General features: G+C 43.2%; 55 protein-coding genes, 2 pseudogenes and 1 riboswitch (2 of these 58 running past the window's edge). Of the genes and pseudogenes, 39 read left to right on the top strand and 18 right to left on the bottom strand.

Features of this window, described 5'->3' with window-relative positions; genetic code table 11:
• The 3 genes in view from VYM24_RS09495 to VYM24_RS09485 are tightly spaced (at most 12 nt apart) and all read right to left on the bottom strand, a layout consistent with a single transcriptional unit that may run on beyond the window.
• Positions 1 to 70, bottom strand: the 5' end (the start) of a protein-coding gene (locus VYM24_RS09495) for a hypothetical protein (protein WP_330942018.1). The gene continues 89 nt to the left of window position 1, outside the view; the window shows 70 of its 159 coding nt (coding positions 1–70); it begins with the start codon at positions 68 to 70; the stop codon falls past the left edge of the window.
• 2 nt (positions 71 to 72) lie between these two features.
• Positions 73 to 420, bottom strand: coding sequence for a hypothetical protein (locus VYM24_RS09490; protein ID WP_008777601.1), 348 nt, complete (start codon positions 418 to 420; stop codon positions 73 to 75).
• Between the two features lie 12 nt (positions 421 to 432).
• On the bottom strand, positions 433 to 753 hold the full coding sequence (locus VYM24_RS09485; protein ID WP_250702467.1) for a helix-turn-helix domain-containing protein: 321 nt from the start codon (positions 751 to 753) through the stop codon (positions 433 to 435).
• A gap of 318 nt (positions 754 to 1,071) precedes the next feature.
• Here VYM24_RS09485 and VYM24_RS09480 point away from each other — a divergent pair, with 318 nt between their 5' ends.
• The 4 genes from VYM24_RS09480 to VYM24_RS09465 all read left to right on the top strand — a co-directional run bounded on the left by VYM24_RS09480 (position 1,072) and on the right by VYM24_RS09465 (position 6,537).
• A complete protein-coding gene (locus VYM24_RS09480) occupies positions 1,072 to 1,293 on the top strand; it encodes a hypothetical protein (RefSeq protein WP_330942017.1) in 222 nt (73 codons plus the stop codon).
• Between the two features lie 146 nt (positions 1,294 to 1,439).
• Positions 1,440 to 4,859 carry a hypothetical protein gene (locus VYM24_RS09475; RefSeq protein ID WP_250714450.1) on the top strand — a complete coding sequence of 1,140 codons (3,420 nt, stop codon included), beginning with the start codon at positions 1,440 to 1,442 and terminating at the stop codon, positions 4,857 to 4,859.
• On the top strand, positions 4,856 to 5,302 hold the full coding sequence (locus VYM24_RS09470) for a response regulator (protein ID WP_250702393.1): 447 nt from the start codon (positions 4,856 to 4,858) through the stop codon (positions 5,300 to 5,302). The genes VYM24_RS09475 and VYM24_RS09470 overlap by 4 nt, the downstream gene beginning before the upstream one ends.
• Positions 5,299 to 6,537: a 5'-methylthioadenosine/S-adenosylhomocysteine nucleosidase family protein gene (locus tag VYM24_RS09465; protein ID WP_250702392.1), complete on the top strand. Its 1,239-nt coding sequence runs from the start codon at positions 5,299 to 5,301 to the stop codon at positions 6,535 to 6,537. Before VYM24_RS09470 ends, VYM24_RS09465 begins: the two co-directional genes overlap by 4 nt.
• 324 nt (positions 6,538 to 6,861) lie before the next feature.
• On the opposite strand, the gene VYM24_RS09460 is transcribed toward VYM24_RS09465, so the two are convergent.
• The gene (locus VYM24_RS09460; protein WP_250700989.1) at positions 6,862 to 7,479 is read right to left on the bottom strand and encodes an RloB family protein; all 618 of its coding nucleotides are present in this window, start codon (positions 7,477 to 7,479) and stop codon (positions 6,862 to 6,864) included.
• A 9-nt stretch (positions 7,480 to 7,488) separates the two neighbouring features.
• A complete protein-coding gene (locus VYM24_RS09455) occupies positions 7,489 to 8,676 on the bottom strand; it encodes an AAA family ATPase (protein WP_330942016.1) in 1,188 nt (395 codons plus the stop codon).
• A 367-nt stretch (positions 8,677 to 9,043) separates the two neighbouring features.
• Here VYM24_RS09455 and VYM24_RS09450 point away from each other — a divergent pair, with 367 nt between their 5' ends.
• The 20 genes and pseudogenes from VYM24_RS09450 (at position 9,044) to VYM24_RS09355 (ending at position 29,496) form a co-directional block, all read left to right on the top strand.
• A complete protein-coding gene (locus VYM24_RS09450) occupies positions 9,044 to 9,241 on the top strand; it encodes a helix-turn-helix domain-containing protein (protein WP_211737797.1) in 198 nt (65 codons plus the stop codon).
• Positions 9,242 to 9,244: 3 nt separating this feature from the next.
• Positions 9,245 to 9,541, top strand: a pseudogene (locus tag VYM24_RS09445) (helix-turn-helix domain-containing protein).
• A gap of 469 nt (positions 9,542 to 10,010) precedes the next feature.
• A complete protein-coding gene (locus VYM24_RS09440; RefSeq protein WP_330942015.1) occupies positions 10,011 to 10,781 on the top strand; it encodes a site-specific integrase in 771 nt (256 codons plus the stop codon).
• A gap of 429 nt (positions 10,782 to 11,210) precedes the next feature.
• Positions 11,211 to 12,104 (top strand): phage integrase SAM-like domain-containing protein, encoded by an 894-nt coding sequence (locus VYM24_RS09435; RefSeq protein WP_004289225.1) that lies wholly within the window; start codon positions 11,211 to 11,213, stop codon positions 12,102 to 12,104.
• 46 nt (positions 12,105 to 12,150) lie between these two features.
• Entirely contained in the window at positions 12,151 to 12,480 is a 330-nt protein-coding gene (locus VYM24_RS09430) for a site-specific integrase (protein ID WP_004289226.1), read from the top strand.
• Between the two features lie 386 nt (positions 12,481 to 12,866).
• A riboswitch (cobalamin riboswitch) is annotated at positions 12,867 to 13,058 on the top strand.
• Positions 13,059 to 13,213: 155 nt separating this feature from the next.
• Positions 13,214 to 14,131, top strand: a complete 918-nt coding sequence (locus VYM24_RS09425) for a DUF4465 domain-containing protein (RefSeq protein ID WP_007567599.1) — start codon at positions 13,214 to 13,216, stop codon at positions 14,129 to 14,131.
• Between the two features lie 64 nt (positions 14,132 to 14,195).
• Positions 14,196 to 15,977: a PKD-like domain-containing protein gene (locus tag VYM24_RS09420; RefSeq protein WP_004293827.1), complete on the top strand. Its 1,782-nt coding sequence runs from the start codon at positions 14,196 to 14,198 to the stop codon at positions 15,975 to 15,977.
• A 14-nt stretch (positions 15,978 to 15,991) separates the two neighbouring features.
• Positions 15,992 to 18,082 (top strand): receptor L domain-containing protein, encoded by a 2,091-nt coding sequence (locus tag VYM24_RS09415; protein ID WP_007567602.1) that lies wholly within the window; start codon positions 15,992 to 15,994, stop codon positions 18,080 to 18,082.
• A 28-nt stretch (positions 18,083 to 18,110) separates the two neighbouring features.
• Positions 18,111 to 19,211 (top strand): YncE family protein, encoded by a 1,101-nt coding sequence (locus VYM24_RS09410; RefSeq protein WP_004293828.1) that lies wholly within the window; start codon positions 18,111 to 18,113, stop codon positions 19,209 to 19,211.
• 18 nt (positions 19,212 to 19,229) lie between these two features.
• On the top strand, positions 19,230 to 21,308 hold the full coding sequence (locus tag VYM24_RS09405; RefSeq protein ID WP_330942014.1) for a TonB-dependent receptor plug domain-containing protein: 2,079 nt from the start codon (positions 19,230 to 19,232) through the stop codon (positions 21,306 to 21,308).
• A gap of 11 nt (positions 21,309 to 21,319) precedes the next feature.
• Positions 21,320 to 22,459, top strand: coding sequence for an ABC transporter substrate-binding protein (locus tag VYM24_RS09400; RefSeq protein WP_004289233.1), 1,140 nt, complete (start codon positions 21,320 to 21,322; stop codon positions 22,457 to 22,459).
• Positions 22,460 to 23,440 carry a FecCD family ABC transporter permease gene (locus tag VYM24_RS09395; RefSeq protein WP_004311292.1) on the top strand — a complete coding sequence of 327 codons (981 nt, stop codon included), beginning with the start codon at positions 22,460 to 22,462 and terminating at the stop codon, positions 23,438 to 23,440. It begins immediately after the preceding gene.
• Complete coding sequence (locus VYM24_RS09390; protein WP_004289235.1) at positions 23,437 to 24,195, top strand: ABC transporter ATP-binding protein; 759 nt, start codon at positions 23,437 to 23,439, stop codon at positions 24,193 to 24,195. Before VYM24_RS09395 ends, VYM24_RS09390 begins: the two co-directional genes overlap by 4 nt.
• The gene (locus VYM24_RS09385) at positions 24,192 to 24,758 is read left to right on the top strand and encodes a DUF2284 domain-containing protein (protein WP_004289236.1); all 567 of its coding nucleotides are present in this window, start codon (positions 24,192 to 24,194) and stop codon (positions 24,756 to 24,758) included. The genes VYM24_RS09390 and VYM24_RS09385 overlap by 4 nt, the downstream gene beginning before the upstream one ends.
• Positions 24,759 to 26,131: 1,373 nt before the next feature.
• Positions 26,132 to 26,440 (top strand): hypothetical protein, encoded by a 309-nt coding sequence (locus VYM24_RS09380; RefSeq protein WP_007748010.1) that lies wholly within the window; start codon positions 26,132 to 26,134, stop codon positions 26,438 to 26,440.
• Positions 26,441 to 26,540: 100 nt separating this feature from the next.
• Positions 26,541 to 26,957 carry a DUF3408 domain-containing protein gene (locus VYM24_RS09375; protein ID WP_007567627.1) on the top strand — a complete coding sequence of 139 codons (417 nt, stop codon included), beginning with the start codon at positions 26,541 to 26,543 and terminating at the stop codon, positions 26,955 to 26,957.
• Between the two features lie 29 nt (positions 26,958 to 26,986).
• On the top strand, positions 26,987 to 27,373 hold the full coding sequence (locus tag VYM24_RS09370) for a DUF3408 domain-containing protein (RefSeq protein WP_007567629.1): 387 nt from the start codon (positions 26,987 to 26,989) through the stop codon (positions 27,371 to 27,373).
• 27 nt (positions 27,374 to 27,400) lie between these two features.
• Entirely contained in the window at positions 27,401 to 28,189 is a 789-nt protein-coding gene (locus VYM24_RS09365; protein WP_007748011.1) for a ParA family protein, read from the top strand.
• Between the two features lie 147 nt (positions 28,190 to 28,336).
• Positions 28,337 to 29,266 carry an amidoligase family protein gene (locus tag VYM24_RS09360; RefSeq protein WP_007748012.1) on the top strand — a complete coding sequence of 310 codons (930 nt, stop codon included), beginning with the start codon at positions 28,337 to 28,339 and terminating at the stop codon, positions 29,264 to 29,266.
• On the top strand, positions 29,263 to 29,496 hold the full coding sequence (locus VYM24_RS09355) for a hypothetical protein (protein ID WP_007567639.1): 234 nt from the start codon (positions 29,263 to 29,265) through the stop codon (positions 29,494 to 29,496). The genes VYM24_RS09360 and VYM24_RS09355 overlap by 4 nt, the downstream gene beginning before the upstream one ends.
• A gap of 603 nt (positions 29,497 to 30,099) precedes the next feature.
• Here the strand turns inward: VYM24_RS09355 and VYM24_RS09350 are convergent.
• The 9 genes and pseudogenes from VYM24_RS09350 to VYM24_RS09310 form a co-directional block, all read right to left on the bottom strand.
• Positions 30,100 to 31,230, bottom strand: coding sequence for an ISAs1 family transposase (locus VYM24_RS09350; RefSeq protein ID WP_042986827.1), 1,131 nt, complete (start codon positions 31,228 to 31,230; stop codon positions 30,100 to 30,102).
• Between the two features lie 513 nt (positions 31,231 to 31,743).
• Positions 31,744 to 32,160, bottom strand: a complete 417-nt coding sequence (locus VYM24_RS09345) for a very short patch repair endonuclease (protein ID WP_330942012.1) — start codon at positions 32,158 to 32,160, stop codon at positions 31,744 to 31,746.
• Positions 32,161 to 32,168: 8 nt separating this feature from the next.
• Positions 32,169 to 33,707 (bottom strand): response regulator receiver domain, encoded by a 1,539-nt coding sequence (locus VYM24_RS09340; protein WP_070737918.1) that lies wholly within the window; start codon positions 33,705 to 33,707, stop codon positions 32,169 to 32,171.
• 4 nt (positions 33,708 to 33,711) lie between these two features.
• Positions 33,712 to 36,684, bottom strand: coding sequence for an ATP-binding protein (locus VYM24_RS09335; protein ID WP_007568504.1), 2,973 nt, complete (start codon positions 36,682 to 36,684; stop codon positions 33,712 to 33,714).
• Positions 36,671 to 37,738 (bottom strand): DNA cytosine methyltransferase, encoded by a 1,068-nt coding sequence (locus VYM24_RS09330; protein ID WP_007568506.1) that lies wholly within the window; start codon positions 37,736 to 37,738, stop codon positions 36,671 to 36,673. The genes VYM24_RS09335 and VYM24_RS09330 overlap by 14 nt, the downstream gene beginning before the upstream one ends.
• Positions 37,719 to 38,099 (bottom strand): helix-turn-helix transcriptional regulator, encoded by a 381-nt coding sequence (locus VYM24_RS09325; RefSeq protein ID WP_306439187.1) that lies wholly within the window; start codon positions 38,097 to 38,099, stop codon positions 37,719 to 37,721. Before VYM24_RS09325 ends, VYM24_RS09330 begins: the two co-directional genes overlap by 20 nt.
• Positions 38,100 to 38,227: 128 nt before the next feature.
• Positions 38,228 to 38,551, bottom strand: a complete 324-nt coding sequence (locus tag VYM24_RS09320; protein WP_032839982.1) for a hypothetical protein — start codon at positions 38,549 to 38,551, stop codon at positions 38,228 to 38,230.
• A 181-nt stretch (positions 38,552 to 38,732) separates the two neighbouring features.
• The gene (locus VYM24_RS09315; RefSeq protein WP_007568512.1) at positions 38,733 to 38,972 is read right to left on the bottom strand and encodes a cyclic nucleotide-binding domain-containing protein; all 240 of its coding nucleotides are present in this window, start codon (positions 38,970 to 38,972) and stop codon (positions 38,733 to 38,735) included.
• A gap of 14 nt (positions 38,973 to 38,986) precedes the next feature.
• Positions 38,987 to 39,465: pseudogene (locus VYM24_RS09310) on the bottom strand (YitT family protein); the annotation flags it as partial.
• Between the two features lie 342 nt (positions 39,466 to 39,807).
• Here VYM24_RS09310 and VYM24_RS09305 point away from each other — a divergent pair.
• The 3 genes from VYM24_RS09305 (at position 39,808) to VYM24_RS09295 (ending at position 40,992) form a co-directional block, all read left to right on the top strand.
• Positions 39,808 to 40,014 (top strand): hypothetical protein, encoded by a 207-nt coding sequence (locus tag VYM24_RS09305; protein ID WP_007568520.1) that lies wholly within the window; start codon positions 39,808 to 39,810, stop codon positions 40,012 to 40,014.
• Between the two features lie 471 nt (positions 40,015 to 40,485).
• Positions 40,486 to 40,683 (top strand): helix-turn-helix domain-containing protein, encoded by a 198-nt coding sequence (locus VYM24_RS09300; protein ID WP_007570618.1) that lies wholly within the window; start codon positions 40,486 to 40,488, stop codon positions 40,681 to 40,683.
• Positions 40,684 to 40,698: 15 nt separating this feature from the next.
• Complete coding sequence (locus tag VYM24_RS09295) at positions 40,699 to 40,992, top strand: helix-turn-helix domain-containing protein (protein WP_007570616.1); 294 nt, start codon at positions 40,699 to 40,701, stop codon at positions 40,990 to 40,992.
• 67 nt (positions 40,993 to 41,059) lie between these two features.
• Here VYM24_RS09295 and VYM24_RS09290 read toward each other — a convergent pair whose 3' ends face one another.
• Positions 41,060 to 42,280: a site-specific integrase gene (locus tag VYM24_RS09290; RefSeq protein WP_007758084.1), complete on the bottom strand. Its 1,221-nt coding sequence runs from the start codon at positions 42,278 to 42,280 to the stop codon at positions 41,060 to 41,062.
• A gap of 20 nt (positions 42,281 to 42,300) precedes the next feature.
• Positions 42,301 to 43,530 (bottom strand): site-specific integrase, encoded by a 1,230-nt coding sequence (locus VYM24_RS09285; protein ID WP_195289392.1) that lies wholly within the window; start codon positions 43,528 to 43,530, stop codon positions 42,301 to 42,303.
• 121 nt (positions 43,531 to 43,651) lie between these two features.
• On the opposite strand from VYM24_RS09285, the gene VYM24_RS09280 reads away from it, so the two are divergent.
• Complete coding sequence (locus VYM24_RS09280) at positions 43,652 to 44,065, top strand: site-specific integrase (RefSeq protein ID WP_425286643.1); 414 nt, start codon at positions 43,652 to 43,654, stop codon at positions 44,063 to 44,065.
• A gap of 264 nt (positions 44,066 to 44,329) precedes the next feature.
• Here VYM24_RS09280 and VYM24_RS09275 read toward each other — a convergent pair whose 3' ends face one another.
• Together VYM24_RS09275 and VYM24_RS09270 are read right to left on the bottom strand one after the other, a co-directional pair.
• The gene (locus VYM24_RS09275; RefSeq protein ID WP_330942011.1) at positions 44,330 to 45,214 is read right to left on the bottom strand and encodes an IS3 family transposase; all 885 of its coding nucleotides are present in this window, start codon (positions 45,212 to 45,214) and stop codon (positions 44,330 to 44,332) included.
• Positions 45,215 to 45,222: 8 nt separating this feature from the next.
• Positions 45,223 to 45,606: a transposase gene (locus VYM24_RS09270; protein WP_044272650.1), complete on the bottom strand. Its 384-nt coding sequence runs from the start codon at positions 45,604 to 45,606 to the stop codon at positions 45,223 to 45,225.
• Between the two features lie 575 nt (positions 45,607 to 46,181).
• Here VYM24_RS09270 and VYM24_RS09265 point away from each other — a divergent pair.
• The 11 genes from VYM24_RS09265 to VYM24_RS09215 all read left to right on the top strand — a co-directional run.
• Complete coding sequence (locus VYM24_RS09265; protein ID WP_291551411.1) at positions 46,182 to 46,595, top strand: helix-turn-helix domain-containing protein; 414 nt, start codon at positions 46,182 to 46,184, stop codon at positions 46,593 to 46,595.
• Positions 46,596 to 46,620: 25 nt separating this feature from the next.
• The gene (locus tag VYM24_RS09260) at positions 46,621 to 47,178 is read left to right on the top strand and encodes a DUF3575 domain-containing protein (protein WP_291551410.1); all 558 of its coding nucleotides are present in this window, start codon (positions 46,621 to 46,623) and stop codon (positions 47,176 to 47,178) included.
• A gap of 5 nt (positions 47,179 to 47,183) precedes the next feature.
• Positions 47,184 to 48,116, top strand: coding sequence for a FimB/Mfa2 family fimbrial subunit (locus tag VYM24_RS09255; RefSeq protein ID WP_330942010.1), 933 nt, complete (start codon positions 47,184 to 47,186; stop codon positions 48,114 to 48,116).
• Between the two features lie 34 nt (positions 48,117 to 48,150).
• On the top strand, positions 48,151 to 49,683 hold the full coding sequence (locus tag VYM24_RS09250) for a DUF3868 domain-containing protein (protein WP_330942009.1): 1,533 nt from the start codon (positions 48,151 to 48,153) through the stop codon (positions 49,681 to 49,683).
• Between the two features lie 32 nt (positions 49,684 to 49,715).
• Positions 49,716 to 53,045 (top strand): hypothetical protein, encoded by a 3,330-nt coding sequence (locus VYM24_RS09245; RefSeq protein WP_330942008.1) that lies wholly within the window; start codon positions 49,716 to 49,718, stop codon positions 53,043 to 53,045.
• 221 nt (positions 53,046 to 53,266) lie between these two features.
• Complete coding sequence (locus tag VYM24_RS09240) at positions 53,267 to 53,584, top strand: nucleotidyltransferase domain-containing protein (protein WP_291551404.1); 318 nt, start codon at positions 53,267 to 53,269, stop codon at positions 53,582 to 53,584.
• Complete coding sequence (locus VYM24_RS09235) at positions 53,581 to 53,760, top strand: hypothetical protein (protein WP_291551403.1); 180 nt, start codon at positions 53,581 to 53,583, stop codon at positions 53,758 to 53,760. The genes VYM24_RS09240 and VYM24_RS09235 overlap by 4 nt, the downstream gene beginning before the upstream one ends.
• A complete protein-coding gene (locus tag VYM24_RS09230) occupies positions 53,711 to 53,986 on the top strand; it encodes a HEPN domain-containing protein (RefSeq protein WP_291551402.1) in 276 nt (91 codons plus the stop codon). Before VYM24_RS09235 ends, VYM24_RS09230 begins: the two co-directional genes overlap by 50 nt.
• Positions 53,987 to 54,218: 232 nt before the next feature.
• Positions 54,219 to 55,001, top strand: coding sequence for a DUF4469 domain-containing protein (locus VYM24_RS09225; RefSeq protein ID WP_425286654.1), 783 nt, complete (start codon positions 54,219 to 54,221; stop codon positions 54,999 to 55,001).
• Between the two features lie 181 nt (positions 55,002 to 55,182).
• Positions 55,183 to 57,387 (top strand): hypothetical protein, encoded by a 2,205-nt coding sequence (locus tag VYM24_RS09220; protein ID WP_291551398.1) that lies wholly within the window; start codon positions 55,183 to 55,185, stop codon positions 57,385 to 57,387.
• A gap of 33 nt (positions 57,388 to 57,420) precedes the next feature.
• Positions 57,421 to 57,671, top strand: partial view of a fimbrial protein gene (locus VYM24_RS09215; protein WP_330942006.1) — the beginning only. 1,684 nt of this gene lie beyond the right edge of the window; the window shows 251 of its 1,935 coding nt (coding positions 1–251); the start codon lies at positions 57,421 to 57,423; the stop codon falls past the right edge of the window.

The raw sequence follows: 57,671 nt of genomic DNA, 5'->3' as shown, positions 1-57,671 counted from the left end.
CCGCTGAAAAGGGAAGCGTGTACCAAACGCTTCCCTTTTTTAGTACTTTGCTTTGCTTTTCTTCTTTCATTGTTATTCATTATTTAAAGGTGCAATATTCATGGCTTTCGCATCTATCTTGCGGTAGACATTTCCCATTTCCAACATGTTCTTCAGTCGGAGCAGGTCGGTGATTTCATAGACAGTCATGCCTTTGTGCGTTGTGAAGCGGATATATCCCTTCTGCCGCTGTATCTCCACTTCTTCGGGAGTCATCTGTAAAACTTCACAGATCTCCTGCAAAGTCAAGGTCAGACTTATTTGTTTGACAGTATAGATGTAGGTCAGGATGTCCAGCATCTGGATACATTTACGGTGTGATTTGACAAGTGCCGCAAATTTGTTTCGTTCAATGACGATTACTTTACTTTGATTTTCCATATGAGTTGTTATTTATGAGTTAATAGAATCAGACATAAAATCCTCGTTCCGGCATTCTTCCCTCAGGAACTTGTGTACGTCTGAGGCCCAGAAGTAAATCTTGCCACTGAGCTTGAAATAGGGCAGCTTGCCGGAGTTGCGCCAGCGGATCAGTGTCCGGTCGCATACTTTCAGTATCAGGCGCATATCCCGGCTGTCCAGCATTTGCTTGCCGTTGAAACTGGTTACTGCTTCCAGAGCCGTTTCCAGCTTGGCAATCAGTTTTCGTTGTTCCTCAAAATTTTCCTTTATCATTGCTTTGAGTTTTTCAATATCATTGCTGTTTTCTTCCATACAAATATTTCTTTGTTCCAATGAGTTATTTTTCTTTCTTCGGTTGCAAAGTTTTCAAAAATGGGCATGAAAAAATAGGGCTGACGGTAACCGCCAGCCCCATATTTTCTTCGTTACTTACTTTATATCAATACTATTTATGGAAGTTTTTCTACAGTAATGGAAACAGATAGTTTTTCTACACGATATGGACCTTCAGTATTTGATTGTCAACTGGGAAAAACATGTGGAAGAAAAAAGACCGATAAAAAAATGCCCAGGAAATTGTATGCCCCAGTAAAATGTCGTAAATTTGTATATTATAAAAGGAATGGAAATATGACTATATTTAATGAATATAAGACATACACGGGTAATTCTTTAGTCAATTCCCTCTCTGCTTTGGAAATATGGGCTGTACTGTTTGAGCTAGTGAAAATCAAAAAAGATTGTAGTACAGCATCTCATCCAAAGAGGGTGATTGAAGGGGCTTTATGCCACATTCAATTTATATGGAATTATAAAAAAGAGGCACGAGGAAATTATAAAGGTACTTCTTGATTTCTCACCACAAGTCATAAATTTTATTTTCATCGTTTTCAACTAAAAAAAGAAGAACTGATATTCTCCACGAAAATAGTAATAAAATTAGCTCTTGAAAGAAAAAAATACAACGATATAATCTTAATTTTAATATGATCTATAAAATGAAGCATAAGCCATTATATCATTATAAACAAGAAATACTTAATACACATTTCAATGATAAAGAATTTGCTAGACTTATGTTTAGCTTAAAGAATACAGTAGATTCCGCTACCGTATTTGCTATATATAATGATATGCATTCTTTTAGTACTGTCTACGATAAGTATTTCTTTGGTAATCTGTTTCCAAAGAGTATAGAGGAATTAGGATGTGGAAATGGATATTTTTTTAAGCCTAAATCTATATCTAATGAAATTTCATGGCTTTTTGTGCAAATTTCCATATATAGGGAAAAACTGCAATCCTATACTGAAATAAGAAATTCTGTAGAGAGAAATATTCTTTTAGGATATTATGATGAAGCAATAGAATTACTAGATAAAAGTATTGAATTATTTGGATATTCAATCTGGTATTTTGAATCTAAAATTTTAATCTATAGCTTATCAAATAAAGAAGAAAATATATATAAACTTTTATCAGAAATAAATGAAAGGAAAAAAGATGCAAAAACAGGATTTGTAACTTTTTTATTGCACTACTTGTACAAACGTAGTTCACAAACCAATTCTGCATTTAATTTTGATGTAGAATTGGCCTCCAAATTTAAGATGAATCGAAATGATTTTCAACGAGATCGTTTTATCTATTATCTATTTCGTTTGAATTTTTACAAGCATTATAGTTGGGATGATCTTTCCTCTACATTAGTAATGGAAAGTACGAACTCTTTAATAGATAGATATAATTTATTAATAAATCTACTAAAGGCTTCTTTTGCTACACAAAAAGAACAAAGGACTTTATATGCTAATTGGGGATGTAAAATTTATCGTCGAGTAAAAGATAAACAACTGACACCGTTTGTTGCTTATACACAACCTAAACTTCTTGCAAAAAATTATTACGATGCAAATTTTGTTGATATCCTCAACTCATATTATATTGGTGACTATAATAGAATTGTTAACTTGATTCCTAAATATATAAAAAAAGATCCTTCCAATTTTGATTTGTTAAAAATTTACGCACGTTCACTTCTCTTTTTAGGAAAAGGCTATCAGCAAATTTCAACTTCTGAGAATTGTGTATTAAACAATATAACAAAGCTTATTTATAAAATAATGAAAGAAAAAGATAGTGACAACTATCTTTTTCAATTATATGGAATCAACAAGAATATATATGGGCTAACTCTATCGTGTGGGTTGGATTATTTTTTAAAGGAAGAACGCAATGAGCAATACGATGATGATTTACGCTTAGTATCTATATTTTGTTTCGATCCATACTTTTGTAGAATGCTGGAAGGGGAAAAAAACAAATTATCATATTTAGAAACACCTATTGAATGGATTAATTGTTCAGAAGTGGTGACTTATCAGAAGAAAAAAATATCCAAAGAAATCCCTTATGATAGTCCGATTGTTAAATATATCAAAGAGATAGATAGAGCAAAAATAAAATATGAAAATGGAGACTATTTAGATTCCTTGAATTTGTGGCAGAACATCCTTGCGGAATACAAAGAATCTCTGCCCATAGCTCAAAGTGCTGTTGAATTTATATTTAAATGTTATTTGGCTCTTAATGAAAACCAAAATGCTATTATATTCTATGTAAATCATTTTTTAGATAGTCATGCTTATCTTTCAAGAGTTCAGACCAGTCAATTTTCCAAAGATTTATACAAAAACAAATATAAAAACGGAGTTAAAAATACTATAGACTTATTATTGTTTGTATTTTTAAATGCTACCGAAGAAGAACATAAAAGTTTTGTATTAGAAAGATATTGCGCTTATCAGGAAGTATCAAAGGCTTCAGAATTAATAGATTTACTCAAAAATAGCAGCAATATAGAAAAAGTGGAGTTACTTTTTTATTTACTTGCTACAGAGGATATACTTCGCCACATGAGGTATGTAAAAAGCACGAAGCAGATGTTAGAAGAGCAACAACTTATTTCTCAATTTTTAACTGGTTTAAATAGTAAAAAGCATGATTTATACGAATCTATTAACCAAGAACTGAGAGATACAATGATTGTTTATCAAAATATAAAAAAAATAGATGAAAGTAAAATTTACGCAAATACAGCATCAATCTCACGTTATGAACTGAAGGACTATATTGGTTTATATAACCAATTCAAGCATCTTTATGATATGTCAACACATACAGATATGTTATGTCTAGTCAACGCCTCAAATATTCAGGGAGAAACCAGCCAAGATACAACAGTTATTAATGCTCCTGTAATTTATACAAACAGAGCTTTTATTGATGTTGCATGCCAGATTTTTGATGTTGTTCTTGATAAATTTCTGTTAAGCAAATTTGGGCTAAAGACGTATCTTAGTACACGAATACGTCACGGAGTGCTTGAAGGAGAGATACGTTCAGGTTTTGATCGTTTAAATTTAGTGTTAGCTACGGAAAATAACAGATATATGCCAATAGATTTTTGGAGACACGAATATGGACTCAACAACGTTGATCAACAGGATTTAATGAAAATATTAGAGAATTTCTCTCGTGGCATTAATAAACAAATCGCTCTTTTTAAGGACAGCGTATTGCAAATAAAATTAAAACCGGAGGATAAAGGCTTCTTTAATTACATTCTGGATGATAATACTAAATGTTTTGCAGTTGTTAATGCAGATGCTAACGCTACAAATTATGACGATTTTTGCAATATGATAATGGAATATCTATGCATTTTAACGTCTAAAAATCTTACAGAAATAAGACAAGAAATAGAAAGTAATTGGACAAATTCATTTACGATACTTATCGACAAATTAGAGCAAGATATTCAAAGGTTCGAGAAGAAACATTTTTATTGCGGATTAAAAGCTGCAGTAAATAATGCTCGTGCTGAAATCAATGCAAAATTACAAAAAGTAGAAAGTTGGTTTTATCTGCAAGACGCCAAATTTGAGGATTTTTTACTAAGCCAGCAAATTGAAACTGTTTGGAATATTATGCTTAAAACTTATCCTAATATTGATAGTGAATTAAATGTAGAAATAACAGATGCAAATGTGCTTATTAAGGCTAAATACTTTGTCCATATATCAGATATTTTAACTATATTCTTTAACAATATGTTTAGTTATTGTCGTCCAAAACGGCAAAGGCAATTCTCTATTTCTGCTAAATTGGAAGGAGATCTCATGCATTTACACTTTGAAAATGAAATAAAGGAAGATGAGGAAATGCTAAATAAAAAGTTTGAAGAAATGTTGTCTTCATACAATCGGCTTCAGACGGAGGGTAGAAGTGGACTTGTAAAAGTACGAAAAATTATTAAATACGATTTAGGTTGTGAAGATAACGAACTTCAAATTGTGGCTGAAAATGGTTTTTGTAAAACAGATGTATTTATAAATATCAAAGATTTGAAAGTATGAGTAAAATTTTGATAGTAGAAGATATCCCAGAGAAGGCTGAACGAATAAAAAGTGCCATAAAGCAGGAGTTTCCTAATATTTGTATAGTAGAAAGAAGTTCCTATCATTCTGCTTTAGAAGAAATCTTTAGTAATTACACAGATTACTGTGTGATTCTTTTAGACATGACTATGTCAACTTATGATGTTAATGTAGAAGAAAATGGTGGCGTGCCTGAAGCCCAAGGTGGTAAAAGGATACTTGAGGGCATGTATCTTCGAGATATACCTACCAAAGTAAAAGTTGTAACGATGTTTGATAGCTTTGAGGGAAAAAGGATCAAAGAACTTGATCGTGAGCTCAAAGAAGAAAATCCAGATAATTACGATGGATATATTTTCTTTTCATTTCAAAAGAACGATTGGATTAAACCATTAACAGAATATATAAAAAAAATTGTATGATAAACATTCTTATTATTGACGATTTAGAAGACAAAATCAAAGAAATCAGAAAGATATTACTTGAAGGATGCGGTTTAGATGAAAATCAGATAGATACAGCTAGAAGTATAGCTTCAGGACGATCTTGCCTTGCAAACAAAAGTTATGATATTCTTTTACTTGATTTGTATCTTCCTATGTTTGATAACGAAGATCCTCAAGAAGGGGGTGGTGTAGATTTCTTAAAAGAAATAAATGGAACCACTAGCATCAATATGCCAACTCAAATTATAGGATTAACCGAACGAGAAGATGAATTTTGCAAAGACAAACCGGAGTTTGACAATCTATTATTCAGCATAATACAGCGTAAACCTGGAATGAGCGATTGGATAAAGCAGCTGAAAACAAAAATAGACTTCACAATTAGAAGTAAAGAAACTATTTTAAAATCACTGGCCGATAAAAATCGTTTTGACATAGGTATTATTTGTGCCTTAAATGAAGAATTTTCTCAACTAATGGCTGCTTTTAGTGGTCAAAAGTGGTCCTCGTTTAACGTGGAAGGCTACCCTTATCAGTTTAAAAGAACGACGATCACTACAGCAAATATGGAGGAACATAGAATTGTTGCAGCATGTGTTGGTCGCCCTGGAGTAACAGCCACTTCTATACTTGCTACCACTATGTTTACTATTTTAAAAGTTAATTATTTATTTATGACAGGATTTTCTGCTGGTATCCCTAGTAAAGATATAAAATTGGGTGATTTAATTATAGCAAAATCAGTGCAAGATTATGCCGTCGGAAAACTTTATGATGATATATCCGGTAATACTAAGTTGCTAAAAGAAGTACAACAAATGCCAGGTTCTGCATTTTTAATAGCTAAAGCGCAGGATTTGTTAACGAGTGAAGATTACATGGATAAAATAAATGCAAAAATTCGTAATGTGAATCTTAAAGTTGAAGACCGTGATATGTATGTAGCTCATGTTTCACCAACAGTCTGTGGACCATTTGTTGTCACCTCACCAGAAACAATAGCTAAATTAAAAGCAGATGACCGAAAACTACAAGGTTTAGACATGGAAGGGTTTGGATTATATTCGACTTCATACCTCCTTCATAAAAATGCGTTATGGATTAAAGGAGTTGCTGATTTAGCTGATGGAAACAAAGGTGATGCTTATCATAAGACATGCTCATTTTCGAGTGCCTTATTTTTGTATTGGCTGATTAAGGATTTTATGTGATAATAATCCAATGGGTGATATTATTATTAGTCTTTTCTTGTAAAAAGATGATTATTAGGGAACAAAAAGGGGCTGTCCAAAAAGTCGGCTCCTTACTTTTTTCACTAATAGTCTGTTAATCTTCAATGAAATATTATTCAATAAACTTGAGATTATTACTTTTTCTATTAGGAACAAGGATGATTTTGGAATAACTTTATATATACCAAGGCATCTAACTATAGAGGTATCAACAAGGAGTTTGACTCCGGCAAATTTGTTCCGCTTATGCCATTTTACTCTGTTTTCTTTTTTAATAGATTTAGAAGACATAAAAGAATCCGATTATTTCTTTATTACTTCATGAAAGAAATCTGCCATTTCACTATAAGTATGTTCACGTCCTTCTCTTGATTTAGATAATATAGATTTCTCGGAATTCTCAATTGCTTTATCAAGATCCCCTCCATTTGCAAGCAAAAAATTATGTAATCCTTTACATTTTCTACTTAAAAAATCTTCGGTCTTTTCATAACTACAAATACGCTCTAGTTCCTTAGCTAATTCATTAGAGCTATTAAATTGTTGTGTTGTGTATTTGAAATGATACAAGAACCATATTTCCAGACAGCGCTCGTTCTCAAAAAAACGTATTAGACTTTCTGTTCCCTGCCGCTTCTTGATGATCGTTTTTTGATGATATTTTGTTTTTAGTCTTAAATAATTCTCTCGATTACGCCCTTCTTTCTTATTATCCATATCAATTAGACAGAATATCATGTTATATCCGTCATCAATGCATTGCTCTATTCGACGTTCCAATTCAGTCATGCTAGTAGCATGGTTTGGAACAACTGGTTTCACTTGTGCATGAATAACACCTTCTAATGACTTCAAATAATACTTTTCAGTCGGTCCTTCCCCAATAACAGCTATTGTCGTTTTTGTTTTCCGCGTTTTCATATCACTTCCTTAAAAAATGGAACCTAATTCCGGTTTTGCACCAAGTTTTCCTGTTCTATATGCCTTATAAAGAGATAGATTTTTGTGCAATCCAAATTCAGAAGCACAATAAAGTTCAGTAGAGGCATCTTCCTTTGATTTCTCAGTAAACCAAACCATATCCCGACGTATAAATTCTTCATCCAATAACTGCTGGTCTTGTGTTGTGAACAGTATTTGCGAATTGGCTGTATTCATCATAAAAGTCGTCAGAAAATGGAGCAAAAGATCATAATGCAAATTACTTTCTATTTCATCAAAACTATATATATGATCTTCACGCAACATATTAAACATGCATTCCTGTAGCTGAAAATAGCGTAATGTCCCCAATGATTGGTCAATAGAAGATAAAGTAAAATCAGATCCATCTACGGTGTGATGAGTAAAAAATACATCTTTACCACTTTGCATTCTTGCTTCATTGTCAATACTTATATTAGAAATATTAAAATCAGCCTTTCGCATAGCCGATATAAAATAATCTTTCTTCTCTTTATTATCAATCAACTGCTGAGCAATATCCAAAAGAGTATTTCCCTTCATACCATGCACATACCGAACAATCCAGTTATAGGTATCACGGAATACCTTTGCATCTTCATTTAGAGATACTTTTGCGAAAGTAGACAGTACAGTATGGTTATTCAAAGTATTGTCTACAATTGTTTTCTTACTTTTCAAATGCAAACCGACTGTACGACCAAATTCAATATCCGGTACTACATCTTCATGGACAAACTTCCGACTATAAAATAAAGATAATACTCCATTAGGAGCATATTCCATTTTTTCTGAAATGATATAGCGGTTATTATACTCCACTGAATAGTCGTATCGTACTTGTCCTATATAAAAGGATACGGACAATCGGGTATTTTTATCTTTATCCAAAGCAAACGGGTAAAAAGGTATGGCCTGCAGCTTATTAGTATAGGGAAACATCAACACTCTCCATATTGTTTCATAAGCATAGAGAATATTACTTTTTCCGGAAGCATTAGCTCCATAAAGTATAAGCATACGATTTAACCGCATCCCCGGTTTGATTTCGACAGTCAATAACTCATGAGAGGTCTTGTCTTTGGTAGCCTCGAAAGATAACACTTGCTTTTTTCGTATTGACATGAAATTTTCTATACTGAGTTCTCTAATCATACATTTACCCTTCTATTTCGTAACTTTCCTACAAAAATAGCAAATTATCTGTACAAAAAACACTTTTCTTGCTATTATTTCACTTTTTTATCTTTTGGGGTAATTTCGTATTATCACCAGTTGATTAATTCCATTCCTAATGAAAAGAGCTGACTTTTCATGACAATAAGTGACATTATAACCTAAATCATACAAATACGCCCTATCTTGCATCAAAATCATGGTGTAACTTAAAAATATCGTTATTATGGAAGTCATTTACATTGAAACCAAGCTGTTTGAAAAGATGATGAATCAATTCAACGCTTTTACAAAACAAGTAGATTCGCTTTGTCAAAAAGTTGATGTCAAAAATCTTAGTGCATGAATGGATAGCCAAGATGTATGTTTGAGATTGAATATTTCTCCCCGAACATTACAAACCCTAAGAGATAATGGTAAATTACCTTATTCACAAATTCAGCACAAGATTTTCTATAAGCCGGAAGATGTAGAAGCATTATTGACTTTTGTTGGGCTTCAACGGAAAGAGAAAATTTTAAAATCAAAAAATATAAATCAATAGGCCATGGAAGGAATTATAATGAAAGACAACAAACAGATTGTTGCTTTTTTCAAGGCGTTGGACAGTATGCTTGTGAAAATGAACAAGATCGTAGATAATAGCCGTCCTCCATTGAATGGAGAGCGATATATTACAGATAAGGAGTTAGCTCAATGATTAAAAATTAGCAGAAGAACTTTGCAAGAGTATCGTAACAATGGAACGCTTCCTTATTATCAGTTAGGGGGAAAGATCTTGTATAAAGAATCAGATGTGGAAAAGTTATTGGAAGATAATTATCGTAAGGCTTTTCAAGAGTAGATTCTCTATCCGGTCTGAAATATTGCCAAAGGTGTTCTGTATAATATTCATCTGATTATAAGAGTGCTACGTTCAATTAATGGCTCATAAATTAGCATATCAAATAGAAATTTCGTAACTTTGTAACATGATAGAAGGATGAATACCACTGTAAAATGCAGCAGGTAATACAGGGTGAAATCGGAGGACTTCACAAACCTGATATTTTAGAAAGACTGATAATCAAACGGTTACAGAAGCATAATATAAAGTATTCGAGCCCCAGGCGAAGTATAAGAAATTAAGTAGTTATCTGATGTAGATGGCTACTTTTTTTGTTTATATACATTAGATACAGGCATTTATGCATGTTTCATGACAAGTAGCTATATCTCCTGTTCTTACTTTTGATGTTTTCCTCCTTTTTTACCCTAAAACAAAAGTTGAAAGGTAGAGTTGGGAGGAAATAATCATTAATAAAAAGAACAGTATGATGAAAATGAAGACATTAAAGGAAGGTATTGTAGTCCATGCGGATAGTTTGGGAGAGTTGTTCAAGTTTTCGGCGGAGCATACTTGCAGGAGTATGCTGCATAGCTTGGAAGAATTTGCTAATACGGAATTAGTTACTTTTAAAGGATTGACAGCAGGATTCTTTTTGGGGTTTGAGCACTATTTGTGGGCTTCGGGATGTTCGAGGAATACTTCGGCGTGCTATTTTCGAGCATTGCGGGTTATTTGTCGGAAAGCAGAAAAGGAGAAAGTGCTGAAAGATGCTAAGCAACTCTTTAGTGAGGTGTTTATGGGGTATGAAGAGACGAAGAAGAGAGCGCTGAGTATTGAACAGCTTCGTATGGTGGCAAGTGCAGATTTGGAGGAGCCAAGTTTAGTGATGGCACGAGATCTGTTTATCCTTTCTTATTATCTACGAGGGATTCCTTTTATAGATTTGGCTTATCTACGGAAGACGGATATTCATGATAATGTGCTTTGCTATCGCCGTAGCAAGACGGGGAGGATGTTAACGATTACGCTTGAACCGTGGATGTGGGAAATTATTGAGAGGTATTCATGTGATGATTCGGATTCACCATATTTATTAAGGATTATACGCCAACCGGGAAGTATTCTTGAAGAGAGGCGGCAGTATGAGAGTGCCTTGCGACTTTACAATAAACATTTGTATCAGTTATCTGAGCGATTGGGATTGGGAGTGAGACTGACTTCATACGTGGCGAAACATCATACAATCTCTATCTAATTGAAAATTAAACAGTTATTTCTGTTTAATTAATATCAGGTAACGATTTAGAAACGAGCGAATTACAATATTCTGTTTTCTTTTGCCTCTGTCAAAGAACGATTCTTTCAATGCAAATATACACTTTACTTGTGACAAAAGCAATCTTTTTCTACATTTAATCGACTTACAGTCAGCCTTAAAGAGGGTATCTGGTCTCATTCCATCTTCTTCCTCAAAAATAACATAGCAGTCTAAATTGGTTTATGTATGGGATAGGTCTTGTTCATTCGATCCGGTAGACTACTATACATAAAAGTATAAAGGCGAGATACGACAAGGAGATGCCATGCTTTTGTGTAAGGGGAATCTCTCTTAGCTTATCGCAGACCATGTATAGCTAAGTGTTTTGAGAATAAACAGTCTGTAAAAAACGGAAAGACACCGATTATGGGCCGTATCACCATCAATGGAACCCAAGCCGGTTTCAGTTGTAAGAAAGAAGTGTCCCTCGCTTTGTGGGACGTCAAAACCAACCGGGCCAAAGGCAAGTCCGAGGAGGCCCGTACACTCAATCAGGAGCTTGACAATATCAAGGCGCAAATCACCAGGCACTACCAGTACATCTGCGACCACGACAGTTTTGTTACAGCCAAGAAAGTCTATAACCGCTATGTCGGCTTCTCAGAGGAATGCCACACCCTTATGAACCTTTTCAGGGAACAGCTGGAACCGTATAAAAAGAAAATCGGCATAGAGAAAGCCGAAAGCACCTACTGCGGTCTGGTTGCCGATTACAAGAGTCTCCTGCTTTTCATGAAAAGCAAGAAGAATGCAGAGGATATTGTCATCGAAGAACTTGAGAAATCATTCATCGAGGATTACTACAACTGGATGCTCGGTACATGCGCTTTGGCAAACTCCACTGTCTTCGGGCGTGTCAATACCTTGAAGTGGCTGATGTATATCGCGCAGGAAAAAGGCTGGATACGGGTTCATCCGTTCGCATCATTCGAGTGTATGCCCGAATACAAGAGGCGTTCTTTCCTTTCCGAAGAGGAACTGCAAAGGATAATCCATATAGAACCGAGATACAAACGCCAGCGTGCCATGCGCGACATGTTCCTGTTCATGTGCTTCACCGGTCTTTCCTATGTGGACTTGAAAGCCATAACATACGATAATATCCATACCGACTCCGACGGCGGTACATGGCTGATGGGCAACCGTATAAAAACGGGAGTGGCGTATGTCGTAAAATTATTGCCCATTGCTATCGAACTGATTGAAAAATATAGGGGTACGGATGAAAAGAAAGACTCCCCGAATGTGTCTTTCCGGTAGGTGAATACAATGCCATGCGGCTCAGTCTTGGAATCATAGGCAGGAAATGCAACTCCGGGGCGAGGTCACCCCGCACATCGGACGCCACGCATTTGCCGTTCTGGCCATACTCAAGGGGATGCTGCTGGAAACTCTTCAGAAAGTGTTTGGGCATAAGTCCATCACATACGTCCTGCGCATCCATTCACTTGTCCGGCGCAGGCGGGGCAATCTTTTTCTGGAAGTCGCCCATCTGTACGACCAGCGTGCTGACCAGCTTTCTCAACTCCTAATACGCGCTTGTTTCAATAATTGTCAGTTCCATACTAAAATTCTTTTTAAGATTCTGAATATGCGACAAAGTAACGCACATCCTATATCCTTTCCAAACAGATAATATCAGAGTCTTCCGTTGGCGTGCATTGGCGTATCCAACGTTAAAAGAGAAGGTCCTTCACCTGCATCCATGCGGCAACGGAACTTCCATTCCCTTACTTGTTTTCCATAAATTTATAGGATTAATTTCTGGTGCATGATATTAATAGTCATTATTCTGTCTGCTTTTTTTGCTTGCATAATTGCAGCTAACAGTTATCTATTCCAGAACGCATTGTTATGGAAAATGGCAAGCTGTTTTGTTGGTTTATGGATATTGTGTATGATAATTACCGTCTTCGTTTGTCGTAAACTTGAATGCTCTAATTAAAACAGTACGGTTGTCATGCTTTGTGTGTTTTATTATAAATATTATGAATTATTTGGAATTGATATGTAATATAGATAATTTTGCAGTCGGGAAATGGTTTCGGGAGGTTTACGCCTTCCGAATGAAAAGGGAACCCGGTGAAAATCCGGGACAGTACCCGCTGCTGTGAGTCCACAAAAACGGACATCGAACTTTTGCCACTGGTGTAATACCGGGAAGGCACGATGACCGGGACGAGTCAGAAGACCTGCCATGACCGGAATGAGATTTACACCTGCGGGATATACGGGTCGTAATCAAATAAGGAATAGCTCATCGGCCATTCAATATTTGAAGACAGACATATTCCCGTTCGTGTAAGTCCGCACGAACGGGAATTTTTTGTGTTTGTTAATAATATGTTTTACATTAAAATGAGTGACCTATGAAAAGAAAATTACGCTTTCTGGCAGGTGCCTGTCTATTTACCGCAACCGCCTTGTTCTCTGGCTGTAGTTCGGACGATGACTTTTTGATGGACCCGGTTGATTCCGGAACTTCGCAAACCCGTGCTGTGACAAATCCGGACGGTACTTTAACTATCACTTTCGATGATTTCGATCCCGGCATGTTAGCAGGACCTACCTCGGCCGGAGAAAATCTTTATTCGTACCAAGGGTATCCTCAAGTAACCACCATTTACGACAATACTCCGGAAGAATATCTCTTCCTTTCAATGTTTAATACTGTAGGTGGAAGCACAGAGTATTCCAGCGGCGGCATCGCACTTTCCAACTGGAACATCCGCTCCAATCAGTCGGGAAATACCGGAGACTGGTGGTATTCTTATCTAAACCAATGTTCTGTCTATAACACTGCGGTGGAAGCGGAAGGACAGAATAAGGAAGCCGGGCACAGCGGTTCCAATTTCGGTGTCGTTTACGGATATGTGGATGCTTACAATCAGGCATGGATGGCTAAACCAGAATTTTATTTCAATGTTCCCCGGAAATTGGTCGGCCTGTGGATCTGCAACACCTCATACACTTATGGTGTCATTACTTATGGTAATCAGTTCGGTTCTACGGGGGTAGCGACTCCTCTGAAAGAGATGAAAGGGTATTTCCAAGTGAATCTGGAATGTTATGATGCGAATGGCGGTCTGATCCGCACTTACAAACGTCTTTTAGCCGATTATCGTAACGGCCAACAACAGGTTGATCCTATCACGACATGGGATTATTGGGAAATCAATGCCGAAGGGGTGCAAAGTGTGAAATTCAACTTCGAGGGTTCGGATTCGGGAGCATACGGTTTGAATACTCCAGCTTATATCTGTATTGATGATATCACCATACAATAAAAAGAATACAAGGATATCCCTTCTGTCGGGGGTATCCCTGTTATTTTTCTAAAATCCACACATCATGCATCGTTTTCACTATTTTATTATTTCTGCCTGTATGCTGTTCACCTCCTGCAACAAGGATGAAGTCATTACCGAAGAAGTAGGAGGACAACCTATAATAGAACTTGACAGCGAGACCGGTATTTACACGGTCAAGGTCGATCACGAATTGACTATCGCCCCGACATACCAGAATGTTGAAGATGCTCTTTTTGCTTGGACGATAGACGGTACGCTGGTTTCTTCGGGTCCGTCTCTTCAACGTACATGGAATGAATGCGGGGATTTTTATGTCAAACTAAGAGTAGACAATGCGGAAGGCTATGCCGAAGAGGAACTGAAAGTAGAAGTGAAAGAACTCACCCCTCCGGTCATCTCACTGGCACTACCTTCGCAGGGGCTAAAAGTCGTCCGGAATACCGATTACACATTTACTCCCGATATTCAGCATTCGGATGTCGAAGGGTTCAAAATCGAATGGGTACGGGAAGGAAAAATCGTTTCCACCGAGAATACTTATACTTTCAATGAAAAAGAACTCGGTGTTTATACGGTGACAATCAACGCTTCCAATATAGATGGGACAACAACGAAAGACGTAAGCGTAGAGGTCGTGGAAACGATGCCCTACGTTGTCAAATTCCCGACCCCGTCTTACCTGCAAACATCCACGGACAGGTACACTTTTGCCGACCGTCCTGTTTTCCTGCGTCCGTTGTTGGAGTATTTCGACAATCCCCGTTTTGAGTGGAGTGTGGACGGTCAGGTCATGGAAGGAGAAGTGGAACGCATGTTCAAGTTCACGCCGTCCGCACCCGGAGAATACACCGTCTCCTGTACTGTGTCGGAAGACACACCGACGGAAAAAATAAGCAGGAATATCGACAAAGGGAAAACGGCTGTCACTGCCACCGTAAAAGTCGTTTGTGTGGACAAAAAGGAACAAGACGGCTTCCGGGCTTCGGGAAGTTCCAAGCTCTGGAATAAAGTCTATGAATATACCCCAGCTCCCGGCCAATTTATCAACGAGACGAGCACGATAGGCGGTATGACCGGCAACGAAACATCCCCTGAAGCGGCTGTCGCATGGGCAACACAGCGTTTGAAAGACAAACTGCACGTCTCTTTAGGTTCTTTCGGGGGTTATATCATCGTCGGCTTCGACCACAGTATTCCCAATTCGGGTAACCAATATGATTTCTGTGTTCAGGGGAACGCCTTTGACGGCAGTTCCGAACCGGGTATCGTATGGGTCATGCAAGATATAAACGGAAACGGATTGCCGGATGACGAGTGGTACGAACTGAAAGGATCTGAAGCAGGCAAGGAAGAAACAATACAGAATTTTGAAGTGACCTATTACCGTCCGGAAGGCAAAAAAATGGATGTCCAATGGATCAGTTCCGACGGTAGAAACGGCTGGGTAGACTATCTGTCCGCTTATCATACACAAGACTATTATTATCCGGCTTGGATTTCGGAAAACAGTTATACCCTGACAGGCACTTGTCTGGCCGCCCGCAACACCCAAGATTCTCAAACCGGTTATTGGGATAATCAGAGTTATGACTGGGGGTACGTGGATAATTTCGGAAACGACCAGATAGAAGGCGGCAGTACGGTGGATGGAAGCGGACAAAGGAACGGTTTCAAAATTTCCAATGCCATCCATGCCGATGGAACGGAAGCCAATCTGCAATATATTGACTTTATCAAAATACAATGCGGTGTTCTGGCCAAAAGCGGCTGGCTGGGCGAAGTTTCTACGGAGGTATTTTCTTTTGAGGATCTAACCAAATAATAAAAATTACAAGTATGAAAATTTATTTTCTTCCCATGCTCCTATCCTTGTTCTTTTTGGGAGCGTGTGACAAAAACGATGAAATTATACCTGAAGATGCAGATGAAAATTTCATCACATCGGTCGTGATGACCGTGGACGGGAAATCGTACACGGCCGACATTACGGACAATACAGTAACAATAACCGTTCCCTATACGGTATCGCTGAACAACGCCGAAGTGGAATTCAAGTACACAACTTCTGCAACAATCATACCTGATCCTGAAACGGTAACGGACTGGGATAACGAACGAACCTTCCGGGTGACATCCTATAACGGAGATGCCCGCGAATATACCTATAAGGTCGTGAAAAGCGAGATAGAATCTGACGGAGATGTGGAGTTGAAGACCACCGAGGAGGTAGCTTCTTTTGCCGCAACCAAAACAACCGTTGTCAAAGGGAACCTGATTATCGGCTCTGATGCGGAAGAGGCAGAAAAAATCACTGACATATCTGCATTGGCATCTTTGAAAGAGGTTACTGGCAACATTGTCATTCGTAACAGTTACAACGGTGCAGACTTGACAGGGTTGGATAATATCGTTTCTGCCGGAGGTTTACAGGTAGGTTCGACCGATGTCGCCTCGAAAGCTACGGAACTTCACATGATTTCCATGAAAGCATTGGAAACGCTCTCCGGAGACATATCGGTATATAACGACCAAGTGACGTATGTCCTATTCGAGAAACTGGCAACTATTGAAGGAAGCGTGATGTTCAATGCGTCGTCGTTACAGAGTTTTGAGTTTCCGGTTCTGACTACTGTAGGTCAGGATCTGAATCTTCAAGGACTCAATGAAGAGAACACAGCAGCCGGTTCGATTGCGTCTTTGGAAATACCGGAACTGACAAGTGTCGGAGGGGTCTTGTCCGTAAACAATCTTGCCAAGCTGACTTCCATGAGCTTCCTTAAGCTGAAAGAGACCGGTGGCCTTGATTTCCATACCGTCCCCGTGATGTTGGAAACCATCAACCTTCCGGAAATCGAAACAGTAAACGGAAGTATTATTATGGAAGCCAATATGGAAGCTCCTCCTACCGGTAGTTTTGTTCCCCAACGAAATGACGTGCTTCAGGCTTTCGGTGGAATGGACAAACTGACAACGATAAAGGGACAGATAAAGATAAAGAATTTCACGGCACTCAAACAACTTCCCGACTGGAGCAAGATCACCACACTTGGAAGCATCACGCTGGATTATCTTGAAGATGTGAGCGGAACACTGCTGTTGCCGAACGCCCGATTTGAAACCTTCGGAGAAACAGCGCCCCAGATTGAAATTATAAACAAGGTGCAGCTCTCCAAAATTGAAACAGCCGAAGATTTGTCAAATGTAAATTTTGTCATCACCAGTCTCACGAATAATAAGTTCCCTGAAATCACGTTCAAGAATATCAAAGACTTCACTTGTAAGCCAACCACCAACAATATCGATTATACCATATCGACAATTCAACATGTATATGGAAATCTAAATGTGACAGGCCAAATGCGAAGCAATGCCAAATTTCCCGACTTGGAAATCATAGATGGATATGGATATATCCAAATACCCATGTTTGCTTCAATCACAATGCCAGTCTTGAAAGAAGTGGGAGGACAGTTCTATTTATCTGGAAATTTTACCAGTTGTAACTTGCCCTTACTATCCAAAGTTTGTTGTTCAGCTTCTCCTGTATATTATAAAGAGGGAGAGGGTTCGTTAGCAATATCTTTACAAAGTAAATCGCTGGATATTCCGGAATTGCTTCACGTAGGAGGTGAAGGGTTGTTCGTTAATAAAGCAACAGGCATTACTTGTGATAAATTACAGACTATAGATGGTACGCTACAGATAAAAAGTGCGACTTCTCTTTCTCAGGAAACACTTTCCATGGAGAAGTTGGAGACCTTGCATGGGGTTGTTTTTGACGGTTTGACGAAATTTACCGACTACACTTTCTTCGGCAAGTTTATAGAAAACGGAATGATTACGGGGGAAAGTTGGAGCGTGACGAAATGTGGGTATAACCCAACCTTCCAAAATATGAAGGACAAACAATATACGCAGCAGGATTAAACCTTATACCTTAACCAGAGTACCCGTAATGATTCGGGTACTCTTTTTTATCCGAATGACAATGAGCAGAACAATACAACGGATTTGCCTTTTTCTTTTCTGCCTGCCAGTTTTCGGCAGTTGCATGAAATGGGATTACGGAGAGATGGAAGATTTCTCTGTATCGGCCTCTGGTCTTTTCATTACCAACGAGGGGAATTTCCAGTACAGCAATGCCACGCTTTCCTACTACGATCCCGCCACGTGCGAAGTGGAGAATGAAGTGTTTTACCGTGCCAACGGGTTCAAGTTGGGCGATGTGGCCCAGTCTATGGTTATCCGGGACGGTATAGGCTGGATCGTGGTGAACAACTCGCATGTGATTTTCGCCATCGACATCAATACTTTCAAGGAAGTGGGCCGTATCACAGGTTTCACCTCACCCCGGTATATCCATTTTCTGTCGGATGAGAAAGCCTATGTGACGCAGATATGGGACTACCGTATCTTCATCATCAACCCCAAGACATACGAGATTACCGGCTATATCGAATGTCCAGACATGGACATGGAATCGGGTTCCACCGAACAAATGGTACAATACGGCAAGTACGTCTATGTGAACTGCTGGTCGTACCAGAACCGCATCCTGAAAATCGACACGGAGACGGACAAGGTCGTGGACGAACTGACCATCGGCATACAACCTACTTCGCTGGTCATGGACAAATACAACAAGATGTGGACCATCACGGATGGCGGTTACGAGGGCAGCCCATACGGTTACGAGGCACCGTCTCTCTATCGTATAGACGCCGAGACTTTCACCGTAGAGAAACAGTTCAAGTTTAAGCTGGGCGACTGGCCTTCGGAAGTCCAGCTCAACGGTACACGGGATACACTTTACTGGATCAACAACGATATTTGGCGAATGCCGGTGGAAGCCGACCGTGTTCCCGTCCGGCCTTTTCTGGAGTTTCGGGACACCAAATACTACGGCCTTACGGTCAATCCCAACAACGGGGAGGTATATGTGGCCGACGCTATTGATTACCAGCAACAAGGTATCGTGTATCGCTATTCGCCGCAAGGCAAGCTGATCGATGAATTTTACGTGGGAATCATTCCGGGAGCTTTCTGCTGGAAATAACGAGGAAGGAGGACAAAAATGAAAAGACATCTTATTCTATTGTTCGTGGGGGTAAGCCTGCCCTTTCTGCTTGCCGCCCAGCAGAAAAATTCCGTCAGCATTACCAAAAGGGTACTACGTATTCCGGAGGTTACGGTGGTGGGCAAACGACCTATGAAGGATATAGGCGTGCAACGAACCCGTTTCGATTCCATCGCCATGAAAGAGAACATCGCCTTGTCTATGGCCGATGTGCTGACATTCAACTCATCCGTTTTTGTCAAGAACTACGGACGCGCCACGTTATCCACCGTGGCTTTCCGGGGTACCTCTCCCTCGCATACCCAAGTGACGTGGAATGGTATGCGCATTAACAACCCGATGCTGGGCATGACGGATTTTTCCACCATCCCTTCTTACTTTATCGATGATGCCTCGCTGCTGCACGGAACGTCATCGGTAAACGAAACGGGCGGCGGCTTGGGTGGTCTGGTCAGGCTCTCCACTTCTCCGGCCAACCATGAAGGGTTCGGGTTGCAGTACGTGCAGGGAGTGGGGTCGTTCAGCACGTTCGACGAGTTTCTCCGCCTGACCTACGGTGACAAACACTGGCAGTCCTCCACCCGTGTGGTGTATTCCTCTTCCCCCAACGACTACAAATACCGAAACCGGGACAAGAAGGAAAACATCTATGACGAGGACAAGAACATCATCGGTTCCTATTACCCGACGGAACGCAACCGCAGCGGGGCTTATAAGGATCTGCACGTCTTGCAGGAAATTTATTATAACACGGGCGAAGGCGACAAGTTCGGGCTAAACGCCTGGTATATCAATTCTAACCGGGAACTGGCGATGCTCAGCACGGATTACGGGAACGACATGGACTTCGAGAACCGCCAAAGGGAGCAGACGTTTCGCGGCGTCCTCTCGTGGGATCGCGTGCGGGAGAAATGGAAGGTCGGTGTAAAAGGCGGCTATATACACACATGGATGGCCTATGATTACAAGCGGGACAAGGGAAACGGCGAAATGGCTTCGATGACCCGCTCACGCAGTAAGATTAACACGTTCTACGGAAGTGCGGACGGGGATTATGCTCCTTCAGAGAAATGGCTGTTCACGGCCGGTGTTTCCGTACACCAGCATTTGGTGGAAAGCGCGGACAAAAATATCATCTCGCAGGAAGGTAACAAGGCTGTTGTCGGGTATGACAAGGGACGTGTCGAGTTTTCCGGTTCCGTTTCTGCGAAATGGCGGCCTGTCGATCGTTTTGCCGCCTCGCTTGTCCTTCGCGAGGATATGTTCGGTACGGAATGGGCCCCGGTTATCCCGGCTTTCTTCATCGACGGGGTACTGTCGAAAAAAGGCAATATCGTGGCGAAAGCATCCATCTCCCGGAACTACCGTTTTCCCACGCTGAACGACCTCTATTTTCTGCCGGGCGGTAATCCCGACCTGAAAAGCGAGCACGGCTTCACATACGACGTGGGGTTGTCGTTCTCGGTGGGGAAAGAAAATGTATATGCTTTGAGCGGTGGTATCAACTGGTTCGATTCGCACATCGACGACTGGATCATCTGGCTACCCACAACCAAGGGATTCTTCTCCCCCAGAAACCTCAAAAAGGTACATGCTTACGGGGCAGAGACCAACGCCCACCTTGATATAATGCTCGGAAAGGACTGGAAACTGGATATGAACGGAACTTTCTCGTGGACTCCCTCGATCAACGAGGGCGAACCGATGAGTCCGGCAGACCAATCCGTCGGCAAACAGTTGCCATACGTGCCGGAGTTTTCCGCAACGGTGACCGGACGTCTGTCATGGCGGACATGGAGCCTGCTTTACAAATGGTGTTATTACAGCCAGCGTTATACCATGTCGAGTAATGACTATACCCTGACGGGCTATCTGCCCCCTTACTTCATGAATAACGTGACACTGGAAAAACAGCTCTCTTTCCGATGGGCCGATCTGTCGCTAAAGGGCAGCATCAACAACCTGTTCGATGAAGAATACCTTTCCGTATTGTCCCGTCCCATGCCGGGCATCAATTTCGAGATATTCATCGGCATAACACCCAAGTTCGGAAAAAACAAAAATAGTAAACGATAATCTGCATCAATATGAACGCATTAAAGAATTTAAGCCTGATTTTGTTGCTTTCTCTGGCATTTACAGGCTGCCACAACAAAAGCTCAAAAATCAATGATTTCAACCTGCTGCTTTATGCTCCCGAATATGCCTCCGGCTTCGACATCAAAGGGGCGGGCGGGAAGGAAAGTGTACTGATAACCGTCAGGAATCCCTGGCAGGGAGCGGACAGTGTAACCACATGGCTGTTTATCGTCCGCAACGGTGAAGAGGTTCCCGAAGGGTTTGCAGGACAGGTACTCAAAGGAGACGCCAAACGCATCGTGGCGATGTCTTCCACTCATATCGCCATGCTTGACGCAATCGGTGAAGTCCGGTGTATAACCGGCGTTTCGGGAATCGACTACATTTCCAACCCAGACATCCAAGCCCGCCGCGACAGTATTGGCGATGTCGGCTATGAAGGGAACATCAACTACGAGTTGCTGCTCTCGCTCGATCCCGACCTCGTTCTGCTCTATGGGGTGAACGGCGCAAGCGCAATGGAAAGCAAACTCGAAGAACTCGACATACCGTTCATGTATGTCGGCGATTATCTTGAAGAGTCGCCTCTCGGCAAGGCCGAATGGATGGTAGTGCTTTCAGAAGTCACAGGAAAACGTGAGAAGGGTGAAAAAGCCTTTGCCGCAATCCCGGTCAGATACAACGCCTTGAAAAAGAAAGTGGCCGACAGTACCCTCGGCACTCCTTCGGTTATGCTTAATGTTCCCTATGGCGACTCGTGGTTCATGCCTTCAACCCAAAGTTATGTAGCCCGCTTGATTACTGATGCGGGAGGCCGCTATATCTACCAGAAGAACACGGGAAACGCTTCTATCCCCATTGACTTAGAAGAAGCATATCTGCTCGCGTCGGATGCGGACATGTGGCTGAACGTGGGAATGGCGAACTCCCTTGACGACTTGAAGGCATCATGTCCGAAATTCACCGATACCCGATGTTTCAAAAATGGAGAGGTGTATAACAACAACGCCCGTACCAACACAGCCGGGGGTAACGACTATTACGAGTCTGCCGTCGTGAATCCTGACATCGTGCTCCGCGACCTCGTGAAGATATTCCATCCTGAACTGGTGCAGGAAGAGTGTGTGTATTACAAGCAACTGAAATAGATGCGTTCCCGTTCGACTATATTATTCTCCATATTGATTACGCTCACGGTCGGTCTTTTTTTACTGGACTTGGCCGTGGGAGCTGTCAACATTCCGATCCGCGATGTATGGGCAGCACTGACCGGGGGAAATTGTTCCCGTGCCACGGAAAAAATCGTACTCAACATACGCCTCATAAAAGCTATAGTGGCACTGTTGGCCGGGGCTGCCTTATCGGTCAGCGGTCTTCAGATGCAGACCCTCTTCCGTAATCCTCTTGCCGGTCCCTATGTCCTTGGCATCAGTTCCGGTGCAAGTCTCGGTGTGGCACTTGTGGTACTTGCCGGGATCGGTTCATCAATAGGCATTGCCGGAGCAGCGTGGGTGGGTGCGGCTGTCGTGTTGCTCGTGATAACTGCCGTCGGACAGCGAATAAAAGACATCATGGTAATCCTGATTCTGGGCATGATGTTCTCATCGGGCGTAGGTGCTGTCGTGCAGATATTGCAGTACCTCAGCAAAGAGGAATCGCTGAAAGCCTTTGTCATTTGGACGATGGGGGCTTTGGGTGACGTCACCTCCGGACAACTTCTGATTCTTGTTCCATCGGTGTTTGCCGGACTGCTGTTGGCGGTACTGACCATCAAACCGCTTAACCTCCTGCTGTTCGGAGAGGAATATGCCGTAACAATGGGACTGAATATTCGGCGTTCACGCAGCCTGTTGTTTCTCTCGACAACGCTGCTCGCCGGAACGATAACCGCTTTTTGCGGTCCGATAGGTTTCATAGGTCTCGCTATGCCTCATGTCACAAGAATGCTTTTCCAAAATAGCGATCATCATGTCCTTCTGCCCGGAACAATTCTTTCGGGAGCATCGATATTGCTTCTTTGCGACATCATTTCTAAAATATTCACCTTGCCGATCAACGCCATTACAGCTCTATTGGGAATCCCAATCGTCGTATGGGTGGTTTTACGCAACAAATCCATCACCGCATGATAGAATTACAGCATTTTTCCATAGGTTACAAAGAAAACTCGTTGCTCCACGAGGTAAATGCCACGATAAAAAAAGGTCAACTGACAGCCCTTATCGGAAGAAACGGGACAGGAAAATCGACGTTGCTCCGCGCCATAGCCGGTCTGAACCGGTGTTATTCCGGAAAAATCATTCTCGACGGGCACGACATCGCCTGCATGAAAACCGAAGATATGGCAAAAACGCTGGCTGTCGTCACGACCGAGCGCACGCGCATCGCCAACCTGCGGTGCAAGGATGTCGTAGCCATAGGCCGTGCTCCTTATACCAACTGGATAGGTAGGATGCAAGAAACAGATAAGGAGATAGTCATGCAATCGCTCATTTCGGTGGGAATGGAGGCTTATGCAAACCGCACGATGGATAAAATGTCGGATGGCGAATGCCAGCGTGTGATGATTGCTCGTGCATTGGCACAGGATACTCCTATCATTCTCCTTGATGAACCGACTTCCTTTCTTGACATGCCTAATCGCTACGAACTTGTGGCGTTGCTTCGTAGGCTTGTCCACGACGAGAAAAAATGTATCATGTTCTCGACACATGAACTTGACATCGCGTTGTCCATGTGCGATTCGATAGCATTGTTAGATACCCCGAATTTAAGTTGCTTGACCGCGTCTGAAATGCAGAAAAGCGGATACATTGACAGACTTTTCCAAAATGAAAACATCCGTTTCGACTCCTTATGCGGTACAATGATTTTGAAACAATGAGTATATACACTGTAGAAAATTTTACTTCAGACATCACTGTTGAAGGATATATCGCCGAATTCCGTGACGAACCACATTTTCTTGAACTTTGCAAACAATGTACCAATTACGGTAAAAGTTGGGGGTGTCCTCCATTTGATTTTGATACGGAATCGTTTCTCCGACAATACAAGTATGCACATCTTATGGCAACGAAGATAATCCCTGAAGACAAAGATATTCCGATTGAATATACACAAAAACTCATTTTACCGGAACGGATACGAATCGAGAGCGAATTATTGGATATGGAACGGAAATATGGAGGGCGTTCATTTGCCTATATAGGTAAATGTCTTCACTGCTCAGATAACGAGTGTACGCGTAACTGCGGCACACCATGCCGACACCCGGAAAAAGTGCGTCCGTCACTCGAAGCCTTCGGATTTGACATAGCCAAAACGCTTTCTGAACTTTTTAACATCGAACTTCTTTGGGGAAAGGATGGCAAATTACCTGAATATCTTGTTCTCGTAAGCGGATTTTTTCATAATGAATACGAACTTTGCAACATAGCATACTAATGATTCGGACATGAAATAAACAGACAAACTAACCACATTCGGTTCAATCTGTTTTGTGATTTCAAATGAATTATAGTTAGATATGTAAAAAGCGACGCTGGAGCTTGAAATAAGTAACGGTTTATCGGTGTATTCTCCGTTAAACCGTCCTGTTTTCGTTAAACGAAAACACAACTTGCTGTCCCCTAATGGGGACAACATTCTCCAATAGGAATTGTGTATCAGCCTATTGTACGGTTATTCTCCTGTGATTTTCGGGTCATTTCCATCAGGCATTTGCCGGCTGCTCTCCCCATAAAAAGGTGGCTATCTCTCCTGAATCATGTGACTTACGCCCATAATTCAGGAATAAGGGAGACGTATGTACTGGAAATCTGCCCTTTCCATACCCTATTCTCCATTAATGGATTGTTATTTTTACACATCTGCAAATGGAGAATGACAGGTAGCCGTATACGCCTTATTGTTTTTCTTCATTGTCTCCATTAACGGATTGCTACTTCTACACTTCTGCAAATGAAGAATGTGCATGTAACCGTGTATGTCTTATGGTTTCTTTTCCTTGTCTCCATTGATGGATTGATACTTCTACACTTCTGCAAATGGAGAGCGGCAGTGAGCCGTATATGCTTCATGGTTTTTCTACATTATCTCCATTAATGGATTGCTACTTCTACACTTCTGCAAATGGAGAAATGGACATGTAGCCGTATATGCTTCATGGTTTTCTGCATTATCTCCATTAATGGATTGCTACTTCTACACTTCTGCAAATGGAGAAATGGACATGTAGCCGTATATAGTTCATTGTTTTTTTCATCGTCTCCATTAACGGATTGCTACTTCTACACTTCTGCAAATGGAGAATGACAGGTAGCCGTGTATGTCTTATGGTTTCTTTTCCTTGTCTCCATTGATGGATTGCTACTTCTACACTTCTGCAAATGGAGAACGTGCAGGTAGCCGTGTATGACTTATGGTTTCTTTTCCTAGTCTCCATTGATGGATTGCCACTTCTACACTTCTGTAAATGGAGAATGGGCAGATAGCCGTATACACCTTATTGTTTTTCTTCCTTGTCTCCTTTGATGGATTGCTACTTCTACACTTCTGCAAATGGAGAATGGGCATATAGTCGTGTATGACTTATGGTTTCTTTTTCTAGTCTCCATTGATGGATTGCTACTTCTACACTTCTGCAAATGGAGAACGTGCAGGTAGCCGTGTATGACTTATGGTTTTTCTTCATTGTCTCCATTAACGGATTGCTACTTCTACACTTCTGCAAATGGAGAATGGCAGGTAGCCGTATATGCCTTATTGTTTTTTTTCATCGTCTCCATTAACGGATTGCCACTTCTACACTTCTGCAAATGGAGAACGTGCAGGTAGCCGTGTACGCCTTATGTTTTTTCTTCCTTGTCTCCATTAACGGATTGATATTTTTACACTTCCACAGACCGATAATCCAAGAATCCGTATCAGGACGGATGCATGCTCCCACACCTGCCCATAAGGATTTGAAAGGGGCGGTGGACAAGGAACGGAATCCCGCCACTTTTCCACGCCGCTACGGACAGCAGGATTCTGACGTCACTCCCGCATGGGAAGAAGCATCCGGATGGAACCATATGTTCGTCCCCACCATCATGTGTATCATGACAATAAACGACTTTGGATGACTATAAGCGACAGGTGGTTCCGTCCTGTCCTCTTCTTTCTTTATTTTGTATTCCGAAACAATGCCAGTTGTGTAATTTAATAAATTAAGATTTTAAGACAATGGATTCAGAAAAGGAAAAGAACCGGCTTTCCGATATCGTTCTCGAGAGGGTCGGACTCACGGGAAACCTTCTGTCAGCTCCCGTTTCCCCATCCCCGGAACCGGCGGTGGGTATGCCGGGGCATGAAAGGCAGGTCCGTGCAGGGAAAGTGACAGCCCCGGAAGAATACAAGAGGAGGTTTCTTGTTCCCGCTCCCAAGTCTGTGGAGTGGAAGACCGCGTATATTGACGGGAGGCTGCACCGCCGGATCGCCATGCTGGTCAGGGCCGCCGGTTGCGGCAGCATCTCCGGGTTTATCATCCGGCTGCTGGAGCTCCATATGGAGGAGCACAGGGAGGATATCGCCGCCCTGCTCGGTGAGGTCTACCGTCCCTGGGATGAGGACGGACAGCGTGGAGGAACGGCCCGCCGATAAAATGTTGTCATTGTCCAAGAAGATATATCATGACAGGAAAGAACGTAAAAGACCGGATTGGTCCCGGCGGGATGGACGCGGACCGCATCCGTGAGATCATGGGGGAAGCACCTGCCTGTCCCCGGAAGGGACGTGGAATGTCCGGTAACGACATAATGCGTCCCGCAAGGAAAAGCGGCCCCATGCAGCCGTCCGTCTATGGGGAGGAATACCTGCGTGGCATTGCGGGCGTGCAGCGCCGGTCACTGCATATTCCTGCCGCCCTGCACCGGAAACTGTCCATCCTGGCGGGAGCCTCGAGAAATGGGAAGGTCACGCTGGAGGGGTTCATCAACCACCTTGTCTCGCGGCATCTGGAAGAATACAGGGAAACGGTGGAGATGATTCTGGAAGAGTCCCTGCCCGGCCGGTCATAATAGTGTTTAACATTTAATGCAAGAAGTATGATGAAAAAAGAAAAAGAGTTGTTGGTTGCCGTCGCCAGCCAGAAGGGTGGCGTGGGAAAATCCGTCTTTACGGTACTGCTGGCCAGTGTGCTGCATTACCGCAAAGGCCTGCGTGTGGCGGTTGTGGACTGTGACTACCCGCAGCACAGCATCGCCCTGATGCGTGAGAGGGACATGGAGAGTGTCATGAAAAATGACGACCTGAAGGTGAGCCTTTACCGGCAGCACGAGAGAATCCGGAAGCTTGCCTATCCGGTCATCAAAAGCGATCCGGAAAAGGCGGTGGAGGACCTGCGTCGTTATATGGACGAAAAGGGGGAAACTTTCGATATCGTGCTTTTCGACCTTCCCGGAACGCTCCGCAGCGAGGGGGTGGTCTATACTGTTGCTGCGATGGACTACATTTTCATCCCGATCAAGGCGGACAACATCGTCATGCAGAGTTCCCTGCAGTTTACCAAGGCTCTGGAAGAGGAGTTGGTCTCCAGGAAGAACTGCAACCTGAAAGGGACCTGGCTGTTCTGGAACATGGTGGACAGGCGGGGGCGGAAGGATTTGTATGACGCCTGGAACCGGGTCATCGACAAGATGGGGCTGCGGCTGCTGTCCTCACACATTCCGAACACCCTCCGCTACAACAGGGAGGCGGCCCCTGTCTGCAAGGGTGTCTTCCGCTCCACGCTGTTTCCACCCGATCCCCGTCAGGAGAAAAGCTCCGGCCTTCCTGAACTGGTGGAGGAGATATGCCGTACCATCGGCCTGGAGGAATCCGATACCGACCGGTAGCGGATGTCAGGGTATAGACACCTTAAATAAGAAGTTTTAGCCTAAGATAAAGTAAGCTAATGGCATGATAATAAGGTTCTTATAATTACGACTTCTCCTGTAAAAGCATTACTTTAGTAAAGCGAAAAATAAAGGAGGAAACAAGTAATGAACGAGCAAATCAGAAACATTTTAGTACAAGAAACGACAAAGACGAGCAAGATCCGGCAACTGTATCTTCTGGGTGTTCCCCGTGCGGAAATCGCGAGAATGGTGACCAACGGAAACTACGGCTTTGTAGTGAATGCCCTGCGCCGGATGAGGGAACGTGAGGGCGGTCCGAACGTTCAACCGTTGGCAGCCGCACCGGATTACACTTTCAACCGCAAGTTCGGTATCGAGATCGAGGCTTACAACTGCTCCCGTGAACGGCTCGCACGCGAGCTCAGGGAGGCCGATATCGAGGTTACGGTGGAAAGTTACAACCATACCACCCGTCCGCATTGGAAACTCGTGACGGACAGCAGTATAAACGGAAACGACACCTTCGAGCTGGTCAGTCCGATCCTTGTCGGCGAAGCAGGGTTGCGGGAGCTGGAGAAGGTCTGCTGGGTGCTCGACCTGTGTGACATGAAAGTGAACGGGAGCTGCGGGCTTCACGTGCATATCGATGCCGCCGGTTTCAGCATGGAGACCTGGCGTAACCTGGCCCTGAGTTACAAACATCTGGAACCGGTCATCGACAAGTTCATGCCGGCATCCCGCAGGGATAACTACTATTGCCGTGGACTGGGCCATGTCTCTGACGGGATGATACGTTCCGCCCGGACGGTGGACGATCTGAAAAGCAGGATCGGCAACCGTTACCATAAGGTGAATCTCGAGGCCTACTCACGGCACAAGACGGTCGAGTTCCGCCAGCATTCGGGAACGACCAACTTCACAAAAATGCGTAACTGGGTGCTGTTTCTCCACAAATTGGTTACCTTTGCCACAAAGGGGCAGGTGCCTGCGGCCACCGCGCTCCAGGACATCCCCTTCCTGGATGGTGAACAGAAACTATATTATAAACTGAGAACTAAAAAATTATCGGCATGAACAGGCATATGTATATTTTGGCGGATGGCGGCAGGATTACCGCCTCCGACCCTTCCGAGTTTGTACGTCTCCTGCGTGAGGGCAGCTGGTTTGACAGCGGGTGCACCGATAAGGAGTACATGGTGAATTTCTCCAACCGTTACCATGAACTGCACGGGGTGACGGTGAGGACCGACACGCCGGAGCATTTCATGGACGACCTGAAAAAGTACGGTTACATCAAGGGTTGAGAGAGCCCGTTCCTTTATTGTTACGTTCCCTGCCGGTTCATTCATCTCCGGTGGGGATTTTTTTCTTTTTTCACAGTATCTGATCTCCGTCGTATCCTGTTTTCCGGAGACTGGTTTCACGGCCTCCTTCCGCAATCATTTTTTCTTTTCACCGCCCCTCCGCGATAACAAAAACTGGCTATCCATGATAATATAATACATGACAGGGGATTTAAAGGTGTTCCGCCTGTTATCTAGTATCATTATATCCCCAAAAGAGAAGCGGATCAGGAGGGGGATACCGCCAAATTTGAAGAAGATCCCCAAAAAGAAAAATGTAGAGTATCTATTTTGAATATTATTATGATTGATAATCAGAAGAATAAGTTAATGTTGTCTTTGCGATACAGGGAATTAAGATTTGCGATATAGACGTTTTTTATCCAATTTGACAAGCCGTTGTATTTTTATTTGTATTTTTGTCTGTAGTCGTAAGAAGTCACGGCTTTTTCATTTAAGCTTTGAATTGGGCGTACCATTCCCATACCCATGCCAATGCGGCATGGGCGGAAATACCATTATTGGTAATCAATGCGTTACGAATATATCAAATCTGAATTTTTCTCATTTTTGAGCCAGAAAATGCAACACGTTAGTGAAGCTTACCGCCAGCTCCCTTATTATCTGCGCCGTTCCCTTTTGCTTATCTGATATTTTTTTCCTTCTGTTCTTCCAAACGGCAATCAGTGCCAACACCATCCTTTGAATTGTATCCAGGTTCCTAGCCGCTCGTTCAGCCTTACGCTTTATGCTGTCCTGGCGGAGGTTGCGGTCAAGATCCCAGTGCATGCTTTCAATAGCCCAATGCTGTTTGGTTATCTGACTAAGCCGCTCTGCACTGCTATCCAGGCTTGAAATATACAGTCGCTGTTCAGACGTACTTCTGCCATCAGACTTTTTCTCCGTAGATGTGAGTATTTCTATAACTGTCAAATTTCCATTCCATTTCTCCCTGTCGGCAATCAGTTCTTCCCCACGGAATATACGGCATACCCTTGACTCAATCCTGCCGTGTTCCAAGTATGGACCTTCCTTGTAGATATCAGTTGGGGTGGTGGCTTTTATAGAGTCTTCAAGCCCATAGCGCAAAGATCTTTGATTCGCCTTGAGTTCGATCACGAAGTCGCCTCCTTTACCTCTAATCTTGTCTATTATCCCCTTTTGGCATGACATGGCATCTGCTGTGACGACACATCCTGACACATCTAGTTTATCCAATAGTCGGGGCACGGATTTGATTTCATTACTTTTCTCTTTGCAAACATCAGTAGCCAAAGTAAAGCTGGAACGGAGTGAATATGCAGAGACGATATTAGGGTTGCGTCCGTTGTCGTACAAGGTACCTCGCATGGCCTTGCCAACAATACAAATGATGTCAGTTGCCGAAGCGGATATTTCCTTGCGGAAAACCTCTGCAAAAGCAGACATTCGATCAGCCATCTTTTCATCGTCGATGCTTTGAAACACACGGCAGAGCGTAGCTTCTGAGGGTAACCCATACGGAAATAACCCTTTCGACTGCAGGCGTTTCAAGTGACGTTTGCCAAATTGAAGTATTTCAGCTCTGGTAATACACTTGCTGAGTCTGCCCAATATTACGAGCATGAGTATATCTTCAAGTTTGTGTTTGAAGTTTCCTCTGCTTGTTCTGCGGTATTCAGGGACTGAGGATACAAATTTTCTCAAATGAGTCATGATGCTGCCACGAAGACAGTCAAGGTGTTTCTTTTTTAGTAATATTGCGTATAAAAAGTTGTATATCAACGAAATAAATCATATTTTTGCTATTGCAAAAACAAAGGCGGAAGACAATATCAACATCATATTCTATTGAATTCCGCCTATAAAAAAAATAAAAATGAACGATAAGAAGAAACACCTAAGGCGGTGCTTCCGCATCGCTGTGCACGAATATAAGCATTTTTACTACAATTACAAGCGATGAACAATATTTCTTAAATGAAAAAGCCGTGGTAAGAAGTTACGAAAAGAGTGTAATTTGTTGGAAATGAGCATAAGTTTATTACTCATAATAGTAATAGGTTACGATTAAGTTAGTTATCTGCTGCATTATTTTTCTGTACGTTGCGTAACCTTCAAAGAACTCTTCAAACGCAACGATAAGACAAAAATCGGAATTATAGAATAAGTTTTTCTATATTTTCCCGATTAATGCATTTATATTTTAGATTTAATATCTCGTGATTATTATTGTTTAATATCCTCCAGTAGCTTATTAAGTATTTTTGTCCTATTATCAATCTTACTAATTTCACATTGCCATATAATTATAACTTTCCAGCCGAGTTTTACAAGTAAATCGGAATTTTTGGCATCTCGCGATTTGTTGTTTGATATTTTTTCCTTCCAGAAATCTGTATTTGAGGATGGTAATTTTCCCCTTTTGCAATTATGCCCATGCCAAAAACATCCGTTCACAAATATTATTGTTTTATATTTAGGCAAAACTATATCAGGTTTACCCGGCAATGTTTTGACATTAATACGATATCTGAATCCTTTTGAAAATAAGAACTTACGAACTAAAATTTCCGGTTTAGTGTCTTTACTTGATATTTTTGACATTATATCCGATCTTTTAGTTTGAGAAAAAATATCTGACATAGCCTATATTATTGCTTTGCGATAAGTCTTAACCATTCGGATTCATTCAATCCTACGCGAGACAGTTGTGCACAGTAACTGTTTAAAATACGTTGTGCTTGCATTTCTTTTAAGTCTACCACCCACTCATAAGTTTCTCCATAGGAAGAATAGAATACATATTTGTCCTCCTTTTTTGATGCTTGAATAATTGTAGCACCTTCTTTTGGCTTGAATTTCACTGTTTTTATTGCAAATGAAGATTTATTTGGAAATAATTTCAATTCATTATTCACAATTAACGGATATTCGCCTTTTTCTTCTAAAGGTAAAAATAAGAATCGTCTTTCCTCCTTAATTCTCACCGAATCGCATCTTTGTTGAATACAAACATAATACTTGTCTACAGATTTTATAACTGTTCCAAGTGTTAATATCGGAGCCCCAATAGCAGGTTGAAATATATTTTTATGATGCGTCAAAATGGCAAAATCTACATTCGATTTATTCACATCGATACCATCATATGCAAATAACTCTATGGTATGCGATTGTAATTTCCCCTCGTCTTTATTTGACATATCTTTTCCTGAAGCTTCTGTATATTTATCTTTAAGTCGAGGTTGCTCGGAACTAAACATTTTTTTTAAAAGGTCTTTCGATTTGCCAATAGACACTCCATTTATACTTATCGTTTCGTCTGTAATACGGTTTTCAATCCAGTTATCAACCCAATCCTTTGTATCAATATCTGTTGTCTCCAATAATTCCGAAATAGCTTCGCCAAATAATTTTATTAATAGTTGCTTGGATTCGAATGTGTTTTCCAATAATATTTTGTGCCCGAGATATGCCGGATCTAATTTGGGAGAAAAGACGCTTAACATTCTGGATGTATTATTCCTTATTGCCGATATTGAAGATAAAGCAAAATTCGATAACAAACCGTTGGTCATGTCTGCAAATTCTTCAACAATCAAAGTCGGAAGGCTTTCATACGATACTATTTTATCTTTCAATTCCGGATTATGTGCAAATTGAGTTTCCGAATTTTGTTTTTTAGCTCTAACTAATATCTTAGAATTTAAAGATTGAATAACGCAATCTCCTTTATGAAAAGAATGCTGATCCACTTTCTGATATATACTGTTCGTAATTTCAAATAAATCCGTTTCTCCAGTATACACAATTAACAGTTTCAACATCCCAGTTTGTGATAATAAATCAGATATCAATTTTAATGTAAACTCTCCGCGCGGATCGTCATTATCTGCATCTGCATCGGGATCTTCAACTTGGTTCTCCTCCTTTTCTATATCTAAATACCAATCTAAAATGACAACATCTGCTTTATTTAGTATAGTATTGTAACTATTAACATCAGAAATGGATTTGGGTGCATATACAGCACAGATTTTTCCAGATTGTGCAAATACATTCGATACATCTAATGCGCTAAATGCATTGTTAGTCATATCATTCTTATATGCTTTGTCATCAATAAAAACAATATTTTGTATAAAGTTGTTTGCAATTTCTTTCGATTGCTCAATAAATCTGTCTGCCATATTTTTATTGCATTTTTTGAATTTTAAAAGTAACTGTAGAGCCTTCCTTAGGTTGTGCCACAAATATATCATAGTTCTCTGCATTCAAAACCTCTTTACTGATACTCAACCCCAATCCTCTTCCATTGGGCTTTCTGGAAAATCTTAATTCAAAGATTCGTTCCTTATCTTGGGGTTTTATTTCAATACCGTTATTGGAAATGTATATTCCCGTATCATCCGCATGCAACCGAATAACTTTTTCAGGAACATCACTTTGTTTTAACCAATAAATGGCATTATCAATGATATTCACAAATACAGGATAGAATGTAGAACGAAATCCGTGTATTTTTCGACCTGCAAACCCGTTAGTATGTTTAAAAGCTATATTGTGTCGTTCAAGACGGGATTTGAACAAATCTATTAAAAATGTTTTAATATCCAATAAAGATATGTCTTCCCGACGTCGATTCAATCGTCGATTTAACGGGGTAAACAAATTTAAATAGCCGTCCAAATGTTCGAAATTTACCTTGATGTTTTTATATATTCCTTCCAATTTGATATCTACATCCGACCATGCTTTTAAATCTTTCAGACTATGTCGAATCGAATTAACCGTACCGTTGAATTCATGGTGCAATATTCCGACAGCCAATCCTAATTGGCTTAATTCAACGTCCGATTGCAATCGTTCCCGCAATTCCTCTAACTCTTCCGAAGCGGCTTCCGCTATTTGGTCATTTGTAATTATTTGACCGTCTTCGTTTTTTTCGACATAGAAACTTTCAAATTGTCGAATTATGCGTTCCATAACATCCGTATTTCGACTGCTTATGGATTCTATTTCTGCTTCCATTCTCTTGCGTTCCGTTACCAAATCAAAGTTATCGGCTTTATCGGTTGCCAATAATTTGAATTGATTCTTTACGCTTCGTATTTGATTATCCAAATCGATTATCAGTTCATTCGTAAGATCCTTAATTTTGCGAGAAACATCGGAAACAACATCATTGGTTTCGCTTTTCTTCTTCTTATTAAGTGACAGAGCTTCGGCTGAAATCAGTTCCACCGCTTGCTCCAACCGCTTTCGCTTACTTATTTCCAGATTCAACTGTGCCGTATAATCATCGATTAGCTGATCGATATTTTCATTGATATTTTTAAATACCGTTTGTTCCAGAATTTTAAACTCATTAAGGTACGTGTCAAAATCCGTTCTCATTGATTTTGACATTGCAAATCCTTTAGGACTTGTCACCGATATTCTTTTTCTGTAATCGGAAACTTTTTGTCTCATGGCAAATTCCAGATCTATTATCTTCTGGCTTGCTTCATCCGCATCGTTAATGTATAAAACCGAATGTAAATCGTTCCTAAAATTCGTAAGTAATTCTTCCAGTTCGTTTTCGAATTTATGTTCCGTTAAACCGGCAAAAAAGATATCGAGCTCACGAGCAAATCTCTCCTTTTTCGATTTGGCCAATTTATCCCGACGTTCAAGTGCGTTATGGTACGCATTGAACTCGTCTTTCTTCTGATTGAAGAATTCCGATTGTGCCGTTTTGTTTTTTTCGCTGAAAAAATCAGCGGCAAGTTGTACAAAGAAATTTTTTAAAATCGCTTGAAGTTGGCGATATGCTTTATTTTCAATAAAACCTTCGCGTCCGGCTTTCTCTACCAAACCGCTGTGTTCTCGGTCCGCTATTTCAATAGCACCGAACATTCGTCGATAAGAAAAGAAATATGTTGATGCTCGTTTCGAACGATTTTTTTCAATATCCAGAAAATCATAATCGGAGTCACCATACGGTAGAACTCGAATATTATCTCTATATATGTATAAACCTCCGAATTTATCTCCTTTGGCTTTAATCCTGGCATAATTTTCGACATCTACACGAGAACTTTTCAATTCTCCTTGTAAATACGCCAAGTTAATTTTAAACGGACCACATTCGGTTTCTCTATAATAGTTATCCCGCCAATTTACAATGTGATCAAATGTTTTTTCTCCATATATTTTTACTAATCCCTTGAATTGTCCGAACTCATCAAATTGCCCTTGAAAATGGTGATCCGCCAATTCAAATTCTTCCGTGGTAAAAAAGTGTTCTTTATCTATGATGCTGACAAAACTACCGTCATTCGCCCTATAGTCTCTAAATGAAATGTCAACGACGGGAGTAGGATGATCGGGGGTCATTGTATTGTGAAATCCCATCAACATTTTCTCGATTTTTGTAGCTTCGTCCGAATTGCCGTCTCCCTCTATATCGGAAATAATCGTATCGTAAACTGGGGAGATGAAAAATTGAGTTCCACCACAGCCATTGGTTAATTCAAATCCTTGTTGTAGTTGTAAAGAAAGTTGGTGTGGGTCAACTTTAAAAGACGTGATAGAACTTTTTATTTTTTCAAAATCCTTGTCGTCAATAAGTTCTTTTTGATTTAATTTATCAAGGGATTGTATTACTTCATTTTTAATACTGTCAATATCGGCTGCATTCGGCATATGAGAGTATTCTCTTACCGGAATAACAATATCCTCCAAGTTAATCCCCGGCAACTCGAATATCTCCCAATTAATGAAAGCCACAACAATATCATATTCTTTAGATCTTAATTTTGCTTTCGATACGATTAAAACCTGACTTCCTATTGATGCAATAGCCAATCTTCCTATGCCTTTTTCTCCCATGATAGGACGTCTTGGCTTTGATATGTCAATAGGCGGTAAACTGCTTTTTTTATTTGCCAATTTACTTTCGGTCCCGAGCGTAAGCCAACGAGTTTCAAATTCCTCTTTTGTCATACCGAGCCCGTCATCACGTAATACCAGCAGATTATTACATCGGAGAAAATCGATATCGAATTTATCCGCATACGCATCATGTGCATTTTTTATAAGCTCGTTAATAGCTGTAGGGATACCGGCAATTTGTTGCCGTCCCAATAAGTCGAGAGCTCTTGCCCGAGTTTTAAATTGTGCCATTGTTTTCCAGTGCTTTTATCGTTTCACCTAATCGCCGAGCATATTCACACGGAACTGCATTGCCGATTAATTTTGCCGTTGCGGCAATACTATTTGTTTTAAACACATAGGTTTTCGGGAATGTTTGCAATGTAGCACCTTCCCGTAAAGAAAGAGCCCGATCTTCTTCCGGATGTCCGAAACGTCCGTTTGAGATACTATAAAATTTAGTTGTAATAGTCGAAGCCGGTCGATGCCACCACATACGCCCGAATGTATCTTTAAAACAATCGTCTTTTCCTACAAAGCAAGGTAATTGCAATTCCGGATCATTTGCCCAATCAAGTCTGTTCCCGCCGTCGTGTTTGGTCTTTGCCAATCGTTTAAGACATACATCACTTAATCCGGCAACCGTATGGTTAAACACACTACTGTCTTTATGGCCTGCGCTAACTTTGGGAAAACCGTTCCTTTCACCTAAATAATCGGCTAATACGGTCTCTTTATCGTCCGCCTTAGGTAAATGTATATTGACATTTTCCAATCGTGTTGCGATAAGAGAAAATCTTCGACGACTTTGAGGTACGCCGTAATAGCTCATATCTACAACCTTATAAACAGGATTTTTATATCCGAGATCTTCCAATTTTCGTAGAAAATAAGGTAAGATGCTATCTTTATTTGTGATTATGCCCGGAACATTTTCCACTAATACATATCCCGGTCTATAATATTCGATGAACCGAGCAAAGTTTTTTAATAAATCCTTAGATTTTAAGGCTTTATTCTTATCCGTATTAATTATACTGTAAAATTGGCAGGGACTGCATCCTACCAAAATCAAAAAGTCATCATTTTTCCGTATCCCAAATTTTCGCTCAAAATAATTGCTCCGTAAATTCTTTATATTAGTTTGAATGAAAACACTTCCGGAATTATTGTATTCATACGTTTCTTTGGCATCTTGATCAAAGTCCACACCTGCTATAACGTTAATCCCTGCCTGTCTTAAACCGCAAGTCATTCCACCACCTCCGCAGAAAAAATCGATTGCTTTATATTTGGATGCCATCATCTTGATTACACATTTGCGTAGAACAAAGTAATTCTTTAATATCAATCTTTAACGTTTCGGCAATCGTCAGTAGTGTTTCTACCGAAGGTTGAACTTCGTTTGTACACCAACGAGAGACTGTCGATTCATTTTTACCTAATGCATGCGCCAACCATTTCCCTGTTTTACCTTGTTCCGCAAGCACTATTTTCAGTCGATTTATCCGCTTCATTTGCATAACTATTGCTATAATCTGCAAATTTAATAAAAACAACCCGAATGACAAAATGATTAGCGCGTTTTTATAATAAGAAATATTTCTAATATAAACATAAAAACATTCCGTAAAAGCGGTTTTATCCGTCGGCACACCATCGCCCAAACAGGTTTGTACGAACGTGTACCGACTGCCGCATAAGCGGAGAAAAGGGCTTTGCATCACGCCTAACCAATGGTTTAGACTGATGATGCAAGACCCATTTCTTTTATGCTTATGCCATAGAGGTGCTTTTACGGGTTTTCTATGGATTTTTCTTTTTGCGGTTCCTTTGAGCCGTAAGCGGAAAGCTGTATATGACCGCTTGCCCATGAATGGCACAAGCCGTCCCCACGGCAGGCAAACTGGGAAGAATGATTTATCCGCCCGACCAAACGAGTTTGGACAGACAGATAAACCATACTTCCTTGCAGGTGGTTTGCCGGTTTCATGTTTCCGGCAATGTTCCTTTTCCTTTTAGGTTTCTTCTTTTCACGGATTTCTCCTTTGAAGTTTTCCTGTCTAATCTGCCTCCACTTCCGTTTACCTCCATTTTCGCGCCTTTCAGTGGGCCGCATCAGGCAGTCATTTTCGTTCTGGGCGCAAAGGTAACTCCGGGATTGGACGGGAAAGCAAGGTCAAGCCTCCTGTTTTCGGAAAAAATCTCCAGCCCTGCGGGTAGTATTTTGGCCGAAAAATTATCACAAGTTATGATAATTTCTCTGCAATGATTGTCTTCATACTTTTCTGTTTCGAATTTTACAAATTGTTTCTTAGGATTATTTGTGTGGAACATAGGTTTTCCAAAGTCGGTTTGTCCACGATAAACATCTCACAGTCCGTTTCCGCTTCTATCTCTATCGTTGATGCGGTCTGTCCATAGTAGCATGACATGCTTGCGGCCATTTCACCGCCGAATGCGAACCATTGCGTCACACCGCATCCTGTGTCGGGAACAAAAGCACGGCAGATGCCGCTTTTCATGATGATCATTATCATTTTTTATTTCTTTCTTATTCTACTTTGATATGATCGAATCCTTCTCCATAAACTCCTATAACGGCACTTTGTGAAACAAAAGCCTCCGTGTCTATATTTTTTATCAGCCGGAAGCTGACCGGCGCTTCCCTCTTCCCGGCTAATATAAACATCATCTTTACTTCTCGTCCTGTATAAAAGCCGGTTGTATTGATAATCGTCACTCCCCGGTGTGGGTATTCGTTGATATGCCGCCCTATTTCTTCATTTATTGGATATGATAAAGAACTGGATTGTCGGGTACTATTCATTGCCCTGGTCGATAGCAAAGCTACAAATATAAAGAGTTACAAACCCGTCACCACTTTTTCCCGGTCTTTCAATACAAAATGACTGGAGGAAATGATAATCATATCGCAGATAAGCACCGTTCTCCCAATGTGATGTTCCGGTCTTTGTTGATGATGGCTGCAATAATATCTGTACCTTCCGTACTTCCGTTTGCTGAAAGAGCCTCCCTATGGCAACTTCCACACTCCAACGACATAATCTATCACAATATCCGTAACTTGGTATGTCATTATCCCGATAATGCAGTCTGCCAATATCTCCATGACCTGATATATCACAATCCCGGCAACGTCGGGGAGAATCCAGACCTCCCGCCGGACAGCCGTTTGTCATGTCTTTTGCCGGTATTGACTATTCATGTCTATATATGACTATAGCTGACAAGGTACCCTTTCCCACGTTTATTCTTTTTTTCTTTGCGGCGTAGGACGATAATCCGTCATCGGGAACGTCCGCCTTACAAAACGCCCAATTGTCACATGGAATTAATGTATAAATCATAGTTATGGACAGCATTGAAAGGAAAAAACCAAATCCGTATCATATCAACGAGAAGGAGATACTGGATATAGTTGCCGCCAAAGGCTCATATTTGAGCTGCATTTCCGGGGATCTGGAAGAGGTGGTACCCCACAAGGAATCTTCATCCCGGCCGGAGAGTAAAAAGACGATAACGGAGGAAGAGGTAAAAAATATATTGAAGCCCTCCTGAACAACTTTTCATCCAACCGGCGCAAGCCCCTGCATATTGACGCACAGGTGTACGAATGTATCTCAGACATTGTCTGGGCGGTCAGACGTAAGGATTTCACTGTTTCCGGTGTTATAAGCCGCATACCGGTTGAACATATTAAGGAAAACGCCGACGTGATAAGGAAGATCACAGGACGGGATTACAAACTGTTCCAGCCGTAATATGACGGGAAATCCTCCTTAAAACGGCTCCGGAGGGGGAGTCGGAAACCACGACACCCAGCCGGAAGTGCCTTTGGAAAGTATTTTGAACTGTATTTCAATAATTTGAGTTCCTGACAGGAAGCAATTTTAAATAAAAACAAGAAAAATGGAAGTATATTACATTGAAGCCGGAATCTTTGAGGAGATGCTGGCTCGGACTGAGAGCCTGTCCGCACAGGCGGACCGCTTGTATGAAAAGAACAGGGAAAAGAAACCGGAAGAGTGAATGGACAACCAGGATGTCTGCCTGCGTCTTGACATCTCTCCACGTACCCTGCAGACTCTCCGGGATACCGGACGGCTGGCATTCACCCAAATCCAGCGGAAAATCTATTACAGGCCGGAGGACGTAGAAAAGCTGATGGCCTATGTCGCCATGAAACGCAAGGAAAAGGCGGTGAGAGAAAAAAGAAAGAATGAATAATTAATCGGAAGTAGCATGGAAGGGATTATTAGCAAAGAGACGGGCAGTGTCCGCCGGTTCTTTGGCCTGCTGGATAACATCCAGACGAAGCTGGAAAGGCTTGCGGAGGATAACCGCCCCCTGTTTAACGGCGAGCGTTTTCTCTCTGACAAGGAGTTGTCGGACCTGCTAAGAATCAGCCGCAGATGCCTGCAGGATTATAGGGACCAGGGGCGTATTTCTTATATCCGGCTGGGCGGAAAAATTTTGTATAAGGTATCCGACATTGAGAAACTCCTGGAGGATAATTATCATGAGGCCCTGATATAATCGGGGGCGTTCAATATTTAAGAATGCCGGCCGGAACCAATGTTTAATGGTTCCGGCCGGCATTTCATTATTCGGACATTTCCGTCAGAAGGACCGTATCCCCTTTCTGTCTTCTTTTCATCAGCTGGTCCATGTCACCGGATATCTTCCGGTCGGTAACCTGTGCATAGACCTGCGTACTGTTGATGTTCGTATGGCCCATCATCTTGGCGATGCTCTCTATCGGGATGCCGGAGGACAGCATCAGGGTTCCGAACGAATGGCGGGCCATGTGGTAGGACAGGTTCTCCTTCATGCCCAATGCCACGCCCATTCCATGTACCTCGTACCAGAGGACGTCGCGGACCGGCAGCGGGAATACCGGTCTGTCGTCATCCGTGGTGTTGTAAAGTTCCAGTATCTGTTCGGCTATGGGATGCAGCGGGATGAACGCCTCCACGTCCGTCTTGGCCCGGCAGACGCGGATATATTTTCTTCCTTCCGAGGTCTTTCCGATGTGCCGGGGATGGAGTGCTCTCGTGTCCGCATAGGCCAGACCGGTCAGCGAGGAGAAGATGAACGTCCTGCGTGCAAGCTCCATCATCGGGTCGGGCAGCGGGGTTTCCATCATCCGCTTCAACTCACCCCGGCTGATGTGCCTTAGCTTTAACGGTTCTTTCTTTTCATATGCCACATCCTCTATCGGGTTGGCTCTCAATATCTCCCGGTCCACGGCGATGTAGATGAGCCGGTTGAGCCAGCACAGACAGTGGTTCACGTGGCTGTTCCTGTAGCCCAGCTCCTTCTTAAGAAAGACCTTGAACGATTCGGCGAACTCCTCGGTGATGTCCGAAAAGGCGATGTCCTTCATTCCGCGGGATTCGATGAACTGTCTGAGATTGAGCTGCGTGGTCTTCGACTGGCGGTAGGTCGAGGTGGAGTTGATTTCTGCCGAGCGGATTCTCAAACGTTCGCGTTCCACCTCTCCGGCCTGCAGGAGGTATTCCGGCACGGAATTGGCACCTGACACGGTGGCCTTGAGCAGTTCGGCCGTGACCACTCCCTGATGCTTCAGCAGATTATCGTATGCCTTTTCCAGCTGGTCACGGAAACCGGCGAGGCGGTTGTTTTCCCTGACTGTTCTGATCTCACACTTCTTGCTGTCCCAGTCCTCCGGCCTGCAATAGATGCCGGTGGCAACGGCTGACTTCTTGCCGTCAATGCTGATCCGGCAGAGGACGGCGGTCGTGCCGTCCGATTTCACTTTGTTACGGTTGATGTAGAATAAGAGCTTGAATGTACTGCGCATGGTAATGATATTTTTTAGGGTTAAAGAATGAGTTTCAAATCACGGGTTGCCTCGATGAACCTGTCCATGTCCTCGAACAGCCGCTTCGGGCTGACACGGGCGTAAATTTGTGTGGTCCGGACATTGCTATGTCCCAGCATTTTGCTGATGGTCTCGATCGGTACTCCCTCCTCGAGCGTGACCAGCGAGGCGAAAGAGTGCCTCCCCATGTGGTAGACAAGGTCCTGGCTGAGTCCCGCCATCAGACGCAGGGCTTTCATATTTCCTCTGAGGGTATGGTAGTCCTGTGGTGGGAAAAGAGTCTCGCGGGTATCGTCCCGGTATTTCTCAATCAGCGCGACGGCTTCCGGAAGCAGCTTGACACGTCCGAGGTAGTCGGTTTTCTTTCTACGGTACTTCAGCCAGAGGCTGCCCCCGTCGTCAGTGAAAAGGTTCTCCCGGGTGATGCTTACCGCATCCGCGTAGGCGGTGCCGGTGTAACAGGCGAAGAGGAAGAGGTCTTTGGTGATAATATGTGACCTGCGTTTTTCCGGTATCTCCAGATCACGCAGTTTCTCGAAATTCTCACGGCTCAATGCCCTCGGCGTACTTTCCTTCTGCTTGGGCAGCTTGAAGTGGCAGAAATGGTATTTCTCCGAGTGGCCCTCCTTGTAGGCGATGCGGCAGATCTTTTTCAGGATGGCCAGGTAGCCGCGAAGCGTGTCCACGGCATATCCCTTTTCCAGAAGGATGAAATCCTGGTAGTCGCGGATGAACTGCTCGTTGAGCTGCCCGAAGGCAAGGTCCGGAACCTTGAATTTCGCCTTGATGAATTCGGAAAGCGTGCGGTAGGTGAAGAGGTAGGTCGAGAGTGTGGTGGGCGCACGGTCCACACCAACACGGGCCTTCATTTCCCCGTTATGCCGGTCGAGAAGTTTGAGCAGGGTCATCTGCATGCCCGCATTGCCCTGGAACATGTCCCTGACCGCAGCGGCATCGAAATCCCTTTTTCTTTCCATGAGGGAATTGAAGGCCGAGTGTATGGCAAGCAGCAGTCTTTCTATTTTTTCATTGGTCTCCACCGCTTCCCAGCTCTTGCCGTTCAGCCGGCTCTCACGCGCGTTCCACAGCCCGGGGGTGCAGGAGAGCTTGCAGCTGAACTGCGCCATCGTGCGGTTGAGGGTGATCCGTCCCATGATCGGGGCCTTGCCGGTCTTGCCCGGCTCGCTCTTTTTCAGGTAGAGCAATACCTTGAATTTTTCCACTTTCATACGCTCTTTTTTAGGTTGTAAAAATACTCCTTTCAAAAGCGTTCTTTGGTATGCAAAACATTGATAAACAGTGAATAAAAATCCGTTCTGCCTCTACCGGTAAAAATCCGGTTACCTGCCGTTGTTTCCGAAACAGGCGGCTAACAGTCTGGTAACTGAAACGCTGCAATATTTTGTTTTATTTTGCAGGTCTGACTATCATGCAATTCTTGTAAAATGCTTAATTATAAACGATTTACGTTTAATTCGCACCATTCTGTTTTTTATTGCATTTCTAAATATTACTTATGTCGCACGGCATACGTGGGCAACTCTAGCATATAATGAAGATATACCGGTAGCCAAAATTAGTGCAGGATTAAGTCATGCTTCAGAAGAAATTACGCATACTTATTTGAGGTCGTTTTCTGATGAACAACTGGCAGTGGTAAACTTGCAAATGGCAGCATTGGTTAATCCGATGGCAGAAAAGGAATGGAAGAGGAAAGAAAAGGGAAAGAGAAAAGGAAATAGGAATGATAAAGAGAGTAAATGATGTGTACTGGTTTTAGTTGACAACTTCGTTTGTTATAACTGGATTAGTTTACTCAATATACTTTAATATCTAAAGAGGTTTACTTTTGTTTTTCTTATTCCTATTTTAGTTGTCTTTTGTTGGTGCTTGCAAATTTATGCATCTTCCTTTATTTACGCAAGCCTTCTTCAGGAAAATGTAATGTTGCCAACAAACAAGAACTCTTCGGTCGGGGATCGCCCTAGCGGCAAGGGGCGGGCCCCCCCCCGTCCCGACGAGCGGGTATTATGCTGTAAATCCTACCGTTTCTCTGAGCACTTCCATAGGTGTCCTCATGTTTATCCCTTGATGAGGCCGCACATGATTATATACATATACAGCATCTTCAATGCGCTTGCTTACTTGCTCGAAGCTCTCATCATCACAGTCGAATAGCCAACCGTTTTTAATGGTGTTGTTCATTCTTTCAGCCAATGCATTATGCAAAGGATCACCACACTGCGTCATACTGATGTTGATTTGATGCTCTTTAAGCCTCTCTACATATTTATTTGAGCAATATTGGACACCCCGGTCGGAATGATGAATAAAAGTGCTCATGTCTATGTGATACTTCTCATAGAATGATATTGCCATCTCCAAAGCTTTCAAGGGCCCCTCCGTCTCAAGAGTTTTGTAAAGCGCATATCCAACGATGGCACGACTTGCCGCATCGGTAAGCAACGAGAGGTAAGCCCAGCCCTGACCGGTGTTTACGTAGGTTATATCCGCCACTACCATAGCGCCCAATCGCATAGCGACAAATTTGGGTGTAACATTCAACAGATCGGGGTAGATATAGTAATTATGGTTCGAATTCGTTGTTTTAGGACGCTTGCGACTTGTACGTTGACACAAACCATTGGAACGAAAAATGTCATAACAACGATCACGACCGATAACCATCTTTGGTCCAAACTTACTCACGCAGCAGGCGTATAACTCGCGCATACCAGCTTTGGGCATGAGTTCCAACAGTTCCTTGCAGTACAACACGATGCTTGTGGTAAGGATATCAACCTCCAAATGCCGGTTCACATGCTTGTAATAACCTTGTCGGGTTATGCCGAAGTAATCACAGAGGAACTTTATACAACCATGTTTGCGTCGGGTTGAGTGCCTCTGTGACAAGGTGTCGATTACTTGGCATCGGAGTTTTTTCGTACCTTGATATGATACGTGGATTCAGCAAGATTGATGAGTTCTTCGCACGCCTCATGACGTAAACTCTCATCAGCAAGAGCCCGATGAAGTTTACGGTTCTCAGCACGCAATAGCGATAGTTCTTTCTGGAGCTCAGAAATACTAGAATTAATAGCATCGATATTTACCGGTTTAGGTGATATACCCATAGCTTTGTCTTCCATTTGATACTTGTTAAGCCAATAAGTAAGAAGCTTGGCACAAAAGCCGTTACGCTTACAAAACTGAGATTTGCTCTCGGGACTTGATAAATACTCACGAATATAAGACATTCGTTCATCATCACTGTAATAGTTGTACTTCTTTTTCGAATATTTCATCTTTATTTTCGATTTTTGAAGTGTCAACTTATTCAGTACACTACAAAAAGCTCTCAGAATGAGCTTCATATTTCTGTTCCGATTCCCGGTAGGAAACGGAACGATTCCGGCGGTAAAGGAACAATTTCCAATTGAAATAAACAAGGAAAGCAGGAAATACTTATCGAAGTTTCCCTGTTTTCTGTGAAAAATCAGTCAAATTACAACACCAGACACGACAAAAACATCTCTCTTATTCTGAAAGTTAGATTTTGTCTCAAAAAATCATGTCAATAAATATTACATTCCTGCAATAATATGGTATATCAATGAAAAAGTTCTTTGTATTGATTAAAAAGCTTTCACTTTTTTTGTTTGAATACATAGTTCCCCTACCCATATCTCAATACGGGGGAATCTCATTACTAAATCTAAGAATAAAGGAAGGGAAGAGCTAAGATTTGTCTTCCTTTTTAAAATGGGAGATGATTTTTATCCGTCCAATCTATGGTTATGATAGCACCCGTTCCGTTTCCTACCGGGAATCGGAACATTCCAAACAAAACAGACAATAATCTACATAAAAAGCAAGCGTTATGTTAACACTCAGAACAAAACTCGCCTTGGCAGTACTGCACGACATACAGTATAAGGATTATCAATTGAGTACTTCCTTTAATCCTTCGCCTTCCGAAATTGCGTACCTGCTGCAACGACTTTCAAAAGAGCACCTGATAACACTGATAGAAAATCAGCCGGATAATCAACCCGAGTCTTACCGCCTTGCCTGTGCATATCATCAAATCAGCCTCCTTTCCATTCTTGAAGCATTGGGAGAAGGTGTTTACTTCAACCGCCCCAGTGACGAAAAATTCTATTCCTGTTATGGAACTACAGCCCGCAAGCTAGGCATTGTCAATCAGATGACACGCCTTTATCTGATGGAAATTTCCATAGCAGAACTTCCCGTGAGTGAATGCCTTATCGAGAATCCCATACCTCATATCTAAAACAGTGCAATAAACTCGAATTGCCATGAAACGACTTTATTTGCTGTTCCTGCTGCTCAGTCTGATGAGTATCGCTGCCTTTGCCCAACGCGTGGCATTGCGCACCGACCTGCTATTGTGGGGAACTACCACACCCAATGCAGGAGTGGAAACCAGCATCAACCGTCATTTCACAATGGCACTGAACGGGGCTTACAATGCCTGGAAGTTCAGCAATGATATGAAACTGAATCTCTACCTGATACAACCGGAATTACGCTACTGGCCTTGTCGCAAATTCGAAGGGCACTTCCTGGGAGTGCACGGACATTACGCTTACTATAACGTGGGGCAGATTCCCTTCTTTTCAGGTATGGAAGACATTATTTACCGGGGTGACCTGTACGGTGGAGGTATCACTTACGGTTACCATTGGGTGCTGGGCGACCGCTTCTCAATAGAAGCCATGATCGGCGGCGGATATGCCCGCATGGAATATGATAAATACCGGTGCGCGGGCTGCGGCGAGCGCATGGGACATTATAAAAGGAATTATTTTGGACCTACACGGGCCGGTGTGTCACTCATTTATTTCATCCGATGAAGGTTATGGTAATCCTCTGTTGCATACTATGGTTCTGCACCTCCTGCACGTTCGATTTTGACGAGCCGCTGGTGTGTCCCTACAATGTACGGCTGAATTACCGCTATGCCGGCAGACCCGACGCCGGACAACTCTCCATGTATGTAGACAATATCCACCAGTTCCTTTTCGATTCGGACGGAGTGTTGAAGGATGTCCGGCTACTGAAAGGCGACAGTCTGGAATATTGGCAGGGGGAATTATCCCCCGGTCGCTACACCCTCGTAGCATGGGGAAACTGGGGATATGAAAGTGATATAGTCCCCCCACCCCAACCCGGCGTGACACAAATCCGTGAACTGGCAATGACTTCAGCTACGGGAATATCCACAAGCGAATATCGATCGAACACCGAAAGGCTCTACTATGGATATAGCACGTTTGAAATTCCCGCTACGGGAAATTCAGTGAACCGAATCATCTACCTGACCCACTGCCACGCTGTCCTCCGGATTACCGTACATTGGGAAGACGGATACTATCCGACGGAAGGAACGGGAAGCTATACACTCCGCCTACGAGGCGTACCTTGTGAATACGGTTTTCCGGCAGGTTACGACATACCGCTGGCCAGTGGTGACGGAGCTTTCACATTTCCCTCCATAGGTAGCCCGGTGACGTGGCATCAGACCAAAGCTGCGATGAACTATAATGATGAACTGACGGGAGAATTAGTAACATATCGCCTGACATCAGGGTCACATCCGTTGCTGAGCATCTACCGGGGCAATGAGCGGATTATGAAGGAGATTGACTTGCAGCTATTCTTTCGCAAACTGCCCGTCAGTCTGGATGAAAATACGGAACAGGAATTTGACCTGCTAGTGACCATAGGACAGACTATTGTGGTAACACAAATGAATGCATCGGACTGGGCAGAAGGCGGAGGACTAGGATAGGAAATAATTAAAAATGAAAAATTAAAGAGACTGAATGAAGAGGATGAAAAAAATAGCTGGATGTCTGTTTGGGGTGCTGCTGACTGCGGAAGCATGGGCAGGCGGAACTTTAACACTCGGTTCGTATGTCTTTACGCAGGGAGACAGTCTTCACATAGAACTGCTACTCAATCTGAGTGATACAAAAGCGGGGAATGCGGAGGCTTATCTATTTACTCCCGTGCTGCGTGGCGCAGGACGTCTGCAAGAACTACCCGCTGTAGTAGTGAGCGGACATCGCCGTGCCCGTACCGACCACAGGCAGCAGGCGCTTCAACCGTCTCCCGGCTATTTACCTCCTTACTGTACGCTTTATCCCCGAAACCGGAAAGACAGTATTATTTATAATGTATCTGTTGCTTATAGCCCATGGATGGAACATGCTTCATTGGTGCTGATGCGCGAACGGCGGGATTGCTGCCGGATAAAGATGCTCGGAGTAGAGCCGGTGATAACCGATCTTGCCTTGACAAGCCCTTTCCATGTTCCGCAGAGACAGACGGTGATTCCGCAGGCGATTGTCGAAAGACGTGAAAATACCACCAACCGGCAGGCCCCCAAAAGCAAACCGGACTGCATACCCTGCGCCGAATGTACGGCAATGGTGACTTACCTCACTCCGGAAGTGGAAACCCTGAAACACCGTTCGGAAAGCGCCACCTTATATATAGACTACCCTACCGGAATCTATGACGTCCGTCGTGAATTCCACAACAACCATTCAGAACTGGAGAAGCTGGATAGCCTGATGCACCCGCTCATCAGAGGGAATCTGGCAAGCATCTCTGATATTTCCATTTGCGGCTACGCTTCGCCCGACGGAACGTACAAGGACAATGAAATGCTCGCCTCCAACCGGGCCCGCTGTTTCAAGGAATATATGTGCGCAACGTATGCACCGGGACACCGCCTTTATAAAGTATCTTCCATACCCGAAGATTGGGACGGACTGGTGGAACTACTGAAACAGCATCCCATGAAGCACAGTGACGAGGTACTGACTCTTATTTCACAAACCGGCATTTTCGAAGGACGGGAAAAACAGCTGATGGATATGTACGGGGGAAATGTCTACCGCGAACTTCTGAAAGACTATTTCCCGCAATTGAGGCGCATCCGGGTCACGGTGAAGTATGAAGCCCGCGCTTTCAATATCGAAGAAGCGGCAAGCCTGATATATACCCATCCCCGTCTGCTGTCATTGCAGGAGATGTACCGGGTAGCCGCTTTCTACCGCCCCGGTACAGAGCAATACCGTGAAATTTATGAAATAGCCGCCTACCACTTTCCAGGCGACGTACTGGCCAATATCAATGCGGCTTCGGCAGTAATCATGGCAGGCGACCCGATAAGTGCCCGACAATATCTGGATAAAGTAGTGGACGATCCGCGTGCATGGAACGACTTCGGCGTACTGGCCTATCTGGAAGGTGACCGGAAGAAAGCGGAGGAATGGTTCCGCAAGGCGCTGGGCATAGAACCGGAAAAGGCGAGGAAGAACCTGAAGAAGATAAAGAACAAGGAATGAAAATAAGTAATAACCGCATAAAAGTAACAAGCATGAAAACATTAGCTAAATTCTTTCTGCACTTCTCATTGGTGATACTGCCATACCTGACGGCAGGTTGCACCTCTGAAGTGGAAGCAATAGGCGGCACTCCCGAAACACCGGAGAATCCGCAGGCCAATGATCCCAACCGCCGTTCGGTGGTAATCTCTTTACAAAACAAGCTGATCCTTGTAAACGGTACACCCGAAAGCCGGACTACCACCCGTGACGGTATAGCTGAGGAGGATGAAAACCGCATTGAAAGCTTTGATATTTATGCTTTCGGAAGCGACAAGGAAGAAGGACCTTACACCTTTCAGGAACGTTTCGCCTACCGTTCGGATGCCGGAACCCTGCCTACAGGCGCCTCCCCTATTGAACTGAAAGCAGACGAGGCCGCCGGAAAAGTAAATGTCGTATTCTATCCCCGTAAAGGTTTATTCACCAAGTTTTATTGCGTAGCCAATCAAACCGAAATGGATGATGCCACAGGACATACATACACGAATTATACCCCGTTACAACAAAGTTCGCAATCACAGTCCGGTGTGCCGGGAGATATAGTAATGAGCCCCGGAACACCTACCGAAAGCGATTTTATAAAATTGAATACCCCGCTATTAAATTCCACAGGTTTTAATGCCGATGTCCTGCTCGCCCCACTGCCCATGTCCGGTGCCAACAGCCAGCCCACCGACCTGCGCGAATACAGTATGGGGACTTACGTGCGACTTAATGTTTCACTCACTCGCGCCGTGGCACGCTTCGACATAGTAAATGATGCTACGAAGTCTCATTTCACTATCACAGATATTAGTATGGGAAACGGGAGACAGGGGGTAACACTGTTCCCCATCCGTCCGACAGGCGATATCCCAGCCACAAACGGCCAATTGATTACATACCCCTACCGTCTTTTCGACGGACTGAATGCCAACGCAGGAACTACCACCAAAGCTTTTTACTGCTATCCATGCAAAGCTGTAGATGCAGGATTTTTGATTTTGAAAGGATTGTATGCCATAAACCTGACGGATGAAAAGAAAGAGGTATCTTATCGTATCCCTTTCGAACGAGTAACCGACGGTAACGGTACGCACATCGAGATAAACCATAACCACCGATACACGGTGCAGATAACCGAAGCTGATCCTTTTGAACTGACAGCTAATATCCGTCTGGTAGATTGGGAGACAGGAGATTATATAGAAGACTACGAACCTGATAACGGATTGGAAACAATCGCGGTAGCCGATTTGCTACCTGTGGGTGAAACCACTTATGACATCAACACTAATATTGTTACACTGGCGCTCAAAGCAGGAAGTAGCTTTACTGTTTCCACCGGTTCCAATGCCGGAGTAGAAACAAAACTGACTTATAACGGCAACAGCCCTGCTGACGGTTGGTTGAAGCTGGAAGAAATCCCCGTCACCACAACACGAACAGGAGCCACGCAACAAGTGAAGTACAAAATTTCTTTCAATGAAAGCTACACAGGTGACAGTTATCCTCGTGGTATCCTGCGCCTGACGGATAAAGCAGGAGGCAGTGAAGAAGTGATACTAATAGATACTACCTTTGGTACTCCTGTCGTAGAATCCACAGGCGGCACAATGATTCCCGACGGAGTAAATAAATGGGATACGGCGGATAATGCACTCTATCTGGTACAGGTTATCGGCGCTAATACATCCACAGGTGTAATAACAATTACTTCCATAGGCGGTAGTAAAATTGTGCTCCCTACCAATTCCGATATCACCGTTAGTCCGACTTCAAGTGTAAATACCACACAGGAATATACTTTCCGGTGGGCAGGTACGGACGCTACCGACTTGACGGAAAAAAAAATTACCGTAGCCTTAAAAAATGGTTCGGATGAAACAAAAGCTGGGAATTTCAAGGTGAAATTACTACCCAACCGACTTGATAACTTACAAATAACCAATCAAAGCGCAGGTATCAGTCTTTCAGCCATAACAGCTACTACTGCCACACTTACTATGCCTATCATCAAGGACAAGCAATTCACCCTTACAATGGATAATTATAGCAAACCTACCATAAGCAAGTGCCCGTCATGGCTGGAGAACATCACCCCAACGTCTACACGTAGTACACCGGAAAGTAAAACAGTAAGTTTCACTTTCAAACTGATAGAAGACGCAACAAGTTTTGATGATACGCAAATCGTATTCACAAATACTGCCGGAGGAACAGGAATGACAGTGAATATTGCAAGGGAATTTCAAGTACCAACAATAACACTTCTGGGCTCTCCATTACCCAAAGCTAATACCTACAGTGGGACCAAGATGACTGCCAAACAAGTAAAGAGTGGGGAAACTTCCACTTATCAGATAAAAGTATATTCGCTGGGAGGAAACGACTTTTATTGTAATAATGGATACTTCACATATAGCCTTGTTAGTAGCGAAAACAACTCTACAAAAATTTACCGGATAGGAATCAGATCGGGCACTTACAACGATAGCGGAACCTTTAATTTCGACATTCGTAATCTCAAAGATACAAGCAAAAAAGTTACACACACAATGGAATATGTCTCTTCACGCCCAAGCATGAGATCAAATAATCCGGCTAACTGTATAAACTATTATGCATCCGGAGACGCTGGTGCCTCTTTCTATATAAGAAAAGACGTTGGAGAATTATATGGAAAAGGAGAACTTTCTTTCTCAATCAATTCTCCCGGTGGATTAAATGTGCCTGCTTCTTTCAACAGTAAGTTTACTCTAACTAATACACATGCCTGGACCACCACCGAGCCTTGGGATACATTCAAACTAGCTATAGCCGGAGGTATTAATACGAATATGAGCGGAGGAGCTAACGGAGATATACCAATCGGCTCTTATACTTTTACATCAAAAGAATCTACTTATTTTCAAAACCTAACTATTGCATTCTACAATCAACTACCTATTGGACGCGGACAATGGGCATCTAAGATCAATAACTTTTATTGTATACGAGTAGCAACATATGTCCACCTCCAATCATCTCTTAACGCAATAAATAGCATGGGAAATGATTGGTTTATGCCTGGCTGGCCTCAAGTAAGAGATTGCTTTAAGATTGATGACTGGTATCCATATAAAGAGAAGATTCAATACTATCCGGCATATTTCAATAATGTTTTTATTGAAGGCAGATTTTATAATACAGACTATACCGATTATGATGGAGTAGCCTATCAGTGCGGCCTAATAACAAATAATATAAACACTTCATTAGGTACAGCCTTATTTACATGGGTGTTAATGGATAAAGGAAATGCAGGATCTGATTATTACGCAGTTGCTTTCCATAATTAAATAGTTCTTGTATCTGTAGTGGATTGAAAATCCGCTTATCTCTAATATCAGGATTTATAATCCTTCGTTCTTTGACATGTTGGAATGATTTTTATAATGCATAAAAGTGTCTTTATAAACAAAATATACACTTTGATAAAAATGTAAAAACCTGTTCTTCGGAATACCGAGAATGGAAATTATGATTATCTTTGTAAAGCCTTCATCAAAACAATAAGGTTATGGCCCATACTACAGACAAGATTATAGATAAAATTAAAGAGTTGAAAGGAACTGTATTGCCATCAGGTAAACTCATTCTTTTCGGCTCGCAAGCACGCCGTGATGCCACTACCGACTCTGACTGGGATATGTTATTACTTTTGGATAAAGAAAAAATTACTCCTTCAGACTTCGATACTTACGCTTATCCTTTTGTAGAACTGGGGTGGAATCTTGGAGAGTATTTCAGCATGAAACTTTATACCCTATCCGAATGGATGAAACGAAAAGGTACACCATTCTTTAAAAATGTAGAAGAGGAAGGAGTTGAATTATGAAACTCAGTGAAGAAGAAAAGAAGTCATTAATGACAAACCGTATGAATCGGGCTCTTGAAACCTGGGAGGAGACGAAAGGTATTATCAATAACAAATTTTGGTATGCAGCCGCTAACCGTATGTATTATGCCTGGCTATTACATGACTACAGCATTGCTGATAAAACAGGGTTATAGCGCTTCTACACATTCGGGAGTTATTCGCTTGTTCGGACAATATTTTGTTAGTACGGGTATTGTTTCACGCGAAATGGGACGTTTATACAGCAAAGTGTATGAATTACGTCAGTCCGGCGATTATGACGACTGGATAAACATCGGAAAAGAAGATATCTTACCTTTAGTGACTTATGTGGATGAATATTTAAAAGTACTGAAAAAGTTAATTAACGAACAAGAATAATCAATTGATAATTACGATACTACACATCTCGTACTGACGTTTTTCCCTTAAACATTACCTCATATTTTAATCATTCCAACATGTCAAACGAACTTTCGTACTTTGACATGTTGGAATGATTTTTTTGTGAAGTTCATTCCCTCATGCCATAATTATCCGATTTATCAACCCGGCAAAACTCCGGTTTTACCGACATTACTAATTATAAAAAATAAAGATTATGGCAAACGAAATCAAGTATCAAATCAACGGTCAACTGGCGGACAACACCGTGACCGTGGACAACAAGGAGGACATGATCCTTGTCCCCGTATCCATCGGCAACGCGGATGAAAACCGCATCATCACCGAACTGAAAGCGGAAGACTCCGGTCTGCGCGAAGAAACCATCCGTCACGTATTCGACTTGCAAAAGCGTGTCATCAAGCGGTTGCTGATGACCGGAGTTAGCGTAAACACAGGACTGTATTACGCCTCCGTAAGCTTCCGTGGCGTAATAGAAAACTCCACCTGGAATCCGGCAAAGAATTCCATCGTGGTGAACTTCAACGTAGGCGCCGACCTGCGAGAAGCCATCAAGCAAACCACCGTGAGCATCATCGGCGAGAAAGGCAGCGCCATGTACATCGGTGGCGTACAGGATGTCTCCACCCGCGCACTCGACGCCTCAGCCACGGCAGGACGCGCCTTTACGCTTACGGGCGGCAAGCTGAAAGTAGTGGGGACCGACCCCGCCGTAGGTATCACCCTGACGAGCAGCAAGGGCACGGAAACTAAGGTGACCGAAGACCTCTGGGTAACGAACGACCCTTCGAAACTGACATTCATCATCCCCGCCAATCTGGCGGACGGCACGTATGAACTGAAAGTAACCACACAATTCGGCAGCAACAGCAAGACGCTGCTCAAAGCCCCGCGCAGCGTGATGAAGACCATCTATATCGGTACGGCTCCCGCAGGAGGAGGTAGCGGTAGCGGCGGAGAAGGCGGTTTGGACGAAAACCCGTTAGGATAGAGGGCGGACAACGGTAACCGGCGGTAACCGTACTGCTACGCCGGTCGTAGCCGACCATCTACGGGTGGCATAGACGACCGTCTACGACCGGCGTAGGCGACCACCTACGGCGCCCGTAGCAATAGGAGAAGCTAAATCACTTATAATTAATTTATTAACTTTTAAATAAAAGTATAGACAAATGATGAAAAAAAGTAACATGCTTTGGATACCGGCTCTGCTGGCCCTGCTCGCAGGATGCAGCCAGGCAGAACTTGGTCCCGATGACACTCCGGGGAAAGGAGTGCAGGGCAAAGAAATCCGTCTCGTATTTAGCGGCGGAGGAGAGTCGCAGGAATACACCCGCGCCATCGCTTCCGAGAGTGAAAACCAGATTGACAATCTGGATATCTATGTGTTTGCCGCCACCGCTGACGGCGGAGACTACCAGTATCTGGAAACGTGGAAAGCCGCCGCACAGGACAACACCGCAGCGAAGACCTTCAAACTGAGCGGTGCCGGAACCGACCGGAAAGCATCCATCTTCCCCACGGAACTGAAAGGCATCCCCAACCTGAAACTGTATTGTGTGGCAAACAGTACAACGCTCTACAAGGCTGACGGAACCGCCATCGATCCCCTGACGGCAGTGACCACCAACGCCGCCACCGGAGCCATCGAAACAGAAGGTACGAAAGCCACAGACTTTGAGAAGTACTTCACCGTCAAACTGGATCCGGCAAGTACCGCCCTGGGTACCCCTCTGGTGATGACTGGAAGCGGCACAACGAAGATTCTGGGCAACATCGCCACAGTAAACATCGAACTCAAACGCCGCGTAAGCCGCTTCGACATCGACAATGAATCCGCCAAGACGGGACTGATTATCGAAAGCGTCTCGCTGGGGAACGGACGAAACCAATCCACCGTGATGCCGGGCATACTGGCGGAACTTACAGACCCCGAACGCGCCACCGGCCTTATCCGGTACCCTGTGACCGAAGGCAGCTACCTGATGCTTCCCAAAGCTAACCAGGGAGTGACGGAGAGCGCCCTCTATACCTATCCGCTGAAAGATACGGACAAGGCGTTCCTCATCATCAAGGGCAAATACCAGAACCCGATGCAGAAAGACCCCGTTCCGGTGGAGTACCATCTTGATATACAACGGGTACCCGATGGAGGCGGTGATCCCAAGTTCATGGACGTGGAAGCCAATACCCGCTACACCCTGCACATCAAGGAAGTGATGGAAGCCACCATCACCGCCTTCTTCGAAATCGTAGACTGGACCAGTGGTGGCGGAGTCATCATCAAACCTGATAATGCAGCACCCGTAGTGACCGCCCTGAATGTGGAAGGAGCCGACACGCCCGTCACCACCAAGGAAATCAACGTGACCGCCGACGGTACGGAGAAAACTATCACACTGACCGCCACAGCCAGCGGCAAGGTACAGCCGAAGTTCAGCACCACAACCGGATGGGACATCGACTGGCTGACACACAAGGTGGCCGATTATAAGTCGGAAGTAGTGGACGGAGTGACCACCACGACCATGACTTTCAATTATACACTGACTGCCGACGCGCCTTATGTTCCCGTCACGCTGACACTGGCCAATGAATCGGCTTCACAGGATGAATCGGTCTATACCACGCTGACCATCGTGCCGCCTGCCACTGCCCCGGTACTGGACTTTGCAACGCCGGATGCGGCTACAGGGAACTTCAACTTGTACGATAAGGCAAACAGCAAACTCACCCTGTACAAAACCGACAAGAGTAGCATCACGCTCGGAGCAAGCTGTCCCTTCGGTACGAAGCTGGTATTGCCCAATACGCTTCCTTGGCTGGAAATATCGAAAAACACCACAGGGCCTACTCCAAGCACTACGGGCACTCCCGACACGGATGTACCCGTCACCACCCCGGTAGAAGAGTACTACACCCTCACGCTGAAAGACGTGACGGCAACCAGCAATGCGGACAGCAAGTTCGAGATCATCAGTCTGGGAGACGATAGCAAGAAACTGGAACTGACGGTGGAACTACTTGACCCCGCCATCACGACGATTGAGCTGACGGGCGCTACGGGCGGAGCCGCCTATGCCGACAATAAGATTACCGATGTGCCCCGTACCGCCGCAGCCACCGTTGAAGTGAAGGTGACTTCCCCGCAGGGTGTGACGGCGAGCACATTGTCGTCCTGGTTTACCGTTACAGAGACTACCGCCTTTACAAGAACCAGTCCGGCGGATGCTACCGGCAGCCAGGTATTCACCCTGACCGTGAAAGATGCGGTCACCGACTTCACAGCCGCACCGATTGTGCTGAAAAACAATATCGCGGGCATGGAAGACGTGACGGTACTGGTAAGTCCTGCCGCACCTGCCGTCGTTCCTTAATTCAATAAATAACCGATTAATAACAATAAGATCATGATTAGAAACAGAAAACAGTTTTCCGCATGGGTGATAGGCTTGCTTGCCCTCTCACTTGCAGGTTGCAGCGAAGCGGAAGTGCTGCCGGCAACCACTCCCGGCGATGACCCGCTGGCCGGCGACCCCACACGACGCGAAGTCATCCTCGGCTTCCAGAACAAGCTGAACATAAAGATGGCGGGCACCGATACCCATGCCGCCACCACCCGTGTCGACGATGCCATAGCCACCACCGAAGAGAATGAAAT

It is taken from the genome of Bacteroides sp. MSB163 (genome assembly GCF_036416795.1).
Classification (GTDB): Bacteria; Bacteroidota; Bacteroidia; order Bacteroidales; family Bacteroidaceae; genus Bacteroides; species Bacteroides maternus.
This window is presented reverse-complemented; position numbering and strand designations above follow the sequence as displayed.

Coding starts and splice junctions, on each gene's coding strand:
- VYM24_RS09265 (WP_291551411.1), top strand. CDS start 46,182: ATGTTAACACTCAGAACAAAACTCGCCTTGGCAGTACTGCACGACATA.
- VYM24_RS09270 (WP_044272650.1), bottom strand. CDS start 45,606: ATGAAATATTCGAAAAAGAAGTACAACTATTACAGTGATGATGAACGA.
- VYM24_RS09360 (WP_007748012.1), top strand. CDS start 28,337: ATGAACGAGCAAATCAGAAACATTTTAGTACAAGAAACGACAAAGACG.
- VYM24_RS09315 (WP_007568512.1), bottom strand. CDS start 38,972: ATGATAATGATCATCATGAAAAGCGGCATCTGCCGTGCTTTTGTTCCC.
- VYM24_RS09345 (WP_330942012.1), bottom strand. CDS start 32,160: ATGTCAGATATTTTTTCTCAAACTAAAAGATCGGATATAATGTCAAAA.
- VYM24_RS09440 (WP_330942015.1), top strand. CDS start 10,011: ATGATGAAAATGAAGACATTAAAGGAAGGTATTGTAGTCCATGCGGAT.
- VYM24_RS09410 (WP_004293828.1), top strand. CDS start 18,111: ATGATTCGGGTACTCTTTTTTATCCGAATGACAATGAGCAGAACAATA.
- VYM24_RS09485 (WP_250702467.1), bottom strand. CDS start 753: ATGGAAGAAAACAGCAATGATATTGAAAAACTCAAAGCAATGATAAAG.
- VYM24_RS09405 (WP_330942014.1), top strand. CDS start 19,230: ATGAAAAGACATCTTATTCTATTGTTCGTGGGGGTAAGCCTGCCCTTT.
- VYM24_RS09300 (WP_007570618.1), top strand. CDS start 40,486: ATGGACAACCAGGATGTCTGCCTGCGTCTTGACATCTCTCCACGTACC.
- VYM24_RS09490 (WP_008777601.1), bottom strand. CDS start 420: ATGGAAAATCAAAGTAAAGTAATCGTCATTGAACGAAACAAATTTGCG.
- VYM24_RS09435 (WP_004289225.1), top strand. CDS start 11,211: ATGGGCCGTATCACCATCAATGGAACCCAAGCCGGTTTCAGTTGTAAG.
- VYM24_RS09465 (WP_250702392.1), top strand. CDS start 5,299: ATGATAAACATTCTTATTATTGACGATTTAGAAGACAAAATCAAAGAA.
- VYM24_RS09230 (WP_291551402.1), top strand. CDS start 53,711: ATGCCTGGCTATTACATGACTACAGCATTGCTGATAAAACAGGGTTAT.
- VYM24_RS09425 (WP_007567599.1), top strand. CDS start 13,214: ATGAAAAGAAAATTACGCTTTCTGGCAGGTGCCTGTCTATTTACCGCA.
- VYM24_RS09290 (WP_007758084.1), bottom strand. CDS start 42,280: ATGCGCAGTACATTCAAGCTCTTATTCTACATCAACCGTAACAAAGTG.
- VYM24_RS09240 (WP_291551404.1), top strand. CDS start 53,267: ATGGCCCATACTACAGACAAGATTATAGATAAAATTAAAGAGTTGAAA.
- VYM24_RS09375 (WP_007567627.1), top strand. CDS start 26,541: ATGGATTCAGAAAAGGAAAAGAACCGGCTTTCCGATATCGTTCTCGAG.
- VYM24_RS09285 (WP_195289392.1), bottom strand. CDS start 43,530: ATGAAAGTGGAAAAATTCAAGGTATTGCTCTACCTGAAAAAGAGCGAG.
- VYM24_RS09260 (WP_291551410.1), top strand. CDS start 46,621: ATGAAACGACTTTATTTGCTGTTCCTGCTGCTCAGTCTGATGAGTATC.
- VYM24_RS09475 (WP_250714450.1), top strand. CDS start 1,440: ATGAAGCATAAGCCATTATATCATTATAAACAAGAAATACTTAATACA.
- VYM24_RS09470 (WP_250702393.1), top strand. CDS start 4,856: ATGAGTAAAATTTTGATAGTAGAAGATATCCCAGAGAAGGCTGAACGA.
- VYM24_RS09335 (WP_007568504.1), bottom strand. CDS start 36,684: ATGGCACAATTTAAAACTCGGGCAAGAGCTCTCGACTTATTGGGACGG.
- VYM24_RS09235 (WP_291551403.1), top strand. CDS start 53,581: ATGAAACTCAGTGAAGAAGAAAAGAAGTCATTAATGACAAACCGTATG.
- VYM24_RS09480 (WP_330942017.1), top strand. CDS start 1,072: ATGACTATATTTAATGAATATAAGACATACACGGGTAATTCTTTAGTC.
- VYM24_RS09370 (WP_007567629.1), top strand. CDS start 26,987: ATGACAGGAAAGAACGTAAAAGACCGGATTGGTCCCGGCGGGATGGAC.
- VYM24_RS09340 (WP_070737918.1), bottom strand. CDS start 33,707: ATGGCAGACAGATTTATTGAGCAATCGAAAGAAATTGCAAACAACTTT.
- VYM24_RS09255 (WP_330942010.1), top strand. CDS start 47,184: ATGGTAATCCTCTGTTGCATACTATGGTTCTGCACCTCCTGCACGTTC.
- VYM24_RS09385 (WP_004289236.1), top strand. CDS start 24,192: ATGAGTATATACACTGTAGAAAATTTTACTTCAGACATCACTGTTGAA.
- VYM24_RS09460 (WP_250700989.1), bottom strand. CDS start 7,479: ATGAAAACGCGGAAAACAAAAACGACAATAGCTGTTATTGGGGAAGGA.
- VYM24_RS09350 (WP_042986827.1), bottom strand. CDS start 31,230: ATGACTCATTTGAGAAAATTTGTATCCTCAGTCCCTGAATACCGCAGA.
- VYM24_RS09220 (WP_291551398.1), top strand. CDS start 55,183: ATGATGAAAAAAAGTAACATGCTTTGGATACCGGCTCTGCTGGCCCTG.
- VYM24_RS09400 (WP_004289233.1), top strand. CDS start 21,320: ATGAACGCATTAAAGAATTTAAGCCTGATTTTGTTGCTTTCTCTGGCA.
- VYM24_RS09295 (WP_007570616.1), top strand. CDS start 40,699: ATGGAAGGGATTATTAGCAAAGAGACGGGCAGTGTCCGCCGGTTCTTT.
- VYM24_RS09455 (WP_330942016.1), bottom strand. CDS start 8,676: ATGATTAGAGAACTCAGTATAGAAAATTTCATGTCAATACGAAAAAAG.
- VYM24_RS09330 (WP_007568506.1), bottom strand. CDS start 37,738: ATGATGGCATCCAAATATAAAGCAATCGATTTTTTCTGCGGAGGTGGT.
- VYM24_RS09320 (WP_032839982.1), bottom strand. CDS start 38,551: ATGCGGCCCACTGAAAGGCGCGAAAATGGAGGTAAACGGAAGTGGAGG.
- VYM24_RS09355 (WP_007567639.1), top strand. CDS start 29,263: ATGAACAGGCATATGTATATTTTGGCGGATGGCGGCAGGATTACCGCC.
- VYM24_RS09420 (WP_004293827.1), top strand. CDS start 14,196: ATGCATCGTTTTCACTATTTTATTATTTCTGCCTGTATGCTGTTCACC.
- VYM24_RS09380 (WP_007748010.1), top strand. CDS start 26,132: ATGGAGAACGTGCAGGTAGCCGTGTACGCCTTATGTTTTTTCTTCCTT.
- VYM24_RS09430 (WP_004289226.1), top strand. CDS start 12,151: ATGCAACTCCGGGGCGAGGTCACCCCGCACATCGGACGCCACGCATTT.
- VYM24_RS09450 (WP_211737797.1), top strand. CDS start 9,044: ATGGATAGCCAAGATGTATGTTTGAGATTGAATATTTCTCCCCGAACA.
- VYM24_RS09365 (WP_007748011.1), top strand. CDS start 27,401: ATGATGAAAAAAGAAAAAGAGTTGTTGGTTGCCGTCGCCAGCCAGAAG.
- VYM24_RS09245 (WP_330942008.1), top strand. CDS start 49,716: ATGAAAACATTAGCTAAATTCTTTCTGCACTTCTCATTGGTGATACTG.
- VYM24_RS09305 (WP_007568520.1), top strand. CDS start 39,808: ATGGACAGCATTGAAAGGAAAAAACCAAATCCGTATCATATCAACGAG.
- VYM24_RS09390 (WP_004289235.1), top strand. CDS start 23,437: ATGATAGAATTACAGCATTTTTCCATAGGTTACAAAGAAAACTCGTTG.
- VYM24_RS09395 (WP_004311292.1), top strand. CDS start 22,460: ATGCGTTCCCGTTCGACTATATTATTCTCCATATTGATTACGCTCACG.
- VYM24_RS09250 (WP_330942009.1), top strand. CDS start 48,151: ATGAAGAGGATGAAAAAAATAGCTGGATGTCTGTTTGGGGTGCTGCTG.
- VYM24_RS09415 (WP_007567602.1), top strand. CDS start 15,992: ATGAAAATTTATTTTCTTCCCATGCTCCTATCCTTGTTCTTTTTGGGA.